At 47.8% G+C, this 57671-nt stretch carries 61 protein-coding genes (2 of these 61 cut by a window edge); 38 read left to right on the top strand and 23 right to left on the bottom strand.

Annotated features, from left to right (window positions below):
- From pyrC to LG272_RS00495, 12 genes are all read left to right on the top strand, one after another.
- A protein-coding gene (gene pyrC, locus LG272_RS00550; RefSeq protein ID WP_126759591.1) for a dihydroorotase crosses the window boundary here: on the top strand, window positions 1-1008 show its 3' portion. The gene continues 30 nt to the left of window position 1, outside the view; only the last 1008 of its 1038 coding nucleotides appear in the window; the start codon falls outside the window, past its left edge; it ends in the stop codon at window positions 1006-1008.
- A 132-nt stretch (window positions 1009-1140) separates the two neighbouring features.
- A complete protein-coding gene (locus LG272_RS00545) occupies window positions 1141-2094 on the top strand; it encodes a hypothetical protein (protein ID WP_404408925.1) in 954 nt (317 codons plus the stop codon).
- Window positions 2091-2723, top strand: coding sequence for a PilN domain-containing protein (locus LG272_RS00540; RefSeq protein ID WP_126759589.1), 633 nt, complete (start codon window positions 2091-2093; stop codon window positions 2721-2723). Before LG272_RS00545 ends, LG272_RS00540 begins: the two co-directional genes overlap by 4 nt.
- A complete protein-coding gene (locus tag LG272_RS00535) occupies window positions 2720-3364 on the top strand; it encodes a hypothetical protein (RefSeq protein ID WP_404408923.1) in 645 nt (214 codons plus the stop codon). The genes LG272_RS00540 and LG272_RS00535 overlap by 4 nt, the downstream gene beginning before the upstream one ends.
- Entirely contained in the window at window positions 3351-3704 is a 354-nt protein-coding gene (locus tag LG272_RS00530; RefSeq protein ID WP_126759587.1) for a hypothetical protein, read from the top strand. Before LG272_RS00535 ends, LG272_RS00530 begins: the two co-directional genes overlap by 14 nt.
- Window positions 3701-5350: a pilus (MSHA type) biogenesis protein MshL gene (gene mshL, locus LG272_RS00525; RefSeq protein WP_404408921.1), complete on the top strand. Its 1650-nt coding sequence runs from the start codon at window positions 3701-3703 to the stop codon at window positions 5348-5350. The genes LG272_RS00530 and mshL overlap by 4 nt, the downstream gene beginning before the upstream one ends.
- A gap of 7 nt (window positions 5351-5357) precedes the next feature.
- Window positions 5358-6272, top strand: coding sequence for an ExeA family protein (locus LG272_RS00520; RefSeq protein ID WP_126759585.1), 915 nt, complete (start codon window positions 5358-5360; stop codon window positions 6270-6272).
- Window positions 6269-7408: a tetratricopeptide repeat protein gene (locus tag LG272_RS00515; RefSeq protein WP_404408919.1), complete on the top strand. Its 1140-nt coding sequence runs from the start codon at window positions 6269-6271 to the stop codon at window positions 7406-7408. Before LG272_RS00520 ends, LG272_RS00515 begins: the two co-directional genes overlap by 4 nt.
- Before the next feature lies 1 nt (window position 7409).
- Window positions 7410-9173, top strand: coding sequence for a GspE/PulE family protein (locus LG272_RS00510; RefSeq protein ID WP_126759583.1), 1764 nt, complete (start codon window positions 7410-7412; stop codon window positions 9171-9173).
- Entirely contained in the window at window positions 9160-10383 is a 1224-nt protein-coding gene (locus LG272_RS00505; RefSeq protein WP_404408916.1) for a type II secretion system F family protein, read from the top strand. The genes LG272_RS00510 and LG272_RS00505 overlap by 14 nt, the downstream gene beginning before the upstream one ends.
- An 87-nt stretch (window positions 10384-10470) precedes the next feature.
- Complete coding sequence (locus LG272_RS00500; protein ID WP_126759581.1) at window positions 10471-11082, top strand: type II secretion system protein; 612 nt, start codon at window positions 10471-10473, stop codon at window positions 11080-11082.
- Between the two features lie 47 nt (window positions 11083-11129).
- Entirely contained in the window at window positions 11130-11615 is a 486-nt protein-coding gene (locus tag LG272_RS00495) for a type II secretion system protein (protein ID WP_404408914.1), read from the top strand.
- A 273-nt stretch (window positions 11616-11888) separates the two neighbouring features.
- Here LG272_RS00495 and LG272_RS00490 read toward each other — a convergent pair whose 3' ends face one another.
- The 4 genes from LG272_RS00490 to LG272_RS00475 are packed head-to-tail and all read right to left on the bottom strand — an operon-like array spanning window position 11889 to window position 17451.
- Complete coding sequence (locus LG272_RS00490; RefSeq protein WP_404408912.1) at window positions 11889-15602, bottom strand: DUF6701 domain-containing protein; 3714 nt, start codon at window positions 15600-15602, stop codon at window positions 11889-11891.
- Window positions 15589-16059, bottom strand: coding sequence for a hypothetical protein (locus LG272_RS00485; RefSeq protein WP_404408910.1), 471 nt, complete (start codon window positions 16057-16059; stop codon window positions 15589-15591). The genes LG272_RS00490 and LG272_RS00485 overlap by 14 nt, the downstream gene beginning before the upstream one ends.
- The gene (locus tag LG272_RS00480) at window positions 16049-16891 is read right to left on the bottom strand and encodes a PilW family protein (protein ID WP_404408908.1); all 843 of its coding nucleotides are present in this window, start codon (window positions 16889-16891) and stop codon (window positions 16049-16051) included. The genes LG272_RS00485 and LG272_RS00480 overlap by 11 nt, the downstream gene beginning before the upstream one ends.
- The gene (locus LG272_RS00475) at window positions 16891-17451 is read right to left on the bottom strand and encodes a prepilin-type N-terminal cleavage/methylation domain-containing protein (RefSeq protein ID WP_126759576.1); all 561 of its coding nucleotides are present in this window, start codon (window positions 17449-17451) and stop codon (window positions 16891-16893) included. The genes LG272_RS00480 and LG272_RS00475 overlap by 1 nt, the downstream gene beginning before the upstream one ends.
- 128 nt (window positions 17452-17579) lie before the next feature.
- Between LG272_RS00475 and LG272_RS00470 the strand changes: the two genes are divergently transcribed.
- From LG272_RS00470 to tldD, 9 genes are all read left to right on the top strand, one after another.
- A complete protein-coding gene (locus LG272_RS00470) occupies window positions 17580-18098 on the top strand; it encodes a type II secretion system protein (protein WP_126759575.1) in 519 nt (172 codons plus the stop codon).
- A gap of 93 nt (window positions 18099-18191) precedes the next feature.
- Entirely contained in the window at window positions 18192-19235 is a 1044-nt protein-coding gene (locus LG272_RS00465; RefSeq protein ID WP_092856688.1) for a rod shape-determining protein, read from the top strand.
- Window positions 19236-19243: 8 nt separating this feature from the next.
- Window positions 19244-20116 carry a rod shape-determining protein MreC gene (mreC, locus tag LG272_RS00460; RefSeq protein WP_404408905.1) on the top strand — a complete coding sequence of 291 codons (873 nt, stop codon included), beginning with the start codon at window positions 19244-19246 and terminating at the stop codon, window positions 20114-20116.
- The gene (gene mreD / locus LG272_RS00455) at window positions 20106-20588 is read left to right on the top strand and encodes a rod shape-determining protein MreD (RefSeq protein WP_404408903.1); all 483 of its coding nucleotides are present in this window, start codon (window positions 20106-20108) and stop codon (window positions 20586-20588) included. The genes mreC and mreD overlap by 11 nt, the downstream gene beginning before the upstream one ends.
- Complete coding sequence (locus tag LG272_RS00450) at window positions 20578-21153, top strand: Maf family protein (protein ID WP_404408901.1); 576 nt, start codon at window positions 20578-20580, stop codon at window positions 21151-21153. Before mreD ends, LG272_RS00450 begins: the two co-directional genes overlap by 11 nt.
- The gene (rng, locus tag LG272_RS00445; protein ID WP_126759572.1) at window positions 21150-22619 is read left to right on the top strand and encodes a ribonuclease G; all 1470 of its coding nucleotides are present in this window, start codon (window positions 21150-21152) and stop codon (window positions 22617-22619) included. The genes LG272_RS00450 and rng overlap by 4 nt, the downstream gene beginning before the upstream one ends.
- Before the next feature lie 2 nt (window positions 22620-22621).
- Window positions 22622-26560, top strand: coding sequence for a YhdP family protein (locus LG272_RS00440; protein ID WP_404408898.1), 3939 nt, complete (start codon window positions 22622-22624; stop codon window positions 26558-26560).
- A complete protein-coding gene (locus LG272_RS00435) occupies window positions 26469-27341 on the top strand; it encodes a carbon-nitrogen hydrolase family protein (RefSeq protein WP_404408896.1) in 873 nt (290 codons plus the stop codon). The genes LG272_RS00440 and LG272_RS00435 overlap by 92 nt, the downstream gene beginning before the upstream one ends.
- The gene (gene tldD / locus LG272_RS00430; RefSeq protein ID WP_404408894.1) at window positions 27322-28767 is read left to right on the top strand and encodes a metalloprotease TldD; all 1446 of its coding nucleotides are present in this window, start codon (window positions 27322-27324) and stop codon (window positions 28765-28767) included. Before LG272_RS00435 ends, tldD begins: the two co-directional genes overlap by 20 nt.
- On the opposite strand, the gene yjgA is transcribed toward tldD, so the two are convergent.
- Complete coding sequence (gene yjgA / locus LG272_RS00425; RefSeq protein WP_126759568.1) at window positions 28764-29267, bottom strand: ribosome biogenesis factor YjgA; 504 nt, start codon at window positions 29265-29267, stop codon at window positions 28764-28766. The genes tldD and yjgA overlap by 4 nt on opposite strands.
- A gap of 171 nt (window positions 29268-29438) precedes the next feature.
- On the opposite strand from yjgA, the gene pmbA reads away from it, so the two are divergent.
- Window positions 29439-30785, top strand: a complete 1347-nt coding sequence (gene pmbA, locus LG272_RS00420; RefSeq protein WP_404408892.1) for a metalloprotease PmbA — start codon at window positions 29439-29441, stop codon at window positions 30783-30785.
- Here pmbA and mgtE read toward each other — a convergent pair.
- The 11 genes from mgtE to LG272_RS00365 are packed head-to-tail and all read right to left on the bottom strand — an operon-like array spanning window position 30782 to window position 38801.
- Window positions 30782-32143: a magnesium transporter gene (mgtE, locus tag LG272_RS00415; RefSeq protein ID WP_404408890.1), complete on the bottom strand. Its 1362-nt coding sequence runs from the start codon at window positions 32141-32143 to the stop codon at window positions 30782-30784. The two genes, pmbA and mgtE, sit on opposite strands and share 4 nt — an antisense overlap.
- 36 nt (window positions 32144-32179) lie before the next feature.
- Window positions 32180-32458 carry an HPr family phosphocarrier protein gene (locus LG272_RS00410; protein WP_126759565.1) on the bottom strand — a complete coding sequence of 93 codons (279 nt, stop codon included), beginning with the start codon at window positions 32456-32458 and terminating at the stop codon, window positions 32180-32182.
- Window positions 32459-32482: 24 nt separating this feature from the next.
- The gene (rapZ, locus tag LG272_RS00405; RefSeq protein ID WP_126759564.1) at window positions 32483-33340 is read right to left on the bottom strand and encodes an RNase adapter RapZ; all 858 of its coding nucleotides are present in this window, start codon (window positions 33338-33340) and stop codon (window positions 32483-32485) included.
- Window positions 33341-33352: 12 nt separating this feature from the next.
- On the bottom strand, window positions 33353-33799 hold the full coding sequence (ptsN, locus tag LG272_RS00400; RefSeq protein WP_404408887.1) for a PTS IIA-like nitrogen regulatory protein PtsN: 447 nt from the start codon (window positions 33797-33799) through the stop codon (window positions 33353-33355).
- Between the two features lie 3 nt (window positions 33800-33802).
- The gene (gene hpf / locus LG272_RS00395) at window positions 33803-34090 is read right to left on the bottom strand and encodes a ribosome hibernation promoting factor (RefSeq protein ID WP_092856647.1); all 288 of its coding nucleotides are present in this window, start codon (window positions 34088-34090) and stop codon (window positions 33803-33805) included.
- Between the two features lie 26 nt (window positions 34091-34116).
- Entirely contained in the window at window positions 34117-35490 is a 1374-nt protein-coding gene (locus LG272_RS00390) for an RNA polymerase factor sigma-54 (protein ID WP_404408885.1), read from the bottom strand.
- Window positions 35491-35498: 8 nt separating this feature from the next.
- Complete coding sequence (lptB, locus tag LG272_RS00385) at window positions 35499-36224, bottom strand: LPS export ABC transporter ATP-binding protein (RefSeq protein WP_126759561.1); 726 nt, start codon at window positions 36222-36224, stop codon at window positions 35499-35501.
- Window positions 36205-36738 (bottom strand): lipopolysaccharide transport periplasmic protein LptA, encoded by a 534-nt coding sequence (gene lptA / locus LG272_RS00380; RefSeq protein WP_126759560.1) that lies wholly within the window; start codon window positions 36736-36738, stop codon window positions 36205-36207. The genes lptB and lptA overlap by 20 nt, the downstream gene beginning before the upstream one ends.
- The gene (gene lptC / locus LG272_RS00375; protein WP_126759559.1) at window positions 36695-37270 is read right to left on the bottom strand and encodes an LPS export ABC transporter periplasmic protein LptC; all 576 of its coding nucleotides are present in this window, start codon (window positions 37268-37270) and stop codon (window positions 36695-36697) included. Before lptC ends, lptA begins: the two co-directional genes overlap by 44 nt.
- Window positions 37267-37815: a 3-deoxy-manno-octulosonate-8-phosphatase KdsC gene (kdsC, locus tag LG272_RS00370; protein WP_404409965.1), complete on the bottom strand. Its 549-nt coding sequence runs from the start codon at window positions 37813-37815 to the stop codon at window positions 37267-37269. The genes lptC and kdsC overlap by 4 nt, the downstream gene beginning before the upstream one ends.
- Window positions 37816-37820: 5 nt before the next feature.
- Window positions 37821-38801, bottom strand: coding sequence for a KpsF/GutQ family sugar-phosphate isomerase (locus LG272_RS00365; protein WP_404408882.1), 981 nt, complete (start codon window positions 38799-38801; stop codon window positions 37821-37823).
- A 189-nt stretch (window positions 38802-38990) separates the two neighbouring features.
- Here LG272_RS00365 and LG272_RS00360 point away from each other — a divergent pair, with 189 nt between their 5' ends.
- The 7 genes from LG272_RS00360 to murA are packed head-to-tail and all read left to right on the top strand — an operon-like array spanning window position 38991 to window position 43631.
- On the top strand, window positions 38991-39854 hold the full coding sequence (locus LG272_RS00360; RefSeq protein ID WP_126759556.1) for an ATP-binding cassette domain-containing protein: 864 nt from the start codon (window positions 38991-38993) through the stop codon (window positions 39852-39854).
- Window positions 39844-40620 (top strand): lipid asymmetry maintenance ABC transporter permease subunit MlaE, encoded by a 777-nt coding sequence (mlaE, locus tag LG272_RS00355; protein ID WP_126759918.1) that lies wholly within the window; start codon window positions 39844-39846, stop codon window positions 40618-40620. The genes LG272_RS00360 and mlaE overlap by 11 nt, the downstream gene beginning before the upstream one ends.
- 6 nt (window positions 40621-40626) lie before the next feature.
- Window positions 40627-41094, top strand: coding sequence for an outer membrane lipid asymmetry maintenance protein MlaD (gene mlaD / locus LG272_RS00350; RefSeq protein WP_126759555.1), 468 nt, complete (start codon window positions 40627-40629; stop codon window positions 41092-41094).
- A gap of 9 nt (window positions 41095-41103) precedes the next feature.
- Complete coding sequence (locus tag LG272_RS00345; protein WP_404408879.1) at window positions 41104-41769, top strand: phospholipid-binding protein MlaC; 666 nt, start codon at window positions 41104-41106, stop codon at window positions 41767-41769.
- Window positions 41769-42083, top strand: coding sequence for a lipid asymmetry maintenance protein MlaB (locus LG272_RS00340; protein WP_404408877.1), 315 nt, complete (start codon window positions 41769-41771; stop codon window positions 42081-42083). Before LG272_RS00345 ends, LG272_RS00340 begins: the two co-directional genes overlap by 1 nt.
- 9 nt (window positions 42084-42092) lie before the next feature.
- On the top strand, window positions 42093-42359 hold the full coding sequence (locus tag LG272_RS00335) for a BolA family protein (protein ID WP_338068857.1): 267 nt from the start codon (window positions 42093-42095) through the stop codon (window positions 42357-42359).
- Window positions 42360-42374: 15 nt separating this feature from the next.
- Entirely contained in the window at window positions 42375-43631 is a 1257-nt protein-coding gene (gene murA, locus LG272_RS00330; RefSeq protein WP_404408875.1) for a UDP-N-acetylglucosamine 1-carboxyvinyltransferase, read from the top strand.
- Between the two features lie 18 nt (window positions 43632-43649).
- On the opposite strand, the gene LG272_RS00325 is transcribed toward murA, so the two are convergent.
- From LG272_RS00325 to LG272_RS00315, 3 genes are all read right to left on the bottom strand, one after another.
- On the bottom strand, window positions 43650-44702 hold the full coding sequence (locus LG272_RS00325; protein ID WP_126759551.1) for a trypsin-like peptidase domain-containing protein: 1053 nt from the start codon (window positions 44700-44702) through the stop codon (window positions 43650-43652).
- 124 nt (window positions 44703-44826) lie between these two features.
- Window positions 44827-46173, bottom strand: coding sequence for a DegQ family serine endoprotease (locus tag LG272_RS00320; protein ID WP_126759550.1), 1347 nt, complete (start codon window positions 46171-46173; stop codon window positions 44827-44829).
- A gap of 282 nt (window positions 46174-46455) precedes the next feature.
- Window positions 46456-46872 (bottom strand): YhcB family protein, encoded by a 417-nt coding sequence (locus tag LG272_RS00315; RefSeq protein ID WP_126759549.1) that lies wholly within the window; start codon window positions 46870-46872, stop codon window positions 46456-46458.
- A gap of 91 nt (window positions 46873-46963) precedes the next feature.
- On the opposite strand from LG272_RS00315, the gene zapE reads away from it, so the two are divergent.
- From zapE to LG272_RS00270, 9 genes are all read left to right on the top strand, one after another.
- A complete protein-coding gene (gene zapE, locus LG272_RS00310) occupies window positions 46964-48070 on the top strand; it encodes a cell division protein ZapE (RefSeq protein WP_126759916.1) in 1107 nt (368 codons plus the stop codon).
- Complete coding sequence (locus LG272_RS00305) at window positions 48067-49620, top strand: Na/Pi cotransporter family protein (protein WP_404408871.1); 1554 nt, start codon at window positions 48067-48069, stop codon at window positions 49618-49620. The genes zapE and LG272_RS00305 overlap by 4 nt, the downstream gene beginning before the upstream one ends.
- Before the next feature lie 313 nt (window positions 49621-49933).
- On the top strand, window positions 49934-50362 hold the full coding sequence (gene rplM, locus LG272_RS00300) for a 50S ribosomal protein L13 (protein WP_092856588.1): 429 nt from the start codon (window positions 49934-49936) through the stop codon (window positions 50360-50362).
- Between the two features lie 17 nt (window positions 50363-50379).
- The gene (gene rpsI / locus LG272_RS00295; RefSeq protein ID WP_092856585.1) at window positions 50380-50772 is read left to right on the top strand and encodes a 30S ribosomal protein S9; all 393 of its coding nucleotides are present in this window, start codon (window positions 50380-50382) and stop codon (window positions 50770-50772) included.
- Between the two features lie 206 nt (window positions 50773-50978).
- Window positions 50979-51569, top strand: a complete 591-nt coding sequence (gene petA, locus LG272_RS00290; RefSeq protein ID WP_126759547.1) for a ubiquinol-cytochrome c reductase iron-sulfur subunit — start codon at window positions 50979-50981, stop codon at window positions 51567-51569.
- A complete protein-coding gene (locus LG272_RS00285) occupies window positions 51569-52831 on the top strand; it encodes a cytochrome bc complex cytochrome b subunit (protein WP_126759546.1) in 1263 nt (420 codons plus the stop codon). The genes petA and LG272_RS00285 overlap by 1 nt, the downstream gene beginning before the upstream one ends.
- Window positions 52831-53577 (top strand): cytochrome c1, encoded by a 747-nt coding sequence (locus tag LG272_RS00280; RefSeq protein WP_126759915.1) that lies wholly within the window; start codon window positions 52831-52833, stop codon window positions 53575-53577. The genes LG272_RS00285 and LG272_RS00280 overlap by 1 nt, the downstream gene beginning before the upstream one ends.
- A gap of 17 nt (window positions 53578-53594) precedes the next feature.
- Window positions 53595-54224 (top strand): stringent starvation protein SspA, encoded by a 630-nt coding sequence (gene sspA, locus LG272_RS00275; protein ID WP_126759545.1) that lies wholly within the window; start codon window positions 53595-53597, stop codon window positions 54222-54224.
- 11 nt (window positions 54225-54235) lie between these two features.
- Window positions 54236-54694, top strand: coding sequence for a ClpXP protease specificity-enhancing factor (locus LG272_RS00270; RefSeq protein WP_404408867.1), 459 nt, complete (start codon window positions 54236-54238; stop codon window positions 54692-54694).
- A gap of 12 nt (window positions 54695-54706) precedes the next feature.
- Here LG272_RS00270 and dolP read toward each other — a convergent pair whose 3' ends face one another.
- The 4 genes in view from dolP to LG272_RS00250 are tightly spaced (at most 17 nt apart) and all read right to left on the bottom strand, a layout consistent with a single transcriptional unit that may run on beyond the window.
- Window positions 54707-55282, bottom strand: coding sequence for a division/outer membrane stress-associated lipid-binding lipoprotein (dolP, locus tag LG272_RS00265; protein WP_126759543.1), 576 nt, complete (start codon window positions 55280-55282; stop codon window positions 54707-54709).
- Entirely contained in the window at window positions 55282-55851 is a 570-nt protein-coding gene (locus tag LG272_RS00260) for an SIS domain-containing protein (protein WP_126759542.1), read from the bottom strand. Before LG272_RS00260 ends, dolP begins: the two co-directional genes overlap by 1 nt.
- A gap of 9 nt (window positions 55852-55860) precedes the next feature.
- Window positions 55861-56211, bottom strand: a complete 351-nt coding sequence (locus LG272_RS00255; RefSeq protein WP_404408864.1) for a YraN family protein — start codon at window positions 56209-56211, stop codon at window positions 55861-55863.
- Between the two features lie 17 nt (window positions 56212-56228).
- On the bottom strand, window positions 56229-57671 hold the 3' portion of the coding sequence (locus LG272_RS00250; RefSeq protein WP_404408862.1) for a penicillin-binding protein activator. 420 nt of this gene lie beyond the right edge of the window; the window shows 1443 of its 1863 coding nt (coding positions 421-1863); its start codon lies off the right edge, out of view; the stop codon is at window positions 56229-56231.

Here is a 57671-nt window from a genome sequence, read left to right as displayed (position 1 = left end):
CCCGACGATTGGCATTTACATCTTCGCGACGGCGAACTGTTAGCGACAACGGTGCCTGCGACCGCAGAAGTGTTTTCTCGCGCGGTGATCATGCCGAATTTGGTACCGCCAGTCACAACCGTCGAATTGGCGCAGCAGTATCGTCAGCGTATTCTTGAAAATCGTCCGCATGGAAATCAATTTGAGCCGCTGATGGCGCTATATCTTACTCAAAACACTGCGTTAGAGACGGTGCGAGCGGCCGCTGCCGATCCTAATATTATCGGATTTAAACTGTATCCTTCCGGTGCAACCACCAACTCAGATGCTGGTGTTACGAATGTCGATGGTTTAGACGATGTGTTCGCAGAAATGGCGAAACTCCAAGTGCCATTGCTTGTACATGGCGAGGTTACGACAGCAGATATAGATATTTTTGACCGTGAAAAGGTGTTTATCGATCGACACTTACGTCCGTTGCTGCAGCGTCACCCGAAACTGAAGTTAGTACTGGAGCACATCACGACGGCCGACGCCGTAAAATTTGTTGAAGAACAAGGTGAGAATGTGGCAGCAACGATTACGCCGCAACACTTATTGATGAACCGCAACGATTTATTAGTAGGCGGAGTGCGACCGCATAATTATTGCTTACCGATTTTAAAGCGCCGTGATCACCAACTTGAACTGCGGCGAGCCGCAGTATCTGGAAACCCGAAATTTTTCTTAGGTACCGATTCGGCACCTCATGCGCAATCGAAAAAAGAGACGGCATGCGGATGTGCGGGTTGTTACTCAGCGCCGGCGGCGTTACCTTTGTATGCAGAGTTTTTTGAACAAATGAATGCGCTTGAAAAATTGGCAGACTTTGCGAGTGGTTTCGGTGCAGATTTTTACGGGTATGCACGTGCAACATCTTGCGTGACTTTGGTACGGAAACCGTGGCGCGTACCCGAAACGGTCATGACAGCCGTTGGGCCCATGGTGCCATATTGGGCTGGCGAAATATTAAATTGGCAGCTAAAGTAATTGTTAACAAAATAAAAACAAGCTATTGAACAATTTAACACGCTAGCAATCCCCCTCAAGACATGGTCTTATATGGCTTGAGGGTTTATAAATAGAACTATAATAAAAATTATAATTTGAAAGGAAAGCAACTTGATTCGTTTGTGGCGCGCTAAACACAACAATCGACTGGTGCTGACGTACGCGTTGGCCTCAGGGTTCGTGTCTCTGGCGGTTGCTGAATTTGCTGATGACGACGCAGGTCACGCGCCGGCCCTTATTGTTTCCGACCATCTTGAAGTTATCGATGGCAACTGGGCGACTGCAATTAAGTCTCTGACGGTAAAATATGCGCGTTACACGAAAGGCAATCCTACTGTTCTCGTTGTGCTTGGCCCCTCGTTATATCAAAGCGTGCAACTAGAGCGCCCGAATCTCCCTGCTGAAGAAATTACCCAAGCTTTGCGTTACAACCTGCGCGATCTCGTCACGTTGCCTCCGGCAGATATTATCGCTGATTACTATGACGCGCCGGTACAGCTAGCAGGACAAGACAAAATCAACGCGATTGTTGCTGACAGAAAGGTACTCGAACCGGTATTACACGAACTTCACCAAATTAGTGACAATATCGCTGGCATTGTTTCTGAAGAACAAGCGATAGCGCAATTGTTCGCAGAGCAAGTTGAGCCTGCGGTATTGGCTTATCAACACGATTTAGAACCCGCATTGCTACAGGTGTATCAGCAAGGGCGGCTCCAAGTAAATCGTGTAGTACGCAGCTTAGAGCAATTATCTCAGTTAACTTCAGACGAAATAAAACTCGGCGGTGCTGCGCCGCTTAGCGTCGAGGTACAACGCTCAGCTGACTACTTTGAACGTCAATTACGGCAGCGACCCATTCGTGAAGTAATTATTGCGATTGGCACAAAGAATCGCCAAGGCATTACCCAGCAGCTTGATGAAGATCTTGGGCTTACGTCGCGTTGGGCTGATTATCCGCAATGGGCACAAGAGTTAGCGGCGGGCGATTTCTCGGATTATCCGGTGCTTGGAGGGGTATTGCTCGCGCAACGCTTGCGCATTGAAAGTCGGGAGGTTGCATGAAGCAAATAGCGAACCTTTACGTACTTGAATTGCGGCCCAAGCATGAAACGTTAACCTTTAAGCGGGTGATGACTGCGGTGGCTGCTGTCTTAGTTCTCGGCGTATTTGGTTCGGTTGCGATGACGTTGTGGGCAAACCAAACCGAGATTAATACACAGCGCATGGCTCACAATCTTAGCCAGTCGCAGCAGCAACTAATAGCGAAACAAGCTGAACTTCGTGCAGCGATGAATGATGCAAAAGTAGCGCAACAAATTGAGCAAATTGAACTCGATTTAGCCCAACGGCAACGATTGCTGCAACAGATGCAAAATGTGACTCAAACTCAGGCAGCAAGTTTTGCCGACGTACTCGACGATCTGGCTCGCGCTGACACAGATGCCATTTGGCTTCATCGAATCTTGATTTCGAACGGGCAGTTGACGCTGCAGGGTAAAACCGCCAGCGCCAGTGCGTTGCCGCTTTGGTTGGCGAGTTTTTCCGATTACGACACGTTGAGCGGTCGACAGTTCGGCGTTTTTGAATTACGAGATGTTAATACATCAGGTGTTCTCGATTTTACCGTGGGTAGCCTACAGCACAGCAGTTTGCTGGCACAGCCACGAACGAATGCGGGGGCAGCGCGATGAAACAGCAATGGCTGCAGTGGCAACAAAAATTCGAAGCAGTTGATGCAAAGCGCCGCCGCATTTGGTTCATTGCTGCATTGTTCTTAATTGTTTATTTGAGTTATTGGTTTGGTTTCCGTCCAGCTCTTGACGTCATTCAGGCAGAAAAGACCAAGCAAGAAATGCAACAAAGCCAAGTAGACCAATTATCGCGTGAGATAAAACAAATAGATCAGCGTTTGGCAGGTGACCCACAAGCTGCTCAAAGACGACGCTTAGAGCAATTGCAGGCAAGTCTGCTTGAAGTCGATCAGCAACTCAATCAAGAAGCCAATTATGTGAGTGCTGCCGACAATCGAGCTTTACTGCGAGCTTTATTGAATCAAGCAAGTAACGTCAAAGTACAGTCGGCTCAAGCCTTACCGGCTGAACTTATTTACCAAGATGAAATGAACCAAGATACAGGTATCTTTCGTCATCGTTTACAGCTTGTCATTCGAGGTAATTATTTTTCGTTAAGTAATTACCTGCAACAGCTTGAGAAGTTGGAGTGGTCATTCTACTGGCAGCGCTTGGATTACAATGTACTCCAAGCCCCTGAAGCGGAATTGACGTTAGAAATTTATACCATCAGCTTGGAGCGTGATTATGTTGCGAGCTAATGGATTACTGATATTACTACTCATAAGTGTACCGGCATCGGCGCTGCAAGAACTGCGTGATCCAACGGCGCCACCTCGAGTTCTTGAACGTGCTGGTAGCCCAACGCCTGCATCAGAAGTATTGAAATTGCAGTCTATTCGGTGGGTTGGTGAACAACGAAAAGCACTGATTGATGGCCAGTGGAAAGTTGTAGGTGAGACAATTGGACCGTACAAGGTGACAGCTATCCAAATGAGTGAAGTAAGTTTGCGAGATACGCGGAATAGTAAAGATTTAACCTTACGGCTGTTTAGCTTTTCAGCAACACCGTATTACCCGTCAGCAGGGAGCAGTTTATGATTCGAGTAGGCTTGATTAGCATCGCCTTACTGTTGGTGGCCGCCTGCGCTCATCAGCCAGAGCGCAAGCCAACAGAGGCGCAGCAGGCGTTGCAAGAGCGTTCGACAGGGCGCGCAACGAGTGAACGCCCACCACTGCCTGATTCAGTGCGCGAAAGCCTGCGTGGTCAAAATAATCAATTGCGTGAGGCGGGCGAACAACTTCTTGCTGAACCGCGTTTTTCTATTGCCGCAAATGAAGTTCCTGCTGCTCAGTTTTTTGCAGGATTAACCGCCGACTCGCCCTATAACATCGTGGTTCACCCCGAAGTCTCGGGTTCCATAACGGTGAACTTAAAAGACGTAACATTAACCGAAACGCTCGATGTTATTAGCGATATTTATGGTTATCAGGTGCGCAAAGAACGCAATATGATTCGTGTATTTCCAGCAGGGTTACGTAGCGAAACCATTGCACTTGATTATCTAGCGCTGCGTCGCATGGGGCTTTCACAAACTAGTGTCAGCTCAGGCGGAGTAAAAGACAACGATCGCAACAATAGCGGTAACAACCAATACGGCAGCAACGCTAATAACAATTTGTTAGGTAACCAGGGTGGTGTGAATAACAACAATCCGCTCTCGCAAAACTTGAACGGCATGCAAACCAACGGTTCTTCAATCAGTAGCTCTTCTGAAACCGATTGGTGGCGCGACCTGAAAGCTATTATTGAGGGCATTGTGGGGCCAGGCGAAGGACGTCGTGTCGTTGTTGCGCCGCAAGCTGGATTAGTTACGGTCACCGCATTACCTAGTGAAATTCGCGCTGCGCGAGAATTTCTGGAATCAGCACAACGTCGTCTACAACGTCAGGTCATTCTTGAAGCGCGCATTGTCGAAGTTGCGCTGAATGACGATTATCAACAAGGCATTAATTGGAACGATATTTTTGAAGCTGGTAACTCGGTAGGCACTATTAGCATGAGCGGTTCTGGCATTTCTGGTAGCAGCCTCGGTGGTGTATTCGGTATGACCTTGAACGTTGGTGAGTTCACCGGTGCATTAAACCTGTTGCAAACTCAAGGAAATGTCCAGGTGCTGTCAAACCCGCGGGTGAGTGCAGCAAACAACCAAAAAGCCGTGATTAAAATCGGTGAAGACGAATACTTTGTTACTAACGTTTCAACAACGACGGTCACTGGTACAGCCACCACGTCGACACCGAACATTGAGTTAACGCCGTTTTTCTCTGGTATCTCTCTCGATATTACGCCGCAAATTAGTGAAGACGGTGAAGTGATTTTGCATGTGCATCCTTCCGTTGTTGAAACCACGGAACAAGAAAAAGTGGTTAAGTTGAACAATGACACCTTTGTTCTTCCATTAGCACAAAGCAACATTCGTGAGAGTGACACGATCGTAAAAGCACGCAATGGTGAAATTGTCGTCTTGGGTGGGTTAATGCAGACCTCATACACCGATACTGAAGCGAAAGCACCTTTGTTGGGCGATATTCCGGTTGTTGGCAACCTATTTAAAAATAAGCGCCGCGTCGAGCAGAAGAAAGAGCTGGTGATATTGATTCGCCCAACCGTGGTTGGCGTGGATACTTGGCAGGACGAACTTGACCGTTCTAGCGAAATTTTGAAGCAATGGTACGGAAACTGAGACCGCTATGTATCAAAAGCATTACGGCTTAACCGAACTACCATTCACGCTGACGCCGAATACCAGTTTCTATTGTGATCTTGAAGGTCACCGCGCAGCTTTGGAAGTATTGTTAACCGCATTGCGTACCGGTGAAGGTTTCATCAAAGTTGTTGGTGAGGTTGGTACCGGTAAAACCTTATTGTGTCGTAAGTTACTGAACGAATTACCCGAACCATATGTGACGGCATACATCCCAAATCCGTTTTTAAATCCGGATGAACTGCGTGCACAAATTGCTCGCGAACTACAAGTGGATATTTCATCAGCAAGCAGTCAGCAGTTAGTTACGCAAGCGATTCAACAACGGCTCATGGAGATTAATGCTGCGGGTAAAACGGTCGTCATTGTATTGGATGAAGCGCAAGCATTGCCGAGCGATTCACTTGAAGCGCTGCGTCTGATCTCGAATCTGGAAACTGAGACGCGAAAACTCTTACACATCGTTTTGTTTGGGCAACCTGAGCTGAACGAACGTTTAGCGGCACGAGAGCATCGCCAGTTACGCCAGCGCATCTCGTTTAGCTATCACTTGCAAGCAATGACGGTACACGAGTTGGCACGTTATATTTCCCATCGTTTACATGTGGCCGGTTATAAAGGTGCGCCAATCTTTAATGGCCGCGTCGTGAGTATGCTACATCAGGCGAGTCGCGGTATTCCAAGACTTGCGAATGTTCTATGCCATAAGGTGCTATTGCTGTGTTATGGCGAGGGTGTGTATCCGGTTACTCCGAAGCATGTGCGTACTGCCGTCGACGATACAGAAGATGCAATGTTGCCGAAACGTACTTGGTATTGGTGGGTATTAGGTGCTGCTGCGCTCGCGGCGCTAGCATTTTGGGGTTATCAACAGCAATGGTTTGCTGGAGGTAACCTATGAGTGTTATCAATCGGATGTTACGTGATCTTGACCAGCGTCAGCAGCAAAATAACCGACGCACTTATACACCGGCGGCGGTTGCGCCTCAACCGATTCATTGGGCATGGATTGTTGGCATTTTAGTCGTGAGCTTAGCGGCGATAATCGGGGCATTAAATCTGTGGTGGATGTACAGCTCAAATCAAGCGTCAGCGGAAGTTGAGTCAGCATCAACGGTTGAAACGACCCCAGTTGAACTGAGCCAAGCCATTGCTAAATCGGAGGCGTTGGCTGCCGAGACCGTGGGAAAAGAGACGCCGACAAAATCTGAAACCTCATCACAAGAAGCGGCAGCAAAAGTCGAAAAGCCAAACGTCATTGTTGATGTGGCAACGTTACCTAAAACTCAAGACACCGAAGTGACGGAAAAATCACCGAAGCAGCCTACGACAGAGTCGGAGCCTGCGGAAACTAACGTGATAACCGAACCAGCTCCAACACCTGAGCCGACCCCAAAAGCAACGAAGAAGCCGCCAGCATCAAGTTCATCTCAGTCGTTTAGTGTTGAGCGGGTGCAATTATCATCGCAAGAATTAGCCGATACAAACCTAGCAAAAGCTCGTGAAGCGTTCCAGAAAGGTGAACAGGCTAGAGGACAAGAGTTACTCGAGAAAGCATTGGTGGTTAAACCAGATCATGTAAAAGTTCGCTCTGAACTGGCCGCATATTGGTACGGGCGGGGTTTAACGAGCCGAGCAATCACCTTGTTACAACAAGGGTTAGATTTAAAGCCTCAGCAAACCGAATGGCAGTTGTTGTTAGCACGAATATATGAGCGAGTGGGTCGAGTTGAACAGGCGTATCAGGTACTTGCCGTTATTCCTATGCAAGCGCCAGAAACTCCGGAGTTATTGCAATTAAGAGCGTCATCGGCAACGCAGCTTGGTTATTTTAATGAGGCTGCCGCTGACTATACCGCGCTTGCGACGCAATCGAATGAAGGTCGTTGGTGGCTTGCCGCAGCTGTCGCCTACGAAGATGGCGATAATATTGAAGCTGCGGTTCGCAGTTATCATCAAGCGATAAAGCAACCGGACTTAGGTCAGGACGCTCGCTCGTATATCGAACAACGTCTTGCTGTATTGGAGGGATTCTAAGATGCGCCCACGTTTAAAAATGCGCCTCGGTGATCTACTCGTTCAAGATGGCATGATTACAGAGTCTCAGTTGCAGCAAGCGTTAGCCGATCAGAAGCAAAATGGCCGGAAGCTTGGTGTGACATTGATTGATCTTGGGTTCATTGAAGAACATGATTTGCTTGAATTCTTAGCGCGTCAGTTGAACATCCCGTTGATTGAACTCGGTGACCGTAAGATTTCACAGCAAGTGGTGAACCTAATTCCCGAAGTTCAGGCGCGTCGTCATCGCGCCTTAGTCATTGAAGCTGATGAAACGAATGCTCTCGTTGGTATGAGCGATCCTGCTGATCTTGCTGCCGTAGACGCTATTTCTCATTATCTGCAGCCACGCGAAATGAAGCTTGCGGTAGTGCCCGATGCGGATTTACTTGAGGCATTTGATAACCTTTATCGCCGTACCAAAGACATTGCTCAGTTTGCAAAAGAGCTGCAAACCGAAACCCAGGATGGAGCCGAATTTGATCTTGGCGCATTGTCGCTTGATGACGATGACGACGAAGCAACGGTCGCCAAGCTCTTACAATCGATTTTTGCTGATGCCGTGCAAGTGCGTGCTTCAGACATTCACATCGAACCAGATGATCGTGCATTGCGCATTCGGATGCGAGTTGACGGTGTGTTACAAGAAAACGTGCTCACTGAAACCAATATTGCCAACGCCCTGTTGTTGCGATTGAAGCTGATGGCTGGCTTGGATATTTCCGAGAAGCGATTACCACAAGATGGTCGCTTTAATATTAAAATACGCGACCACTCTATTGATGTGCGGGTATCGACGATGCCGGTACAGTATGGCGAATCGTGCGTCATGCGTTTGTTGGATCAGTCTGCAGGCTTGCTGCAGCTCGAGCAGACGGGTATGCCAGAACATATCCTCAAGCGTGTGCGTCGATTGATTCATCGTCCGTATGGCATGTTAATTGTGACCGGTCCGACAGGCTCGGGTAAAACCACAACGTTGTACGGCGCGCTAAGTGAACTCAACCAAGCCGAAAAGAAAATTATCACGGTTGAAGACCCAGTCGAATACCGCTTACCTCGTATTTCTCAGGTTCAAGTAAACAGCAAAATTGGACTGAGTTTCTCGAACGTATTACGTACCACTTTGCGCCAAGACCCCGACATTATCATGGTGGGTGAGATGCGTGATCACGAAACCGTTGAAATTGGCCTGCGTGGTGCGATTACGGGTCACTTAGTACTGACCACCTTGCACACCAACGATTCGATTACGAGTGCGCTGCGATTAATTGATATGGGTGCAGCACCATATTTAGTTGGTGCGGCTTTGCGAGGTGTTCTCGCACAACGCTTGATTCGTCGCGTGTGCGACAATTGCAAGATAGCCGATACGCCAGAGGTTGCTGAGTTGACACTCTTACGCCGCATGGATCCCAGTATTCCGACAAATGGCAGTGGCTTTGTGCGTGGTAAGGGCTGTCGTAGCTGTAATCATACGGGCTATAAGGGTCGAATTGGTGTATTCGAATTTCTAGAAATGAACGAAACGATGATTGATGCGTTACGCGATAGCAATATGCGCGAGTTTGCCCAAGCAGCGCGTCAGTCAGAAGGGTTTAAACCATTAGCGAGCGTTGCATTGGAGTATGCGCGAGCAGGTATTACTTCTCTTGATGAAGTGTTGTTTTTGGCTGAAACAGTCGAAGAAAAAGAACTACGAATAACGGCGGCAACCACAGAGGGTGGCGATGGCGAACTATAAGTATCGTGGCCGCGATAATGGTGGCCAGCCAGTGCAGGGGGTTATTGAAGCGGCGAGTGAAAGCTCAGCAGCCGATAGCTTATTGCGTCGGGGAATCACCCCGTTGGCGATACAAATTGAAGTGACCGAAGCCAAAGCGGGAGCCAAGTCCTCTGGATTGTTTCAACAACGCATTAGCCATGTTGATCTGATCATATTTACTCGACAAATGTATTCGTTAACCAAAGCAGGTATACCGCTGCTTCGTGCCATGGAGGGATTAGCGGAGAATACGAGTAACAAACGATTTGGTGCTGTATTAAAAGATTTAGTGGAGCAGCTAGAGCGCGGTCGCCAGCTATCTTCTGCAATGGCCTCTCATCCACGTGTGTTTCCACGCCTATTGGTTGCAATTGTGCACGTTGGCGAAAACACGGGTGAATTAGAAGGCGCATTTTTGCAGCTTTCAGACTACCTAGAAAAAGAACAAGAAACGCGTAAAGCGATTAAGTCAGCGCTGCGCTACCCCATGTTTATTATGTTGGCGTTAGTGGCTGCGGTCGTAATCATAAACATTTGGGTGATACCGCCGTTTGCGCAAATGTTTGCGAATTTTAATGTGGATTTACCATTACCGACGCGCATTATTCTCGCCACCTCAAATTTCTTCGTAAATTGGTGGCCACTGATGCTCGGAGTGGTTGTAGTGGCGATTGCAGGCGCAATCAACTACGTTAAAACCGTACCTGGAAGAATGGTGTGGGATCGATTCAAAACGCGTATGCCAGTGGTTGGTGATATTGTCATGCGTTCGTTGCTAGCTCGGTTTGCGCGCACGTTTGCGGTGATGTTGCAAGCGGGAGTGCCATTAACGCAAGGCTTAGGTTTAGTCGCTGAAGCAGTGGATAATAGCTGGATGAGTGGGCGCATTAACGACATGCGACGTAATATTGAGCGCGGTGAGAGCTTAACGCGAACTGCCCGCAATAGTGAGCTATTTACGCCCTTAGTATTGCAAATGATAGCCGTTGGCGAAGAAACAGGTCGAGTCGATGAAATGTTATTTGAAGTGGCTGGATATTACGAACGCGAAGTCGATTATGATCTCAAGAGTTTGACCGCGCGCATCGAGCCGATTTTATTAGTATTTGTGGCGGTAATCATCACCATTATGGCATTGGGTGTATTCTTACCAATGTGGGAAATGATGGATGCGTATCGGGGTCGATAATTAACCGTAATTTAACAATTGTGGATAACCATTAATATTTGCATGGTTTTGTTATAAAAATCATAATAAACCTACGGGGAATAAGGGATGCAAGCAGTGCAGACGAAACTTACTTCAACAGCGAACCAGTCGGGTTTTACCCTGATTGAGCTGATTATTGTTGTTGTTATTCTGGGCTTGTTGGCAGCCTCGGCACTGCCACGCTTTACCAGTGTGACAGCTGATGCCGAAGATGCGGCCGTAGAAGGTGTTGCCGGAGGCTTTGCCAGCGCGGTCGGCCTTGTGCGTGCTGAATGGGAACTACGCGGTCGTCCACAAGGTAACGCGGATGGCGCAGGCGCCGTTGTTGTCATGGATGGCATTAGCGTTAACGTGGATGGAAGCACCGGCTACCCAGTCAGTGGCGACAACAATCTTAATGCCCACGATTTAAACATTACCAGTGAAGATTGCCGCACCATGATGCAAGCCATTTTACAAGGTGCGCCAACCGCTACCACCAGTTTTACCCTGCTGGGTGAAAACCGTTATTACGTGACCCGCGAAAATAACGGAACCAATGATATTTGCGTGTATTATTTAGCAAATACCATTAAAAACTTGGCTTCAGCGCCAAGTGGCACCGACTATCTCTCTGTCGGTAACGTGTTTGTCTATAACCCACGTACCGGTGGGGTCAGTATTTTTAGTAATAATTAGTTTATACTTCGGGGAATACTCCTTAATTTTTTAAAAGGGAAAGCGCTATGAAAACACAAAAAGGTTTTACATTGATCGAACTGATCATCGTCATCGTGGTACTCGGCATCCTCGCCGTCACTGCCGCTCCGCAATTCTTTAACTTCTCAAGCGACGCCCGCGAGTCAACCATTAAAGGCCTTGCAGGAGCTGTGAGCGGTGCAAAAGACATCGTTTATGGTAAAGCAGCAATTGAGGGAATTGAAGCTGATGCAACTGGAACTACAGATGGAGGTGTCGATGTCGTTTATGGTTACCCAGCTGCTACCGCGGCTGGTATCATGGCTGCGTTGAATGTTGGTTCTGATTTTGCTTCGTTAGAGATCGATGGTACTGAAACTGAACTTACAACTTCAGCAAATGGTGACTTGGTAATTTACCCAACTGATAAACCTATAAATGATACTGCAGATACAGAGTGTTATGTGGTTTATACCCCTGCTGCTGATGCATCAACACCACCTGTAGTAACTGCGGTAACCGGTGGTTGTTAATTAGTATTGGAAGCATAGGAAAGCGCCTTCGGGCGCTTTTTTATTGTCTGTGATTTAACCGAACAGTGAGCGAAGCGAACGGACGAACAGCGGAGCGCACGAATCTCGAATAACGAACAACGAATAACGAACACCGTATTTGAGCTCCAGATTAACGGCGCTTCGCGCCACTCGGCGTAGAACGCCGAGCTACCGCCACCCGGCGTAGAACGCCGAGCTACCGCCACTCGGCGTAGAACGCCGAGCTACCGCCACTCGGCGTGAAACGCCGGGCTACTGTCTTTCCATCCAGAAGATGACGCGGTCATTACCGCGGTACTGACCGAAGCCCGCCGTGGCTCGTGGATTCTCGTTTACTTCAGCTGCATCGTGACCCCACTCATAACGCAACCATGAGTCAGCTTGATATTCGAAGATAAAGTCACCGAAGTTATTTGGTGCATTGGGCGCAAGCCAGAACAAGTCGCCGTAGTTCAATTCACCGTTACTGAACGTAATTGGACCCGTCAGCTGATCGGCAACGGTATCGATCGCGTCTGGATTATCGATGATATTAAGATTTGCGGCGGTTACCGTGGTACATGAATCAATATCATTGAGGACAAAGCGGTTGCCATCAAAGTATTCGTTGTACATCACAATCGGTAAATCTTCATTTTCGGGGCCGAAGATATTCTCAAGTCTCATTCGACCGTAACGAAGCTCGAGTAAGCCGCCAATTGGCACGGCGGTTGATGGCAACGTCAGTGCCGGATCGTTCTGGACGGTCATCGACTGATCGGCGGCCGCGAAATTGCGGGCATCTGTGCTGGGATCGAGCAACTGCAAACCAAGCTGGAGATCAGGGTAGGGGCCGTCGGGCTCATTATCTACGCGGCGGTTAAATGATACGGCCGAGCTTGCAAAAGTAAGTTCGCCCGCTAACCAAGTGGTTTGAGGCAAGAAATCGAGGCGGTTATAAAACTCATCACCAATATCATCAACAGGAGTTAAACTGGCGGCGCGCATTTGAACCGTCGCAGTATCGCTGTAGAGTACACCACCAGAATTGGCGTAGTTTTTCGTCACTTCATCCAATTGATTTAACGCTTGAACGGTGTAGGTGACTTCAATGGCATCTTGTCCCATATAACTGAAGCCGCTACAAGCATTGACTACGTTCGCCGCTGAAACGGTGAAGCGACTCGGATAAAAACGACCGATGGGGCTTGGTGGACGCGAGAATGCGTCACCGGCGCCAAGATAGTTGTCGCCGCTTAAGCGAGCCGTTAAGTTGACGGTGCCAACTTCCTTCCAAATTGCCCCAGATGTGCGCTTCGCTCCAGGATAGGTTGGATCAATGACAAAAGGGTTGTTCAAGGTCAATTGAGAGCCATTGCTATCGATATCTGCGGGGGTTGGATAAGCCATAGAATGAAATTGGACTTGTACTCCCGCAGAAGTCGATTCTAGGCCGAAGTTAGGCGTTGGATTGCCAGCAGCGTTTAGCGACTGGACAACCATACTAAACGGCGCTGCCGCGGCGGTAAATCCTGGCCCCGTTGCTGTCGTGCTGGTCCATAAATCACCAGCATCGTCGAGGGCGCGTGTCACTAACGTGTGCGGTTTTACTACAAAGTCATTGATACTGGTGCCCACAAGTTCAATATCGGGATCGCTAATAGCCGGATTGGACGCCGATGGTGCTTCCGTTAGTGGCAGTGAGGCAAATAATCGAATCTGGCCTACGTCGGAATAATTGACCACCAAATCATTTTCAACGCGGCCCGTCGCATCAAAAGTTAGCGCAAGTGCTTGGGTGTTGGTGTTGCTTCCAGCAGCATTGAGGCCAATAGCTTGACCGTCAATTGTCAGTGATTGTCCCGGCTGACACGTGCCCGGATTCAAACACTGCATGCCGAAGTTCACGGTATGAGTGCCGGATAATCGCGCTTCGCAAGCACCTGTCGTGGTATTGGTTTCAACCGCGCGTAAAGCTGCAGGTAAATCATTTCCTGCGAAGGTTGCAGGCAATGGGCTAGCGCCATCGATATCGGTAATGATTAAACCGGCGGTGTTGAACGTTACTTCACAACTGGTGGCTACTGTGCCACTGCTGTCGTAACACTGCGTCGCTTCAACCGCTGTGGGTGAGGCATTACTTAGCGTTAATGCTGCCGCTCCACCATTAATATTACGCAGGCCACTGCCACCAGTGCCGTTACTAAATAATAGGTTAGCATCGGCACCTGTGGTTGAGTCGAGAGAACCGCCTTGCCAGACACTGTCTGCATCGCTCGAACTCACGGTAATTGTAACAGGGTCATCATAAGTGGCTGAGCACGTTTCATCAGCGCAAGCGATCACCTCGATAGCTGCCGAGTAACAACTAACCAATACTTGTGGGTGGAGGAGACGGTAATGATGTACTTCGGCATCGACCGGCGCACAGCCTAACGATGCCGTGACTTCAGCTTGTACTTCCGGACTGTAATTGAAGACCGTATCGGTACCAACGTCAATGGTTCCAGCAGTTAGAATACTGCCTTGTAGCGTATTATTGTTGCCTAAGGTTATATCGTTGTCGGGGAATGGGCCATATATGGTGCCGTTAAAGTTGAGTGTATCCTTATTGCCACCCATATTACCGTTACCCAATGATATCGTCGCACCTTCGTAAAGGTAAATTTGAAGATTCGACGCTGAGCCGCCGCTATTAATTTCGAGCTGGTTGGCATTGGTTTGGCCAATTCCGGTTTCGATAAACAATCGAGCTGGTCCAGCGCTGGTGGTATTTACATAGATACCTGAATGAAAAACAATTTCGCGAATAAAGTAATCGCCAGGGCCAAGTGTAATACCGGTTCCGCTCCCTGTTGCGCCAACTTCTAATCGATCAATGTAGTAAGTGCCGCCAAGAAAATTACCATTATTGCCGCCTGCGACATTGATTGTGCCGTAAGTGCCGGCGGGAATGTCACTCGGATCGTTTTTCTTACTAATATTTAAATCTGCTCCACCACTAAACGTCGGGAAAATCAATGGATCAAGTGGCGGATACTCCAAGTCAACAGTATCAACTTGCCCAATAGGTGTCGGTGTGTTTCCGGTGCCATCGATGGGATTACCGTTAATCTCAGAACCATTGCCAAAGGTGAATCCCCCGCTTCCTACAACGCCATACGAGGTTAATAGTGTCACTTCACTACAGTAGTCGTATTCGGGATCCTGCGCGCCGGGGCACGGGCCAACATAAGAATTAATGCTACAAGTATATGGCGCCGTACCGGTACCACTAACGCTGGGTGCATTGATATACCCTAGTACGGTTCCGTCGTTCACCACCGGACTGCTGGCGTTAATACTGCCGGCTGTTGCGCCACTACTGTTGGTGACTGCTCCTACAGCATCAATATTGGAAGTAACAGTACCGTTATTCTGCACGCTACCTGACGCATCGACGCGTCCGCTAAGGACAGCGCCTGAATTATTAACGAAGCTACCCGCTGTCGTCACCTTGCCGTTAATCAGACCGCTATTTGAGACGCTGCCGCCAGCTATAATATCGCCATTAATGGTTGGCCCAGACGCAACGGAAACATTTGCGAGGGCGTTTAAATTGCCATTCACAATCGTTTCCAATCCACTAACGGTAATATTCGCGGCGGAAATATTCGCATTGATGACGGCATTATCACCGCTCATGAGAAAGTTACTACTGCCCAACTGTATGTTTAGAACATAACTATTATTCGGATTAATCGTGATGCCATCAGCGGTGGTAAACGCGCCATTTATCACCAAGTTAAGATTCTGTGTGAGGCTTAATGTTGCATCGACAGTGGTGAGCGTGATGTCACTATTACAGGTAACAGTCTGTCCCCCATCGAAGCTGCATCCGGCGAAGTCACCGACGTTATTCACTGCGTCATCAGGGAGGGTCCAATTGGCGAAGGCGAGCGCGGGCAACAATGCGATTGCTAGGATGACTGATTTAATAAACCCCATCACTTGCCTCCAACATAATTTCCTTTGAATACGTTAAATCGCCAGCACCACAGCTACCTTGTGCAAGAATACGAAAATGTATACCAGAATAGGGCGCCGATAACTCAGCTTGGTCGCAGTAAACGGTTGTTGAGCAATTAGCGAGTCCGTCAACCGAGAAACTGGATTGAACCACTACGGAGGTGGGTTCGCTGCTCGTTCGTTCCGGACAAATCGTCTCGTCGGCGTTGCTTGAATTAAGTGGAAACAAATCGACCAATAACGTTTCTGCGCCGCTACGAGCTGCGGCTTGGGCGCGAGCTCCAAGTACTTCGCCAACCGTAGCCGATGTGGCGTCGCCTAAAATACGTACCATGGCCATGCCGATCAGGCTCATTACAACAATAATAAACACCGCAACAGCCAGTGCGGCGCCGCGTTGTCGATAAACTGAGGTTTGCAGTCGATTACGGAACATTCGGTATATACACCTCGTGTAAAATCTCGAGCGGTTCTTGTGCCGCATCACGACGGAAGCGCCAATCAAACTGAATCAAACTGTTTCTGTAGAGCGTTGCCTCAAACACTTTAAATGGGAACTCACTGTTGTTGAGGTCATTATAGATATTTTCGGCCATAAGTTCGGCACTTGTCGCCGTTGATAATTGTAGGTCAGCGAAAGAGGGCTGGTTATTCAATCGACCATAGCCTTCAAATCGATACAACCCGCGACTGGTTTCGTCGTAGCACCAGCTGATTGGCATGCCGCCGATGTAGTAGCGTCGTACAGGACTGTCGGTAACGAAAAATGTGTTCGGCGAATAACTGATATCAACGAGATTATCAACCGGCGGCGTAACGCCGGTTACCTCTTTTCGACGCTGCGTAGCATTGCCATAAATATGCTGTGTGGTAGTGGCATACACCAACAAATAGCCGCCGACTAATCCATCAAGTGTGGTTGGCGCAATGGCTGTGAAGGGGACATTTGACACTGAAGGAGGGCCTGGGCGCGGAATGCGTACATACTGACTACTCGCCAGTATCGGCATAAATTCAATGCAACGTTGACTGTCGGCAACGCTTACACGAACACTGCGGGGAACAGCATTGCGCAGCTCACTCGTTAAGCGATTTAAGACAAACCGTGATTGTGAGACGAGTTGATCACGTTCAGTGGTGTCGCGAAAAATCTGTGCACCGAATCCGAGGTAATTAAACACAAATAGCCCGGTAAGAGCGAGTAACACAATCACGATAACAAGTTCGACCAGTGTAAAGCCACGAGATCTATGCTGATAATTTATCATTAGTAATTACCTCGCAGTGAGGTAAAAACAAAGTCTTGGCCAAACGATGTAGAGACGGTGACGCGAATACGTTTAAACGCAGTAATGGTTGATTGGCATACGCCTAAATTATCGCTATAGCACACGTCAATGGCATAGGTGAAACCGACGTAGCGGCCAGCAATATCGTCACCCAAGGCATCTTGTAAAGTTGGTGCGGTTAATTCGAGTTGATGGTAATCATCAACATCATCGAAGGTGTCACGTGTTTCGCTATCAGGGCCTAGAGCGGCTGGGGCGGTACAAGTTGTTGTACCCTCGCCACAACGAACTAAACCACCCTGGCGATCACTATTTTCATCAAATGATTTTCCGCTAATTTCATCGATAAAAGCTTGCCCCAAAGCGGCAGCTCGTTGTTGTAGGATTGGTTCGGCGCTACGTTGCGCTTGAGGAAACAGCAATACGGTTAGGAGCACTATCGAAATGCCCAAAACCACAATGCCAATAATAATCTCAATCAACGTGAAACCACGTTGTTTTGAGTGACTTGGCCGTTGCGTGATCGACATTCGAGGCATAGCTAAGCTCCGAGGCTTCTACTTTTCTTATAATTTGTTGATATATTGTTCTGTATACTACACTTTTTTCGTTTACACTGCATAAATTGTTCGCCCAAAGTGATTAACGACAAAGAGCTGACGAAATCATGCTATTACGTCCGACAAGGCACCGTGTAATTGTAAATAATCAGCAAGGTTTCACGCTTGTTGAGCTGATTATTGTTATTGTATTGGTCGGTATTTTGGCCGTAACTGCAGGCCCTCGAATTTTTGGTTCGGGTAGCGTCGATCAGGTTGTAACCGAACGTCAACTTTTAAGCTTGTTGCGTTTACAACAGCAGCAAGCCATGCAGGATGTTGTCAATCGGTGTTATGGCGTGACATTAAATAGCGCCGAAGTGATACCGTACGACTGTGGCCAACCCGTTGATAACGCGCGTATTGTTGCCCTGCCTGCTGAAAACACCTTGTCGATAGTTTCTGCCTTGCCAAACGCAGCGACGGGTTTTCGGTTCAATGCGCTAGGGTGTCCGGTTTCAACGGGGCATGCAACCACTGCCGAGAACTGCGGTCAAAGTGCAGTAGAATTACAAATAAATGGCGCGAATGCTCGCAGTGTTTGCGTTCAAAGCCAAGGGTACATACGAGTGGGAAGTTGCAGTTAATATACACGGTATAACGCTTGCCCGCACGGTGTCAGCTTGGTAAAGTTACACAGTTTTCAGTCCACCAAATTACGAGTAAGGGAACATCCCCTCATGTTTAAGAAGTTACGCGGCATCTTCTCCAACGATCTATCGATCGACTTGGGTACAGCAAACACACTAATTTATGTGAAAGACGAAGGTATTGTCTTGAATGAACCTTCGGTTGTAGCGATTCGTCAAGAACGCTCAGGTGGTCCTAAGAGTGTTGCTGCTGTTGGTCAAGCAGCAAAACAAATGCTTGGTCGAACGCCTGGCAATATAAAAGCCATCCGCCCTATGAAAGATGGTGTAATTGCAGATTTTTACGTGACTGAAAAAATGCTGCAGCACTTTATTAAGAAAGTGCACGACAGCCATTATTTCCGCCCAAGCCCGCGTGTTTTAGTGTGTGTGCCATGTGGTTCAACTCAAGTTGAACGTCGCGCCATTCGTGAATCTGCGCTCGGTGCTGGCGCCCGTGAGGTGTACCTGATTGATGAGCCAATGGCCGCTGCAATCGGTGCTGGGCTTCCGGTTTCGGAGCCAACCGGTTCAATGGTCGTCGACATTGGTGGTGGCACAACAGAAGTTGCGATTATCTCACTGAATGGTGTGGTGTATTCGTCATCGGTGCGAATTGGTGGTGACAAGTTTGACGAAGCTATCGTGAATTATATTCGTCGTAACTTCGGTTCATTGATTGGTGAAGCAACAGCTGAGCGCATTAAACATGAAATTGGCTCAGCGTTCCCAGGTGAAGAAGTTCGCGAAATTGAAGTGCGAGGCCGAAATCTAGCTGAAGGTGTACCACGCTCATTTACACTTAACAGCAATGAAATTTTAGAAGCACTGCAAGAGCCGCTGATGGGTATTGTCAGTGCCGTTATGGTTGCATTAGAACAATCACCTCCAGAGTTGGCATCTGATATTTCTGAGCGTGGCATGGTGTTAACCGGTGGTGGTGCGCTATTGCGTGATCTTGACCGACTGCTCATGGAAGAAACTGGAATTCCAGTGATTGTTGCTGATGACCCGCTGACTTGTGTTGCTCGTGGCGGTGGTAAAGCACTCGAAATGATCGACATGCACGGCGGTGACCTCTTCAGTTATGAGTAAGCGACATTATGAAGTCGCTTTTTGAACGAGGGCCAACCCTTCTTACACGACTCGTATTGGCGCTATTATGCGCCGGTACGTTGATGTTTCTCGACCACCGGCTGAACACCATGCAGCCGGTGCGTTCGTTTTTATCGACCCTTGTTGCTCCCGTTCAATATCTTGCCGTGTTACCTGAGCAAGTGCTCGATCGCTTGGTTTACTTATCCACAACTCGCACCACGCTGCGCGAAGAAAACAAAGCCTTAAAACAAGAGCTGCAAGAATTGCAAATGGCCGTGCAGCGACTCAACTTTTTAGAAAATGAGAATGACAGATTACGTCAATTGCTGGGTTCGGATATTCGCCAAGCAAGTCGACGCATGGCGGCGGAAGTTGTCGCCGTAGCAACCGACCCATTTTCACATCAAGTCGTGATCAATAAAGGTAGTGCTAACGGCGTTTATGAAGGTCAACCGGTACTGGATAATCGCGGTATTTTGGGGCAGGTGATGAGTGTCGGGCGCGGCACCGCCCGTGTTTTACTGATTTCCGATCAGAGCCATGCGTTGCCATTGCGAGCAGAGCGCAACGACATTCGCGTGTTAGCGCGAGGCACCGGCGATTTGCAACGTCTGGAATTAATGTTTATTCCACATTCAAGTGAACTTGAAGTGGGTGACAAATTAATGTCATCGGGGCTTGGTGGTGTTTATCCAGAAGGCTACCCCGTTGCCGAAATTACCCAGATTGACCGTAATGAGCGGCTACAGTATGCCCGCGTTACAGCGCGACCTTTTGCACAACTCGATCGTATTCGTACGGTGTTACTCCTTTGGCCGCCTAGTGCAACGGAGCAACCGGTTTACGACGATACGAAGGGGGCTGATAATGTGGATTAAATCCGGTTTATTACCGCTTCTTGTCAGTTATCTTGTTGCTTTGGTTTTGATGGTTATGCCAATGCCAGCGTTTCTCGAGGCATGGCGGCCAGATTGGCTCAGCTTGGTCATTATTTACTGGGTGATGGCGTTACCGCACCGTGTCGGTATGGGCACAGTGCTCGTGCTTGGGCTGATTGCTGATATTCTCATGGGCTCGGTTTTTGGCATTTATGCAACCGCCTTATTGATTATGGCTTATCCAGCAATTCGTCATTTTCAACGTATTCGCAATTATTCCTTTACCCAACAAGCATTCGTGGTGGCGGTTTTAATCCTCGTGAAGCGGGTTATCGTTTACGAGCTTGAGCACGTGCTCAACGATGCAGTTTTCAATTTTGCTTACTTATATCCGGTACTTTCGTCAGCTATCGCCTGGCCGTGGGTATACTTAATTTTGCGGAAATACCGGAGGCATTACCTTGTTCGCTAATGAACTTGTATTAGCTTCGGGCTCTCCGCGTCGCCAAGAGTTACTTAAACTACTCGACAGACCGTTTTCGGTGGTGGTGCCAAATGTGCCAGAGGAACGCGCCGCGAATGAATCGGCAACGAGTTATGTGCAACGTTTAGCGCTAACGAAGGCGCGTGCTGGGGCTGAACTAGCACAGCCGAACAGCCTTGTGTTGGGGGCTGACACGATTGTCGTTTGTGACGACGAGGTTCTCGAGAAACCGCGCAATTTCGAGCACTTTGTTGTCATGATGAAACGCTTATCGGGACGCAGCCATTTCGCAATCACCGCCGTTGCTGCGGTGCTAGGCGCCAAGGAAAAAGTGGTAATCAGCCAAGCTGAGGTCACTTTTAAAGAGCTTAGCGACGAGGACATCGACCACTATTGGCAATCAGGTGAGCCGCAAGATAAAGCCGGTGGTTATGGTATCCAAGGGCGTGCATCTAAATTCGTGACACATCTTAACGGCAGTTATTTTGCCGTAGTTGGTTTACCGATGTATGAAACGGAACATCTTATTCAAACCATTGAGGGGCGCGTATGAGTGCAGAAATTTTAATGAACGTCACGCCCACCGAAACTCGCGTTGCGCTGATTGAAAACGGTATTTTGCAAGAAATTCATATCGAGCGCCAAGCGAAGCGTGGCTTAGTCGGCAATATTTATGTCGGAAAAGTGTCACGTGTGTTGCCTGGCATGCAAGCGGCATTTATTGATATTGGTTTAGATAAAGCGGCATTTTTACATGCGTCAGATATCGTCACGCAACTTGAACAAGCTGAGGGAATTGCTCGGGGTACCATGCCTGCTGCAGATATTGCGCAATTGGTGCGTCCTGGCCAAAAAATATTAGTGCAAGTAGTCAAAGACCCACTCGGTACTAAAGGCGCTCGGTTAACTACTGATATTACGATTCCTTCTCGCTACATGGTACTGATGCCGCAATCACCACATGTGGGTATTTCACAACGCATTGAAGATGAAAAAGAACGGAACCGACTGAAGCAAGCGGCGATGCCCTATTGCGATGACGAGGGTGGGTTTATTGTTCGCACCGCAGCTGAAGGCGCGAGCGACGATGAATTGCAGCGTGATGCCAAGTTTTTACGACGCCTGTGGGATACCATTCAAAAGCGTCGTAAAGGCATGCGCAATATCGGTTTGGTATACGAAGATCTCAATCTCTCGTGTCGAATCCTGAGAGATTTCGTCGGTGAGCAAATTGAACGAATTCGGGTCGATTCGCGCGTCACCTTCGACTTGTTGAGTGAATTTGTGAAAGAATTTATTCCAGAGTTAAGCAATGCGTTGGAATATTATGCGGGGGAGCGGCCGATTTTCGACTTGTTTGATGTCGAGAATGAAGTTCAGCGGGCACTCGACCGAAAGGTGGAATTGAAGTCAGGCGGCTCGATAATTATCGACCAAACCGAAGCGATGACGACGATTGATATCAACACTGGCGGCTTTGTCGGTCATCGCAACCTCGAAGAAACTATTTTCAATACCAATATTGAAGCGACTCAAGCAATTGCTCGCCAACTACGTTTACGCAACTTGGGCGGTATTATCATTATCGATTTTATTGATATGCAAAATGCCGATCACCGTCGCCGTGTGCTGCATAGTTTGGAACAGGCGCTCGGGAAAGACCGTGCCAAAACCTCGATAAACGGTTTTACATCGCTTGGCTTGGTGGAAATGACGCGTAAGCGCACCCGCGAAAGCCTAGAGCATGTACTATGCTCAGAGTGTCCGGTATGTGGTGGACGTGGCTCAATGAAGACGGTTGAAACGGTGTGTTACGAAGTGATGCGCGAAATTGTTCGAGTCAACCGCGCCTATGCAGCCGACCACTTTATGGTTTATGCCTCAACAGCCGTAGCGGACATGCTCTTAAATGAAGAGTCGCATGCCTTGGCAGAGCTCGAGGTTTTTATTGGCAAGCAAGTCAAAGTGCTCGTGGAGCCGTTGTACAACCAAGAGCAGTTTGATGTGGTAATGATGTAATTATGGCGGGTAAGGCGTTCGGGTTTGTCTACCGTACTCTAATATACACTGTAGCAATAGCTTTGGTGCTCTTTGCGCTGCTCATTAGTGGGCTGCGCTATCTGTTACCGCAACTCCCCGATGTAACACAACAAGTTGAAACATTCCTTGCTAGTAATTATGCGACTGAAGTGTCGTTGTCGCAGATTAGTGCGGATTGGGGGCGAAGCGGGCCAGAGTTGATATTGCATGAACTGGTGGTGCGCCCCGATGCCAACAAGGCAACGCGTGTTGAAATTGACGAAGCGCGAGTGTTGATTGATTTTTGGGCGAGCGCGCGCTCGTTAAGTATTCAATTTGAACGCGTTCAACTCGATGCGATGCGCCTCCATTACGACTTGCGAGATAGTTATGGTGGTAGTACCGACAGCGAATTTAGATTGTCGCCCAATTTAACTAATTTGTTACTCCATCAACTCGATTATATTCAAGTCGCCGACAGTACGCTTGAGTTAGTCAATTTAGTTGGGGTGACCCGAGCAATCGAAATCACCGAATTACGCTGGGTTAATCAACAACAGCGGCACCAAGGTGTTGGTAAGTTGGCGTTTTCGACGGTATCCGATAATACACTCGATATTATCATCGATGTGCAAGGTTCGGATACGAGAGCGCTAAGTGGTCAAGTATACGTGGCTGCCAACCAGTTAGATATTACGCCTTGGGTACAACAGCAAATTATCGACACGGAAATTAAGAAGGCTGCTTTTAACTACAATTTATGGCTCAATTTTAAACAGAATCAGTTTACCGATGGTCTGTTGCAACTGGGTGAACAAGCGCTGATTTGGGAAGTGGATCAGCAGCAACATCAATTACGCATTCCAGGCGGAGAATTAAAGTTACGCCCGTACCGTAACGGCTGGCGCGTCAATTCCAACCCGCTTACTATTGAACATAATCAACGCAGTTGGACGTTGCCAACATTTAGTTGGGAGCAAACACCAACCACCACCGCCGTCAGCGTCGATGATTTACCATTATCGCCGATGCTTGAATTACTCAATTTGTTCGGTAGCCAAGGGGCGCAAGTAAGCGAACAATTTGCAGAACGCGATACACAAGGTCTCATCGATGTCGTTTACGAGAGTGATATCGATGACGGCGCTCGCTGGTTCGCCCGGGGCGAGGCCTTAAGTTGGGGACAGTTTGCCGGTGTGCCAGGCTTAAGTAACGTGAATTTGCGCCTGCGGGGCATTGATAATCAGTTGCACTGGCAGTTAGATGGTGAAAATGCGTCATTTATCAGCCGTGCTTTAGACTACGATGATCCTTGGCCATTATCGAAAGTGGCTTTATCTGGACAGTTTCTATGGTTCGAGGATGGTGATTGGCAGTTACGTGTTGCCCCACAAAGTGAATTGCACTTAGATGGTCTAGAAATAGGCCTTGCGGCAACGCTGACCCCGAGTGAAAAATCCGTACACGTTGACGCCGTAGCGAAGAGCTTGAATCAGCAACCTATTGATGCTGAGGTATTACGCCGTCATTTACCCGTGGTGATGGGTGACAATTTACATGATTACTTGAGTGTTGCCCTTCAAGACGGTCAAGCGCAAGATTTAGCGATGGTTTGGCGCGGTGCTGTTGAGCACTTTCCATATCACGATAATCAAGGGTTATTCGAAGCACGAGCTCGTATTACCGAGTTGAATTATAAATTTCAACCAAATTGGCGACCAATTTATGACGCCACCGCGGTGGTTAACTTTCGTAACGAACGGATGCATATTACTGCCACTGATGGCTTACTAGGCAATATTGCCATTGCTCAAGCGGATGTCGTGCTACCGGATTTATTAGCACGTGAACAAGCTCGCTTAGATATCTCGGCTACGATTTCCGGTAACGCCAATGAGCTAAAACCTATCTTTGATGAAAGTCCATTGGCCAACTCTTTGGGCGCCACGTTTAGCGAACTTCAGTTAAGTGGTCCAATAGCGAGCGAATTAGAGTTAACTATTCCGCTGGTGAATTCAGCTGACGTTGTCGCACAGGGATATGCGCAACTGGACGATGTGACGATGTATGTTCGAGGTTTAAACGAGAACTTTCGTAATGTACATGGGCGTGTGAACTTTCGAAATGATGTTATCGATGCGCAAGATCTCATCATGACCTGGCGGGGCTTCCCACTTCAAGCAACGTTAAACAGCGCGCAGCGCGAAGATGATTATTTTGTTGAAGTAGATGCCAGCGGCACGTGGGAACTCGACGAATTTGCCCCGCTTACGGCCGGGGAAATGCCGTGGCAGGCAGACTTCAACTTAAGTTTACCAAAGGACGGCGGCTATTCGTTCCGCTGGCAGCAAACTGCCGATTTACAACCTGTCGCAATAAACGTGCCGGCGCCGTTATCAAAAGCTGCAGATGAATCGGAACAGCTAGAACTGAGTGTATCGGGAAGCGAAGACAGTATTTTGGTAAATGCTGAGCTCGGTGAAAAAATGATGCTCGAATTGCAGTTCGATGGTGGCGCGGAAGTTTTGCAGTCAGGTTACGCAAGAATTGGAAGGGTATTAACGCAGGCACCCAATCCGAACGTTTTGCGGCTCAATCCAACCTTTACCGTTGAAGCAAATATGCCGCCAAGTGATGTAGCGGTTTGGCTTGAGAAATATCATCATTTGCAAAGCTTTCTCCCTGAAGGCTCAGGTGAAAGCGAGCTAGCGCAGCTATTGCGTCCTGATTACGTTCAACTGATCAGTCCGCAACTGAGTTATGGTGACTTGTTACTTAATGATGTGACTGTTGTTGGCTGGCCGGAGCAGGATCGTTGGCGCGCAAGAATCGATTCGCAACAAGTCATCACGGATGTCGAGTGGCGATCGGCAACAGCCAACAGCGAGAGATCTCGTTCTCAGCTCGTATTCGATGCCGAGTTTATTGAGTTGCATGGTAAACGACCGAAAGAAGTGATCGATGAGACATCACCTTTCGAAGAAATTAGTTTGCCTCGAAGCTTCGCGAAACTGCCTGATATCTACCTGACCTGCAAGCGTTGCCGTTATGATATCTATGATTTGGGTGAAGTGAGTCTTCACTTGCGTGGTGAAGATAAGTTACTCGAGTTGGTTGATTTCAATGCACAACATCGCAACCATACACTGAAGGCGAGTGGCACATGGGCGCTGGAAACAGAAACGCAGCATCCGCAAACGCGCATTTTTGGGGAGTTTACCTCACCAGATTTTGGCGAGTTTTTGGAGAATTATGAGTTCACATCAATGGTTCGCGATAGTAATGCAACTATCGCTTTTGATTTGAGTTATTTGGGGGCGCCACAACAGATACAAGCAACTTCACTCAATGGCACGGTAAATTGGAGACTGGGTCAAGGATATCTGAATGAGGTGAGTGATCGTGGCGCTCGATTGTTCTCACTTTTGAGTCTCGATAGTATTTTGCGAAAACTTCGTTTCGACTTTCGTGATGTTTTCGCCAATGGCTTGTTCTACACCAATTTCAGTGGTGACTTTAATATCGTTAACGGAATTGTCTCTACCGAAAACACGCAGCTTAATGGCGCAGCAGGCGACATGGAGGTTAAAGGGCAAACCAACCTGATGACGCGCACGCTGGATTATGATCTGCAATTTGTACCAAAGGTCACTTCGAGCTTACCGGTTATTTTAGCGTGGATGATTAATCCACCATCAGGACTCGCTGCTTTGGTCATTGATCGAATGTTGCATGACGCGAAAGTCATTAGCCGTCTCGAATATAAAATTTCAGGGACAATGGACGAGCCTCAAATCGAAGAGATCGCGCGAGATAGCCGCGATGCGCCAATTCCACCGGAGGTGCAAAATGAACCAGAATCTGAACAACAGCCAAGTTCAACTGACGGCGCTGCAAATGACGAGCAGCCCGCATCTGCAACAGAACCTACAGGAAATTGAGCAGCAGCTAAAAACGCTACCTGATTTTCGTCCGCAACTCGTGGTATTGCCTGAAGCAAGCTTATGTTTTGGGGCCGGCGACAAGCGGCAACGAGAGCTCGCCGAGCTTCCTGGCGATGGTCCCATGCAACAAGGTCTCGCCGAGTTAGCTAAACGTTACAATATCTGGCTAGTGGGTGGCACTATCCCGCTAATCGACTCTCCAGAAGATAAGAAATTCAGCGCCGCAAGTTTAGTATTTAATCCGCAAGGTGAATGCGTTGCTCGCTACAATAAAATGCATTTGTTTGATGTTGATGTTGCGGATAACACCAAAAGTTATCGTGAATCCAATTGGACTGATGCGGGTGATGCTGTGGTAACCGTTCCAACTGAGTTCGGCACATTGGGGTTAGCGGTATGTTATGATGTGCGCTTTGCAGAGCTGTTTCGTGCGTTAAGAACAGCTGGCGCCGACATTTTGGTATTGCCCTCAGCATTTACCCAAGTGACAGGGCAGGCGCATTGGCATGTTTTGACGCGCGCTCGCGCCATTGAACAGCAATGTTTTGTCGTTGCCTCGGCACAAGCCGGTGAGCACGATAATGGCCGTCAAACCTATGGTCACGCCCTTGTAATTGACGGCTGGGGCCGCATATTAGCTGAAACAGAAACCATGCAACCAAGTATTGCAACAGCCTTGGTTGATACCGCAAGCTTACACAAGATCCGCCAAGATATCCCAGTAGCGGAACACTTCAACCGTAGTAAAAAGGTTTTACATGCAAGCACAGAACGTTGAGCATAACCTGCTTCATCAATACGATTTAGACAGTGATAAACTGCAGCAATCGCTCGCGACGCTCTACACGGGCGCCATCGATTTTGCCGACATCTATTTACAGAGCAGCGTCAATGAATCTTGGGTTTTAGAAGATGGCATTGTGAAAGAAGGGAGCTTCCATATCGAGGCTGGTCTGGGAGTACGCGCAGTACACGGTGAAAAAACTGGCTTTGCATATGCAGATGATATATCGCCGCAAGCCCTTCAAAAAGCCGCTGCAGCCGCTCGAGGTATTAGCTTAGCTGGTGATAATAAACAGGTGAACGCGTTCTCACGGTCAACTGTTGGATTGCGATACCCTGCGGTAAATCCGCTAGCCAGTTTAAACGAACAAGCGAAAATCGAGTTACTCCGCGAAATCGACGCTTATGCTCGAAGTCTTGACTCACGCGTTGTTGAAGTCATTGCCAGCATCAGTGGGAGTTACGATGAAATTCTTGTCGCTGCTACTGATGGCACTTTTGCGACGGATATTCGTCCGTTAGTACGAGTAAACTGCACTGTGCTGGTTGAACATAATGGTCGTCGAGAGCGCGGTAGTGCCGGCGGCGGTGCTCGGGTTGATTACCATTATTTCACTGCCCCAGTTGACGCAACGCCGCGCTGGAAAGCTTATGCGGATGAAGCCGTTCGCCAAGCGCTGGTTAATTTGGAGGCGCGTCCAGCACCAGCCGGAACAATGCCTGTTGTATTAGGCGCCGGCTGGCCGGGCGTGTTGTTACATGAGGCAGTTGGCCATGGCCTTGAAGGTGATTTTAACCGTAAAGGTGCCTCAGCGTATGCCGGCAAGATCGGCGAAATGGTCGCCTCGGAATTGTGCACAATTGTTGATGATGGCACGTTACAAGACCGCCGTGGTTCATTGGCAATCGACGATGAAGGCACGGAAGCAGGTTACAACGTGCTGATTGAGAAAGGTCGTTTAGTCGGCTACATGCAAGACAAAATGAACGCGCGCTTAATGGGCGTGAATCCAACCGGTAATGGCCGTCGTGAGAGTTACGCCCATTTGCCGATGCCTCGGATGACCAATACGTATATGTTGGCTGGTGAACATGATCCAGAAGAAATTATTCGTAGTGTGAAGCGCGGCATTTATGCACCGCATTTTGCCGGTGGTCAAGTTGATATCACTTCTGGCAAATTCGTCTTCTCAGCATCTGAGGCTTATTTAATTGAGGATGGTAAAATTACCGCCCCAGTTAAAGGTGCAACCCTAATTGGTAATGGCCCTGAAGCCATGCGTCAGGTATCCATGGTTGGGCATGATTTGGCGCTAGATCAAGGTGTTGGTGTGTGTGGAAAAGACGGTCAAAGCGTGCCTGTTGGTGTTGGACAACCAACATTGAAATTAGACGCAATGACCGTTGGTGGCACCGATTAAACGGTTGCCACTTCACGCAAATATTTAAACAGTTCGCGTTTTGCCGCTGGCGGCTTATTTTGTTCAGCTTGTTTGTTCGCTTGGCGATAGAGCTGACGCAACTTCTGGCGATCGGCGTGCGGGTAGGCATCAATGAATTGCTGAATGGCCTCGTCGCCATTCGCCAAAATAGCATCACGATGTTTCTCAAGTTGATGAAACAACGCATTTTGCTCATGGTGTGAATGCTCAAGTTCGGCTAATGCCTGCTCGATAGGACCAGTATCTCGGTTGCGCATCATTTTACCGATAAGTTGCAACTGGCGACGATAGCCTTCGCGCGTGTTGCGAATACGCTGTGCAAGATGAATAGCATCACGTAGCTCTTCATCGAGAGGAATTTTTGCTAGTTTGCCTTCAGCTAGGCTAACAAGGGTTTCGCCAAGCTGTTGTTGCGCTTCAGCGGCGCGTTTTAATTCAGATTTACTGACGATATCGTCGTCGTGCTCAAATTCGCTCATGGGATGCCTCTGTGGTTTCGAGCGAATTGTACCCGAACACAGCGTATAAATACAAAAACGATATTAGCTATTCGATATTAGATATTCGATTGGATATTTCCGGTTCTTGTTCTTTAACTAATATCTAATATCGAATAGCTAATATCGCTCTAGGTTTTTAAAGGAGATGTAATGATTCCGGATATGAATGAACTTCAAACAGAACTGCACGAAGTGAAACAAGCTGTAGCTGACGCAATCAACTACGCCACACAGCTTGGCGTGAGTGCGGCTGAGTGTGCAATGAGCCGCAGCAGTGGCATTAATGTTGCAACGCGATTGGGTGAAGTTGAGACGGTTGAATTCAATCAGGATGGGGCGCTGGGCATTACCGTATTTCGAGGCCAGCAAAAAGGCTCTTCTTCGACTACAGATTTGACCGCCAAGGCGATTCGTGCAGCGGTAGAAAAGGCCAATGATATTGCTCGCTATACCTCAGAAGATCCTTTCGCTGGGTTAGCTCCTGCTGAACTTATGGCAACAGAGATTCCGGATTTAGATTTGTGTCATCCAGCTGACCAAAGTGCTGAGTTTGCCTTAGAGCAAGCACTCGCGTGCGAGCAACATGCGCTGCAACTCGACCCTCGAATTGTGAATTCAGATGGTGCCGGATATAGCAGTCATGTTGGCTATCGCGTGTATGGCAATAGTCATGGATTTGTGGCTGGATACTTGCAATCGCGGCATAGTTTGAGTTGCTCGCTCATTGCCAAAAGCGGTGAGGCTATGCAACGCGACTATAGCTATACCGTGGCGCGTCATCGTGACGATTTATGGACGCCTCATCAGGTAGCAGAAGATGCCGTGCAGAGTACGGTGTCGCGTCTAGATGCTCGCAAAATTGCAACCGCAAAAGTACCGGTAATTTTCCGCGCTGATGTTGCGAACAGCTTATTTGGGCATTTAGTGGCAGGAATTAGCGGCGGCAGTTTGTACCGTAAATCGAGCTTTTTGGTGGATCATTTGGGTAAACAAATTCTACCAAGTTGGTTAACTGTGCAGGAGCGGCCGCATTTACGTGGTGCCTTGGCGAGTAGCCCGTTTGATCATGAAGGTTTGGCGACGCATGACCGTGACATTATCAAAGATGGTGTATTGCAAACCTATTTATTGACGAGTTACTCGGCGCGTAAACTTGGTATGAAGCCTACCGGTCACGCTGGTGGTATTCACACTTGGGAAGTTAATCACCAGGTAGAAAACTTGGCAGCATTATGCAAAAAAATGGGCACGGGCTTATTGGTCACTGAACTGATGGGGCAGGGTGTGAATATCGTGAATGGCGATTATTCTCGCGGTGCAGCCGGTTTCTGGGTTGAGAATGGTGAAATCCAATATCCAGTCGAAGAGATCACAATAGCTGGCAACTTAAAGGATATGTTGGCGAATATTGTCGCCATTGCAGGTGACGTAGACGCACGTCATGGCGTTCGTACTGGTTCAGTTTTACTCGAAGAAATGCGAATTGCTGGCGTTTAACCCAGCAATAACGTTGCTGTGCCAAGGAAGGCAAAGATACCGACCACATCGGTGACAGTAGTCAGAATCACACCGCCAGCCAGTGCAGGGTCGATATCAAACTTTTTCAAAATAAGTGGAACAGTGACGCCAGCCAAACCGGCCGCTAATAAGTTGGCCATCATAGCGAACGCGATGATACCGCCGATCACCAAATCTTGTTTCCATAACGCAACGACACCGGCAATTAGAATTGCCCAGATGACACCATTGAGTGCACCAATAGCCAGCTCTTTACCAATCAACCAACGTTGGTTGCTTTGACCGATATGACCAAGAGCCATACCGCGAATGACCAAGGTCAGTGTTTGCGAGCCAGCGATACCGCCCATACTTGGTACAATGGTGTTCAAAATGGCCAAGATTGCCATTTGCGCCAAAATATCTTCAAACATGGAGCTTACCGCTGCAGCCAATAACGCAGTGATCAGGTTGACGCCTAACCAGATACTGCGGCGACGCGTACTTTTAAGAACAGGTGCAAAGGTATCTTCATCGTCGTCTAAACCGGCCATACTTAGCATGGAGTGCTGAGCATCTTCACGAATAATATCGACCACGTCATCGATGGTGATACGACCGAGTAGTCGATTTTCATCGTCAACGACGGGTGCTGAGATCCAGTCTTGGCGTTCGAAAAGCTTCGCGACTTCGGTTTCGTCCATTTCGACGGGAATACCTTGGATATCTTGATCCATCACATCGCTAACGAGCTTGGTTGGATCAACGGTAAGCAAGCGAGTAATGCCAATCTCACCGATAAATTTGTCGTCGCGGTCGACCACATAGAGTTTATCAGTGGCTTCCGGTAATTCACCTTTGAGGCGCAGGTAACGCAGTACCACGTCGATGGTAACGTCTGGACGCAGGGTGATAGTGTCGGTATTCATCATACCGCCAGCGGTTTCGTCGGCGTATGACAGGGCTTGTTCGGCTCGATGACGATCTTGCTCGTCCATCGATTTTAGAACTTCTTGATAAATTTGCTCCGGCAGGCCACGTAACACGTAAGCAAGGTCATCGGTATCCATGCCTTCGGTTGCAGCTGCCAATTTCTCTGGCGCCATTTGCCGAATGACGGACTTTTGAACTTCTTCTGAAAGTTCTTCAAGAATATCACCATGCTCGTCAGCATCGACGAGTTGCCAAATAATGGCACGGGCTTTTGGAGGAGAGGATTCGAGTAATAGAGCAACGTCCCATGCTGGGAGGTTGTGCAGTTGCCGACGCGCTTGCACGTACATGCCACGAGCTAACGATTCAGAAACTTCCTGAATACGTTGTTCGGCAAATTCTTTGTCGGCAACTTCAGCTAGCATACAATAAACCCTCAGTGATATGAGAAGTTTACCGCATCATTGCTCTTCATCAAAGCGAGATTCAATTAAGTTTGCAATAGCATCAACTGCTTGACTGGCGTCTTTACCTTCGGCAACGATGTCAATTTCGCGTCCTTGACCACTCGCTAGCAACAGTAGACACATGACACTAGAGGCATCGACGTGTTGTTCACCTTGTACAATAGATACCTGCGCATCAAATTCATGAGTGAGTTTGGCGAGTTTGGTTGCTGCTCGAGCATGGAGACCGAGCTTATTGCGAATGGTCACGGTACGACGAATAACATCAGTCATGGTGTACCCCTTAGGAAATTCGGTTCAAGGCTTTTTATGACGGCTGGATTCACGGTGCCGTACTTGAACCTTGAATGGTTGTTCAGTGAATCGCTTAGCAAGTTTTTCGGCGATGTACACTGAGCGGTGCTGGCCACCGGTGCAACCGATACCAATAGTTAAGTAGCTTCGGTTACTACGTTGGAAATGTGGTAACCAAGTTTCAAAAAATACTTCCAATTGATGGATGAACTTCGTCACGAGCGGTTGTTGCTCAAAAAAATGTTGTACCGCGGGATCGTTGCCGGTTAACGGTTTGAGCTCAGGTACCCAGTGAGGATTTGGTAATATTCGCGCATCGAAGGCATAATCTAAATCGGGCGGTAGACCATATTTGTAGCCAAATGACTGGAATACAACAATTAATCGAGAAGCCGCTTTGCCAAGCACACGTTCGGAAACCTGTTCGCTAAGTTGGTGAACACTGAGATCACTACTATCAATTCGCCATGTCGCACGCTCCGCTAAAGGCTCGAGCATGGCCGCTTCTGCTGCTAACGCATCGGCGAGAGGCATTTCCTTCTGCGACAACGGGTGTAATCGACGCGTTTCGCCAAAGCGGCGAAGCAAAATCGCTTCTGATGAATCGATGTAGAGAATCTCAGGCTTAACTTTGCTCGGCAAAAAATCGAGAGCTTCGGTCAGTTCGCTTTGGTCCGCAGGAAGGTTTCGAACATCAACACTGACAGCAACTTTATCGTATTGATCAATCACCGCATGCACCAATGTGGGCATTAATGTGATTGGTAAATTATCGACACAGTAATAGCCGAGATCTTCAAGAACTCTGAGCGCAATAGTTTTCCCTGAGCCTGATCGGCCTGTGACAATAATCAGTTGCATGTCGTTATCTACTTAACCCGTGAACAGGTCGTATAATTCTTGATCGCTATGGGCATCACGTAAAGCCCGCGTGCAAATTTTATCATTTAATCGCTGCGCCACTGACGCGAGTGTTTGTAAATGTTGTTCGTGCTGATCTTCAGGAACCAGCAAAGCAAAAATGATATCCACCGGTTGATTGTCTATCGCATCAAAATCGATAGGTGATGACAGAGTAATCAATATTGCAACCGGTTTGTTAGCGCTTGCTAACCTGCCATGAGGTATCGCAACGCCCATCCCAATACCGGTGCTACCAAGCCGCTCGCGATTAAGCAGGCTCTCAAAAACATCGAAGCTGGTGGTGCCAGACAGACGAGGGGCGGCCATTTGACCAATGAGCTCAAGTACTTTCTTTTTACTTGAGCCGTCGACTGCACAGCGTGTGCAGTCGGGGCTTAACAAGGTGGATAAATCCATGATTTAGTGACGTTTCATCTTTTCTTTATGTTTAATAACCTGCCGATCGAGTTTGTCGATCAACCCGTCTATGGCGGCATACATATCTTGGTGCTCTGAATCTGCGAAAATTTCGCCGCCATTCAAATGCAGCGTAGCTTCCGCTTTTTGCGTCAACTTTTCAACATTTAAAATGACATGGACGTTGTTTATGTGGTCAAAATGTCGCTCGAGTTTACTAAATTTGCTATCGACGTACTCGCGTAATGCGTCAGTGATTTCTACGTGATGACCAGTCAGATTAATTTGCATAACATCTTCCTTCTGTTGTCCAAGATTCAGATAAGACGTTTGCGTTGACTCGAGGGCGGAATATTGAGCGCCTCTCGATACTTCGCAATGGTCCGTCTAGCTACTTGGATACCTTGTTCCGCGAGGAGTTCAGTTAGTTTACTGTCACTCAGCGGCTTTTTCGGGTTTTCCGCAGCAACTAGCTTTTTCAACAACGCCCGAATGGCCGTTGATGAAGCTTCCCCTCCAGTATCAGTACCGAGCTGACTTGAGAAGAAGTACTTCAATTCAAACACACCACGCGGTGAATGCATATACTTTTGCGTGGTTACTCGAGAAATAGTTGATTCATGCATCTCAACAGCGCTTGCAATATCCGCTAACACCATTGGTTTCATTGCTTCTTCACCGTGTTCAAAGAATCCTTGTTGACGCAATACAATAGCATTCGCGACCTTCAGCAGCGTTTCGTTGCGGCTTTCAAGGCTGCGGATAAACCATTTCGCTTCTTGTGTTTGTTGGCGTATGTATTGCATGTCGTCGGTTTGGCGCGTTCCTTGGCATAACTTCATGTAACTTTCGTTCACTTTAAGTTTAGGCACACTTTCTGGATTTAGCTCAACCATCCAGCGATTATTTTTCTTGCGCACCAAAACATCGGGAATAACGTAGTCATCGTCGCTATTGTTAAACGCTTCGCCAGGCCGCGGCTGAAGGTGTTGAATGAGGTCAATCACAGCAGCGAGGTCGTCTTCATTTAAACGCAATCGACGTGCTAAAGTTCGGTAATCGCGTGATCCAAGCAAAGCCAAATGCTCACGCACAGTTGCTAACGCTTCGTTACGCCACGGCGTATCATGGGGCAATTGTTGGAGTTGTAAGGTGAGACATTCGCCGACATCACGAGCACCAACCCCAATGGGGTCAAAATGTTGGATGCGTTTTAATACGACAGCCGCTTCATCGAGTTCAACAGGTTCATCGGTTTGACGATTTACGGCGGTTACAACTTCTTCCAGAGAAACCGCCAAGTAACCACTATCGTCAATGGCATCAATGATGGCGAGGGCAATTGCTTCATCGATAGCTGAAAAATGAGAGAGTTGCATTTGCCAAATCAAATGGTCTTGCAAAGTTGTGCCTGAGGCCCCTTCAAACACTGAGTCTTCGCCATCAAAGCTCGAGCTGGACTGACCTAGTGCCGCAGAACAAGGACTATCCCAAAGATCATCATCGTCGGTAATGGCCGTTTCGCCTTCAGCCTCAGCTTGTTCTAATTCCAATAACGGGTTTTCTTCGAGCGCTTGTTGAACCTCTTGTTGTAGTTCAAGCGTCGAAAGTTGTAGAAGTTTAATTGCCTGCTGCAGCTGCGGCGTCATCGACAGCTGCTGAGAGAATTTAAACTGCAGGCCTTGTTTCATTGCACCACCTAAAGGGTGAATTGCTCACCCAAATACACGTCTTTAACCTGTTGATTATTTAAGATGGTATGGGCGTCACCAGTCGCAATCAACTCACCATGACTAACAATGTAGGCATTTTCACAAACAGATAAGGTTTCGCGAACGTTATGATCGGTGATCAAAACGCCAATGCCGCGATTCTTCAAATGTTCAATAATTTTTTTAATGTCTAATACTGAAATTGGGTCGACGCCCGCGAACGGTTCATCAAGCAGAATAAATGCAGGATCGGCCGCTAGCGCGCGAGCAATCTCTACGCGGCGACGTTCACCACCCGACAAGCTCATGCCAAGACTATTCGCAATGTGCCCAATATGAAATTCTTCCAGCAGGCCATCTAAGCGTTCTTCACGACCATTGGCATCAAGGTCCTTTCGCGTTTCCAATATTGCCATAATATTGTCGCGAACCGTGAGTTTCCTGAAAATTGACGACTCCTGCGGGAGGTAGCCGATTCCGCGTCGCGCTCGTTCGTGCATTGGTAGTAATGAAATGTCGTCATCATCAATCAGGATGCGGCCTTTATCATTATTGACCAAGCCAACAATCATATAAAACGTGGTGGTTTTGCCAGCACCGTTGGGGCCAAGCAAGCCGATAATCTGACCGGATTCGACGGTCAAACTCACATCTTTCACTACTTGTCGCTTATTGTATGATTTCGCTAGGTGTTCAGCGATTAATCGGCTCATTCTGGTTGTCGCCCTTTTTCTTTGGCATAAAAATAGTGGTGACACGATCGCTTTCGTTTTCACCGCGATTGGCTGTGAGTTGTTGCGTCGCAAAGTTGTAAATAATCTCGCTACCTTGAATCACACTATTATCTTGCGAGACTTTAACATTGCCAGACAACGTTAATAATTGCTTGTTTTGATCGTAACTAATTATGTCTGCTTCCGCTGAAATAGGTGAGCCATCATCAAGCATCTGCTCATAGATAGCTGGGCTCCCTTTGGCAGTAAAAACATCGGATTGGTCATCACGACGCGTAACTTCAAGATGGTCGGCGCGAATCGACAAGCTACCTTGACGAATCACCACGTTATTTTCGAACACGGCAACTTTGTTTGCGACATCAAATGAGTCACGATCGGCATTAATTTGAATTGGTTTATCAAAATCTTCTCGACCTTGAGCCGCACTATCACCGACGTACGCTAGATTAATTGCTACGAGTGCTACGACCGGTATAAATCGTTTCAACATGTTTCGTCATTTCCAATGTTTGAGCGCGCATATCGGCACGCAGACCTTCGCCTTTTGCCGTAAAATCACGACCAATAATTAAAACTGGTTGATCTGTGACAACGGTTTCTTCGCGCGTATCAATGGTTAGGTAACTGGTTTCAATCCGTTCAATAAACTCTTCTGTCGAGAGGCTCAACATTTCAATGTTGCGTTCTAAAACGAGAGTTTTATCCGCATAGAATGAACCTTGCTCAGCCTGAACTTGCCACATCGGGCCGCCATTATTCAACTGAACAATGTAAGTAGGCGCCATCAGTTCTGTTAGCCCAATGGGGCTATAGTGAGTCATTTGTTCGGCCGCGATTTTGTGCGCAAGTTCACCTTGCTCGCCGTAGACTCGAACAATGAGACCCTTAGCCGTGAAATCTGGTTTTATTTCTCGGTAGCCTTGTTGCTCTTCTGCACCGTCACCATCATCAAACGGGCGCCAAATAAGTACCGCAGCGGCGAGAAATATAATGCCGATAACGACCAGAATATTCCGATTCACAGGCTGACGCCCCCGTGCAACTGCAGTCGCCCTTGCGCTAACAAAATTAAATCACTCAGTTCTCGAACCGCGCCATATCCGCCCCTTTGCGCCGTCACATAATCAGCTGACTGCTGCACATAGGGATGACCGTCTTGTACTGACACACCAATGCCACTGCGTTTAAGCATATCGACATCGGGAACATCATCGCCAATGCTCGCAACGTGAGCTTCGTCGAGACCCAATGTCACAAGTAGTTGCTCAAAACAGCTTAGTTTATCTTCTTGGCCTTGGTAAATATGCTTTACGCCTAATGCGGTCATACGATTTTCAACAATGGCTGAACGTCGGCCCGTGATTACAGCAACCTGAATGCCAGCATTGAGCAGTGCTTTCACGCCGAAGCCATCGCGAGTGTTAAAAGCTTTCAGTTCTTCGCCTTGGTTTCCAAGATAAATGCAGCCGTCAGAAAATACACCGTCCACATCGCAAACCACGAGCTTGATTTGCTTCAAGCGCTCAAATAATGTTGCGTTAATATCGCCATACCACGTACTGATCATTGCCATTACATGACTCCTGCTTTTAATAGGTCGTGCATGTTCAACGCGCCCTGCGGTATGCCTTGGTCATCGACGACAAACAGGCCATTAATTTTACGATCTTCCATCAACTTCAACCCTTGCGCCGCAAGCACATCCGGTTGAATGGTAACAGGGTTGCGCGTCATGACTTGGGCAATCGGTGTGCTATGAAGATCGATGCGCTGGTCGAGAATACGACGCAAATCGCCATCGGTAAAGATGCCCGCTAACTTTCCTTCGGTATTCGCAATACCAGTCATTCCAAGACCTTTACGCGACATTTCTAGTAGAGCTTCAGAAATGGTTGCTTGCTCGGCAACCATTGGCATACGTTCGCCGCTATGCATCACATCGTGAATATGTAGGAGTAAACGGCGACCTAGGCTACCACCTGGATGAGACATCGCAAAATCGTCGGCAGTGAAACCTCGGGCATTCAATAATGCCACCGCAAGCGCATCTCCCATCACTAATGTTGCTGTGGTTGAAGAAGTAGGGGCGAGCCCTAACGGACATGCTTCTTGCTCTACAGCGATACATACGTGCACATCGGCGAGCTCGGCCAATGTTGATTTTGGGTTTCCGGTCATACTAACCAGCTTGACGCCACGACGCTTAATGAGGGGGGCAATTGCTAGTAGCTCTCCGGTTTCACCCGAATTAGAAATACCTAATACCACGTCATGCTCGGTAATCATACCGAGATCACCGTGGCTCGCTTCACCAGGGTGGACAAAAAATGCAGGGGTGCCGGTTGAAGCCAGTGTCGCTGCAATCTTACCGCCAATATGTCCAGATTTACCCATACCGATAACAATCACCCGACCACGGCAATTTAAAAGCAGCTCACAGGCGTGCTCAAAATTGTTATCAAGAAACCGTTTTAAGCCAGAAACGGCGGCGGTTTCGATATCGATAACGCGTTCACCAAGCTCGCGAAACGAGCGTATACTGGAATCTGTCATATCTGGTTTTGCTCCGACCCAAATCTGCTGGGATGTGTTATTGATAGCAATAATAACCGATCGAAAAGCGAAATGCAGACGTAAAAAGCAGAGAAACTAACGATTTGTCACAATTTTTACCGCCTTCACCTGTAGCAAAAGCGCTAAATCTGGTACACTAGCGGGCTCGAAAAGGGAGATATCAAGGCGATGCAGACGGCTCAAAATTCGACGAGCAACCAGCCACAAACTCACGCTGAGGATGAAGCACTCGTTGTTATTGACAACATTGACTTCGCGCATGGGTTCGGCGCTCACCAAGTTTATCGCGGTTTATCGATGCGGATTCCAAAAGGCAAAATCACGGCGGTGATGGGGCCAAGTGGTATCGGGAAAACAACCCTATTACGCTTAATTGGCGCACAATTGCGACCGCAGCAAGGAACAATTACATTCGCGAATGAGAATATTCATGCGCTAGGGCGTTCTGACTTATACGAACTGCGTAAACGAATGAGTATGTTGTTTCAAAGTGGTGCGTTGTTTACCGATATGACGGTTTACGACAATATTGCGTTTCCGATTCGCGAGCATAGCGACTTACCAGAAGAAATTATTGAAACCATCGTTAAGCTGAAATTAGAAGCCGTGGGTTTGCGTGGAGCTCGACATTTGATGCCCGCTGAATTGTCAGGGGGGATGGCGCGTCGCGCAGCACTCGCTCGAGCAATCGCTCTTGATCCTGAATTGATTATGTATGACGAGCCATTTGCGGGACAAGATCCAATCTCGATGGGCGTTATTGTGAAGCTTATTAAAGAGCTTAATCAGTCGCTTGGTCTTACTAGCATTGTAGTAACTCATGATGTAGCTGAAGTAATGACCATCGCCGATTACGTCTACATCATTGCGGATAAAAAGGTGGTTGGACACGGCACGCCGAGTCAACTTGAAGCGTCAGACGATCCGCTCGTTCATCAATTTTTGCATGGCGAAGCCGATGGCCCAGTGCCATTCCATTATGCAGCAGCGTCGCTGGAAGATGAACTATTGGGGGGAAACCATGCTCGATAGAGTCGCTGCGTTAGGGCGCACAACACTGGATACAATTGCTGGCGCTGGTGCGGCATTTTTCATGCTGATGCGAGCTTTGATCGGTAAGCCGAATTTGCGTAAATCGTGGCCGTTATTGATGCAACAAATGTACTCGGTGGGGGTACTGTCGCTGTTGATAATCGTGGTCAGCGGATTGTTCATCGGCATGGTTCTTGGCTTACAGGGTTACACTATTTTGGTGGATTTTGGTGCTGAGCAATCGCTTGGCCCAATGGTCGCATTGTCACTGCTTCGCGAACTGGGCCCAGTCGTAACGGCATTGTTATTCGCGGGTCGAGCGGGTTCTGCATTAACCGCAGAAATTGGTTTGATGAAGGCCACTGAGCAACTATCGAGCCTTGAGATGATGGGAGTCGATCCACTAAGACGTGTGATTTCACCGCGTTTTTGGGCCGGTTTTTATAGCATGCCGATTCTCGCCATCGTGTTTTCTGCAGTAGGTATTTATGGCGGCTATCTTGTTGGTGTGCGTTGGTTAGGCGTCGATGATGGTGCTTTTTGGTCGGTCATGCAATCGAACGTAGAATGGGGCCAAGATATCGTCAATGGAATTATCAAAAGTTTAGTTTTTGCATTTGTAGTGACGTGGATAGCCTTACACAAAGGTTACAGCTGCACACCGACTTCGGTTGGTATTAGCCGCGCCACAACATCGACCGTTGTTACCGCATCTTTAGCGGTACTCGGCCTCGACTTCGTATTAACAGCATTGATGTTTGGATAAAAAGCTATGGAATCAAGAAATACACAACTTGCAGTCGGTTTCTTTGTCATTATTGGCGTACTGGCATTGTTATTTTTGGGCTTACAAGCAGCTAATACGAGTGCTGTGACGAATGGCGAAACATATAAACTTTATGCAAAGTTTGACAACATTGGTGGACTAAAAGAGCGTTCACCGGTCAAAGTTGGTGGTGTTGTAGTTGGCCGCGTGAGCAAAATTTCACTCAGTGGCGACTACTATGAGCCGTTAGTCGAAATGACGATCAGCAAGCAATATAGTGAATTTTCTGACACGACGTCGGTCTCAATTCTCACTTCAGGTTTATTAGGTGAGCAATATATCGGATTGAACCCTGGTTTTATTGACGACACGGTTGAGATGTTGAAAGACGGTGATCAAATTTATGACACCAAATCAGCTCTTGTGTTGGAAGACTTAATTGGGCAGTTCCTATTTAGTCAGGGTAACGATTAAGGAGTACGTATGAAAAAGTGGTTGGTAGCACTATTGGTTACGGTAGTCGGGTTCACCGGAACTAGCGTGGCGCACGCCGAGTTAATTCGTGACGAAAACCCATACGTTTTATTGGAAAAATTGGCGAACAAAACCATTGAACGTATCGAGCAAGACCGTGCCTTAATCGACGAAGACATTAACCATATTCGTGTTGTCATTCGTGAAGAAATGATGCCGTATGTAGATTACGTATATGCGGCAAAGCGTGTGCTCGGACGTAACTTAACTGAAACCACTGAAGAGCAACGCCAAGAATTTTACACCGTTTTCCGTGATTACTTAATCACAACATACGCTGGCGCGTTTACGCAGTATGATGAAACCAAGCATACCATTGAGTTCGGTGACTCAGGTCGGTTCGAGAAAGGGAGCCGTATGGTTGTTGTGAACACCCGCTTAATTGAGAACGGTCGTCCGCCGGTGCGCATGGATTTCAAAATGCGTTATGACAACAACGATGATGTTTGGAAAGCTTACGACTTAGTGGTCGAAGGTGTTAGCTTATTAAATAGTAAGCAAGCTGAAATTAGCGCGGTCATTCGTAGCAATGGCATCGACGGTACAATCGCACTATTGCGAGAAAAAGCCCAAGAATCGGTAAAACCGCATGATGACGGTGTGGGTGCTGACTAATGAAAAGTTGCGAATGGCAGCGTAACGAGCAAAATGAAATTGTCCTCGTCGGCGAGCTGGATCGTATGACAGTTCCTGCACTGTGGAAACAACGCAAAAGCTGGCTTAGTGGTGAGCGAGTACTTACTCTTAATTTGCGGGACGTGACTAAAGTGGATTCCGCAGGTGTGGCAATGTTACTAGAAGCGAAGCGAGCACTGTTGGCCGAACAACGTGAGCTTGTGATTACTCATGCCAGCAAGCAATTGCACGCAATGGTGCAAGTGAGTGGCGTTCAGGCGTTACTGCAACTTGATGAACACACTAATAAATAAAGCGATTAAATGAATATGATGACAGCAGAATCAATACAGCAGCATTTGCTGGATGAACTCGATGTAACAGAGGTTTTGGTGAAACTTGATGGTAGCCACGCCAATATTACGGTGGTTGGCGATATTTTCGCCGAACTATCTCGGGTTAAAAAACAGCAGGTTGTGTATGCACCGTTGAAAGAACTAATCGCTAGCGGTGAGTTACATGCTGTGTCAATTCGCACCTACACCCCTACCGAATGGCAACGCGAGAAAAAACTCGCGATGCTCAGCTAAGCGGTAGGAGGAACAATGCAAAAATTAGTAATACGCGGCGGCAACCCGCTCCACGGCGAAGTTGTAATTTCTGGTGCTAAAAACGCAGCTCTTCCTATTCTGATGGCGGCTCTGTTGCCATCTGAAGATGTTCAATTGGACAATGTACCGGCGTTACAAGATGTGCGCACCAGCTTGAAATTACTAAGTGAGCTCGGAGTGACCAGCGAGTCACTGGGGCCGAACAGTTATCTGATCAAGCCACAAGGTATCAACCATCATGTGGCCAGCTATGACCTCGTGAAAACAATGCGGGCTTCGATTTTAGTATTGGGCCCGTTACTGGCGAAATTTGGCCAAGCACAAGTCTCATTGCCAGGTGGTTGCGCAATTGGCGCTCGTCCAGTCAATCTACATATTGAAGGTCTGCGCCAAATGGGAGCCGATATTACCGTCGAAAACGGTTATATCAATGCCAAAGTAGATGGTCGTTTGCGCGGTGCAACGATTCTGATGGATATGGTCAGTGTAACGGGCACCGAAAATCTCATGGCTGCAGCAACCCTTGCTGACGGTGTGACGATAATCGAGAACGCCGCGCGTGAACCTGAAGTGGAAGACTTAGCCAACTTCTTGAACAGTATGGGTGCCGATGTTCGTGGTGCTGGTACCGATACAATTACGGTGTATGGAAAAGAAAAACTTCATGGCGGTACTTATCGTGTTCAACCCGATCGCATCGAGACCGGCACATTTTTAGTTGCAGCGCTGGCAACCGGGGGTGATGTAACGTGTCGCAACACCGATCCAAGCATGTTAGATGCCGTGATGAAAAAATTAACCGAAGCTGGCGCCACCATAACGAAGGGTGATGATTGGATTCGAATTCAGGCAGCGGAGCGGCCACGACCGGTTAATATTATAACGGCACCGCATCCGGCGTTTCCGACCGATATGCAAGCGCAGTTCTGCGCGCTCAATGCCATCGCCGATGGCGCCGGTTGGGTACGCGAAACGATTTTTGAAAATCGCTTCATGCACGTACCAGAGCTGCGCCGTATGGGTGCAAACATTGAGTTAGAAGGTAACACTGCGATTTCTAAAGGCGTGAAACAGCTAACGGGTGCACATGTGATGTGTACTGACTTACGCGCTTCAGCATCCTTGGTAATTGCCGGTTTAGTTGCTCAGGGCGAGACAGTGGTCGAACGGATTTATCACATCGATCGTGGTTATGAAGCGATTGAGAAAAAATTATCTGCACTTGGAGCAGATATCAAACGCGTGAGTTAATCTCACGCGTTTAATTCGTTACTGCTGCAGTTTTGTAATTGTAACTTCTGTTGTTTCTTCTTTATTGTCACGTAAAAACTGAACTTGTAATGTTGTACCTGGTTTGGTTTTCGCAACCAAGGCAAGACCCTCAGCCGCGGTAAGCATCGGCTGACCGTTAATTTCAGTAATATAATCTTCAGCACGTAAACCGGCTCGTTCTGCGGGGCTATTGGGATCAACTCCAGTAATAAAAATACCGGGTTGAGTGTATGGGTTTGACTGTGGCGTTTCGCCGACTTGCACTCCCAAGTAACCACGCACCACTTCACCTTCTCGAATGAGTGTATCCATGACCGAACGCGCGAGCGGGTAGGGAACGGCAAAATAAATACCGTCGATACCTTGACCGCGAGCATCACGAAACTGAGCATTATTGATGCCTACCAAATAACCTTGGCTATTAATCAACGCGCCACCGGAGGCGCCTTCATTGATGACCGCATCCATCTGAATCAGGTCGGCATGCGAGTGAATAACCCCCATACGCCCGCCAGTCGCACTGACAATACCTTGCGTGATGGTTTGGCCTAAGTTGTGCGGGTTACCAATCGCAAGCACCACATCGCCAACTTGCGTGGTCAGCGATTCATTTTGCGGAATAGTTGGAAGATTATCTGCTTCAATACGCACTACGGCTAGGTCGGTAATACGGTCAAACCCAATCACCTGACCGCTGTAGTTACGACCATCTTGTAGCGCAACTTGAATTTCGTTCACGTCAGCCACCACATGGTAGGCCGTTAACACATGTCCGCGATTATCCATGATCACGCCTGAACCCAATCGAACAAGGCTATTTGGTCGGCGTGAGTAATAAGAATCGCGTGTCGAGCCGATGCTATAAATATTCACGACCGCTGGAGCGGCACGTTGCACGGCTGTAGAAAAACTCAAAGGTTGCTGTGATTGCTGTGAATTATTACTAAATTGCTCACGCAATTGTGGCAAGGCATAAATCACAATGGCGGCGACAGCTAGGCCAAGAATGACCGAGCGAACAATGTACCAAGCAAATTGCCGTAGCTGCATAGTGACTTGTAACCTACTGATTTAAGAATAGAGCCAAGCATAACACTGTTTACAAAAGAAGGCAGTAATTGTACTGCCTTCGTTTTGGTTTTACCGAGTTAATTGGTGCCTCAACGCCAATCAATTAACCGCCGCGCAACACGAGATACAACTGGGAATTGCCGCGACGAATGTTTAACGCGACCACGCTACCTGCATTGCTTAGCGCTTCGCGTAACTCGCTCATACTATTTATCGGGCTACGGTTAACACCAATAATTACGTCGTCTTTGCGAATACCGTATCGCTCAGCTAATGAACCTTCTTCGATATTGGTAACCTTAAGACCACCGCGTTCGTCCGGTGCTAAGATGATGCCATCTAGCGCAGGATGTAATGCCGCAGCAGTTACTTCTTGCTCGTCAGCGGTAAGCACCACATCAAATTTTCGCTCTTTTCCATCACGTAATACGGTAATTTCAAGTTCTTTGCCCACGCCAATGGTGCTCACTCGAGCGCCTAGGTCAGCAAAGGTGCGAATTTTCTCACCGTTCACCGCAACAATCACGTCACCTGATTTTAAACCAGCTTTATCGGCTGCTCCCTCAGGAATCACTTCGGCAATAAACGCACCTTGGTTTGCTTTTAAATCAAGAGCTTTAGCGATTTCATGAGTCAAATCATTTCCGCGAACACCGAGTACACCGCGACGCACCTCACCAAACTCAACAAGCTGCGCAACAAGGTTTTTCATCATGTCAGCTGGAATAGCGAAACCGATACCAATATTGCCGCCATTTGGCCCCAAAATTGCGGTGTTGATACCAATCAACTCACCTTTCAAGGTCACCAGTGCACCGCCTGAGTTACCGCTGTTAATGGCTGCATCGGTTTGAATGAAGTTCTCAATTTCTTCAATACCTAAGCCACTACGACCCAACGCACTAACAATACCTGACGTGACAGTTTGGCCTAGACCAAATGGGTTACCAATGGCAACGACGAAATCACCAACGCGCAAATCAGCGGAGTTACCAATCTTGATCTCGGTTAGATTTTCACCATCCTTGATCTTAAGTAACGCAACATCAGAACGGTCATCCGTTCCGATAACTTTCGCATCGAACTGACGGCCATCTTTTAAAGTAACTAAAATTTCCGACGCGCCATCAATCACATGGTTGTTAGTGACAACATATCCTTCATCAGCATCAATAATAACGCCAGAACCTAGCCCCTGGAACGGTCGCTCCTGCACTTGCTCGCGAGGGCCTCCTGGACCAAAGAAAAAGCGAAACATATCTGGAATACGTTGGCGAACCTCACGTTTCCCTTTAACTGAGATATTCACCACCGCAGGGGTGACTTCCTCAAGCATAGGGGCAAGTGTTGGCGTCTCATCTTTATCGCCAAAGAAAGGAATGCCGGCTGAAACAGGCGCAATAATTAATGCACTTGCCAATGCCAGAACCGCAATGAACTTCACTTTCATCAGAGTTAACTCCTATACACACATTTTCTGCTGCATGAGGGTGCGAGCAGGGTTTGGAATAATTTCAGGTAGATGCAGTTAAAGACTGACCATTATTAAATAAGTTCACAGCGGATGTGTTTCAAGATGTAAAACGAAAAACAAAAACGATATTAGCTATTGGATATTGGATATTAGAAGAGCAAGAGCGATAATCAATGTCAGCTATTAGATATTAGGATGTAACGGGTATTTGTCTTTTCTAATATCCAATATCCAATAGCTAATATCGCTCTTGCAGATTTACTTGAAGAGGCCCGACTTGGTGTCGCTGTAGTCACGCGGCATATCACTTGGCGCCTTATCATCCGAGCGACGTTTCTCGCCATTTACTTTGTTCGCCATACGCAGTTCGCGGATGGTGTCTTCGGCAAAAAATGGCAAGCTAGGTTGTTCTTGCTCACGTTGTAATAGGTCGGCACTGTGGTGCAAATACGCTTTAAGCTTATCTTGAGTTTCTTCAAGCTGACCCACGAGTGCTTGGGCAGTAGCAAGGTGCTCAGCAACTTCTTGGCGATAATCTGCAAGCTGTTGTTTAGTTTGGGTGACTTGCTGGTTTAACTCGGCTTCATCTGTATGCTCGGCAAGCCAGTAACGCGCAACAAAAAATCCAACGATTGCGCCTGCTATCACGAGTAAAATTCCAACAATCCAGCTCATAAAAACTCCTTAAAAATGCATTTCGCATGATAAACTACTGCCTACTAGCATAATCCAGAATAGGGTCGAAGTGGTAGTGACAACGAACAAGCTGACGCCATTATCAAAATATGAGCAGGATTTAGCGACTGGAAACTTTCAGCCGGATGCTGCGCAACGACGTGCTGTAGAGGCGTTACAGCGCCTTTATGACGAACTGGTCTTATTTCATCAAGCGCACAGTGAGGCGGGATTGTTTGCCCGAATAAAGCAAGCGCTAGGCGGTGCAAGACCAACTCCGAAAGGCATTTACTTTTGGGGTGGCGTAGGACGCGGAAAGACCTATTTGGTTGACACTTTTTTTGAAACTTTACCGTTTGATCAAAAGTTGCGTGTTCATTTCCATCGCTTTATGCACCGCGTACATAGTGAATTGAAAGAATTGAAAGGGCGTAGCGACCCGTTGCCTATTATTGCCGATAAACTGGCTAGCGAAGCTCGGGTGGTCTGTTTTGACGAGTTCTTCGTGCAAGACATTACCGATGCAATGATTCTCGGCACATTGATGCAAGAGCTATTCAAACGCAACGTTGTGTTGGTCGCTACATCGAATATTGTGCCTGATGATCTTTATCGAAATGGCCTGCAGCGACAGCGTTTCATTCCCGCCATCGAATTAATTAAGCAACATTGTGAAGTTATCAATGTCGACAGCGGTATTGATTACCGTCTACGAACGTTAACTCGCGCAGAAATTTATCACGCCCCAGCGGATGCAGCCGCTGATGAAAACCTCCAGCGATACTTTACGGAGTTAGCGCCTGATCATTGCAATCGCGATGAGCGAGGATACATTGTGGTGAATAATCGCAATATTCCGGTACGCATGGAGTGTGACGACGTCGTTTTATTCTCATTTGATGCTATTTGTGGTGGCCCACGTTCGCAGAACGACTATATTGAATTAGCGCAATGTTATCACGCAGTTTTGATTAGCGATGTGCCGCAAATGGGCGCGCACAATGACGATGCGGCTCGGCGCTTTATCGCGTTGGTGGACGAATTCTATGAACGCCGCGTGAAGCTAATTATGTCAGGAGCAGCGCCACTGGATGAACTTTACACGCAAGGTAAATTAAATTTTGAGTTTAAACGCTGTGTTAGTCGATTATTAGAAATGCAAAGTCACGAATACTTAGGACTCGCCCATAAACCATGATGTTAACTGACTGGACTTTAGCGCTCGGGGGCCTCGGCCTCTTGTTGCTCGGCATGCAATTGCTGACCGACGGCTTAAAAGCTGCAGCTGGAAGTCATTTACAGAGTTATCTAGAACGCTCCACGCAAACGAGGCTGCGAGCTGCTTTGTCAGGTTTTACGGTGACCGCATTAGTGCAGTCATCCAGTGCTGTTGTCGTAACTTTACTCGGTTTTACCAATGCCGGCATGTTGAAGTTAAAGCAAGCGGCTTGGGTGGTGTTCGGAAGCAACGTCGGTACAACGATGACGGCATGGATAGTCGCACTGATTGGTTTGAAGCTGAATATCGGCATTGTTGCTTGGCCATTAATTGGCTTAGGTATGCTCCTTCAGCTGGTGCGTCGTTCCGACCCATTAGGTAGCATTGGTCTAGCCGTTGCTGGTTTCGGCGTGCTATTTGTCGGATTAGATACACTGCGAGAAGCCTTCGAGCAGCTTGTCACGATTTTGCCAGTTGGCCAATTATCAATTAGTGGTCCGTTCGGTATTCTCCTGGCGGTACTAGCAGGGGCGCTATTAACAGCTCTGGTGCAGTCTTCTTCCGCCGCTTTGGCGATTGTGCTTACCGCATCCGTCAGCGGTGTGTTTTCGCCGTTAGCTGGCGCCGCCGTGGTTATTGGCGCAAATATTGGCACCACCGTCACAGCGTTGCTAGCCAGCATTGGCGCCACAGCGCACGCAAAACGCCTTGCCGCCGTACATGTATTAATGAATACCGTCACCGGAATTGCGGCGTTAATTTTGTTAGTTCCTATGTGGTGGACGGCAGAATTATTATCAGGGGGCGAACAGGTTACGAATATTAGTACCGGTCTCGCGGTGTTCCATACATTATTTAATGTACTCGGTGTGGCCCTGATGTGGTTGCTCGATGAGCGAATTTTCCGCCGAGTAGAAAGTTGGTATCGGCTACCGCCACTGCGTTCAGGCGAACCGCGTTTCTTAGATAAAACCGTTTTAGAAGTTCCCGCGATGGGTCTCAACGCTGTGCAACAAGAGCTCAATCGCGTACTACGCCAGTATATTTTGCGGTTGCGTACCCTGTTAAAGGACGAGGCTGCGCTCACCGAAACCGAAGAAGATATCGCCACTGGTGAATTATTAGCGCATATAAAAACGTACCTAACCAAGTTAAGCGAGAAACAATTACATGGCGACGAAGCCTTATTGCTCGCGAAACTTCACACGAGTCATGCACGGTTACGCGACTTACGCGATATTGTTGAAAAACTACGCGCGGCTACTCCGGAACAAATTGACGCAAGCCTCAACCACCAACTTCGTGAACAGCTACTCGAATTGCTCAACGGCGCCGATATGAAAGATCGCCCTGAAGCAAACTGGGCGTCGCTTGCCAGCTCCATTCGTGCTACACGCAATTTATTGCGTCACACATGGCTGAATCAAATTGCAGCCAACGAGCTCGAACCAACGGAGGGGGCGGCGTTAATGCAGTTGGCGAGTATGTGGGAACGCAGCGCCGAAATCATCACCGCCCTGAAAACCTAAAAACAAATACGATATTAGCTACTGGATATTAGATATTAGACAAACAATAAATACTCGATACATCAGTCCCAATATCTAATATCTAATATCTAATATCTAATATCTAATATCTAATATCTAATATCTAATATCTAATATCTAATATCTAATATCTAATATCGCCGTTGATCTTTTAAGCGCTTTTCCCTATAATCCGCGCAGCCCACGTTACAGGTACAACTAACCGAATTTGTGGCTCAACCACAACGGTTGTTGTGGTTCGCGGGGAAGCCCGGAACTACTGTCGTGAACCTTAAAGAAAGAGTAATTCTCAATGAGTACATTTGTTGCAAAACCAGAAACAGTACAACGTGACTGGTATGTTATTGACGCTGAAGGTAAAACTTTAGGTCGTTTGGCAACTGAAGTTGCCCGTCGTTTGCGCGGAAAGCACAAGCCTGAGTACACGCCTCACGTTGACACTGGTGATTACATCATCATCGTTAACGCTGAAAAGGTTGCTGTAACTGGCCGCAAAGCGCAAAACAAAATCTACTATTCACACACGGGTTACCCAGGTGGTATCAAAGAAATCAACTTCGAGAAGTTGATTGCTAAGAAGCCTGAAATGGTAATTCAGAAAGCGGTGAAAGGTATGTTACCTCGTGGTCCACTAGGTCGTGCCATGTTCCGTAAACTGAAAGTGTACGCTGGTGCAGAGCACAATCATGTTGCTCAGCAACCAAAACAACTTGAAATTTAAGACGGAGCATGAAGACTATGGCACAGAATCAATACTACGGTACTGGTCGTCGCAAAAGCTCAACTGCACGCGTTTTCTTGCGTCCAGGCAGCGGCAACATCAGCATCAATAACCGCACGTTAGAAGAATACTTCGGTCGTGAAACTGCTCGTATGGTTGTTCGTCAACCACTCGAGTTGGTCGACATGGTTGAAAAATTCGACTTATACATCACTGTTAAAGGTGGTGGTGCAAGTGGTCAAGCAGGCGCAGTGCGTCACGGTATCACCCGTGCACTGATGCAATATGACGAAGCTTTACGTGGTGACTTACGTCGCGCGGGTTATGTAACTCGTGACGCGCGTCAAGTTGAGCGTAAGAAAGTCGGCTTGCATAAAGCACGTAAGCGTCCACAGTTCTCGAAGCGTTAATTCTTCGGAATCTCGACTACGTCAAAAACCCGGCCTTTGTGCCGGGTTTTTTGTCTTTATCCTTGTAAAAATCAGGGCATTTCTTTATCATCTGAAGGCATTTTTTTGCCGTTCACCTAAAATCACTTTAGGTGGACCTATCGCAGCAGCTAATTACTGACTTCGCGGCTATGTCTCGCGAAGCGTCCAAACTGGAGAGTAAGTGGATGAGCAATGCGCCTGTAGATAAAGGCCGCCGTCGTTTCCTGACCGTCGCGACATCTGTCGTCGGTGCAGCGGGCGCGGTTGGTGTTGCCGTTCCTTTCATTGCGTCTTGGAACCCGAGCGAAAAAGCTAAAAACGCGGGTGCCCCAGTGGAAGTGAACATTGGAAAAGCCGAGCCGGGTCAATTGATTCGTGTTGAATGGCGTGGTCAGCCGGTTTGGGTGGTACGCCGTACCCCTGAAATGTTGGCATCGCTTGAAGCCGTGAACGACCAACTCCGTGACCCAAATTCTGACGAACCACAACAACCTGAGTATGCGAAAAACTTGCACCGCTCGCGCAAAGAAGAGTTCTTTGTTGCCGTCGGTATTTGTACGCACTTAGGCTGTTCGCCACAGTTCCTCGATCAAGGCATGGGTGAATACGTTGAGGGGGCTCAGGCAGGCTTCTTCTGTCCGTGTCACGGTTCTACCTTCGATATCGCTGGTCGAGTATTCCAAGGCGTTCCTGCACCGTATAACTTGGTGGTTCCGCCTCATTACTACATCAACGATAACACCATTTTGGTGGGTGAAGATGGGGAGCAAGCCTAATGAATAAACTCATTGCATGGTTTGACGAACGTATTCCGATGACCAAAACGTGGAATATCCACTTAGCTCAATATCCAGCTCCAAAAAACTTTAACTTCTGGTACATCTTTGGTGTGCTAGCAACGTTGGTTTTGGTCAACCAAATTTTGACCGGTATCTGGTTAACCATGAACTACGTCCCTTCAGCTGAAGGCGCTTTCGCTTCAGTTGAATTTATCATGCGTGATATCGAGTACGGCTGGTTACTTCGCTATATGCACTCAACCGGCGCGTCGGCGTTCTTCGTGGTGGTTTACTTGCACATGTTCCGTGGCATGATGTACGGCTCTTACCAGAAGCCGCGCGAATTGCTGTGGGTGTTCGGTATGCTCATCTTCCTTGTCTTAATGGCCGAAGCCTTCATGGGCTATTTGTTGCCATGGGGTCAGATGTCGTACTGGGGTGCACAGGTAATCATCTCGTTATTCGGTGCGATTCCAATTATTGGTGACGATTTAACACTATGGATTCGTGGCGACTACGTAATCTCAGGTGCGACGCTGAACCGCTTCTTTGCACTGCACGTGATTGCATTGCCATTAGTGTTGGTTATCTTGGTGTTCTTACACATCATTGCGCTACACGAAGTTGGCTCGAACAACCCTGAAGGTATCTCAATTAAGAAACCGAAGGGCTCGGTGCCAGACTCAGAGAAGCCGAAGTTTACCTTCCATGAGCGTTTTACTAAGAAGTACGACATTGTTGATGCATTCCCATTCTTCCCGTATTACATCGTGAAAGATTTGGTGGGTGTCGCTATCTTCTTGTTCTTCTTCTGTTATGTCATTTTCTTTGCTCCGGCAATGGGCGGCCTGTTCCTTGAGCCACCTAACTTTGAAGCGGCGAACCCGCTGAAAACGCCAGAACATATCGCACCAGTTTGGTACTTCACGCCGTTCTACGCAATTTTGCGCGCGGTACCTGACAAGCTACTCGGTGTTATTTTGATGTTCGGTGCTATCGTTGCGCTATTCGTGCTGCCTTGGTTGGATCGTGGTAAAGTGCGCTCAGTTCGCTACCGTAGCACGTTGCACAAAGTAAACCTGACTGTGTTTGCAATTAGCTTTATTGCACTCGGTTATCTGGGTCTGAAGCCAGCGACAGAGGTTTACACCATGTTCGCTCGTATCTTCACCTTCTTGTACTTTGCGTTCTTCGTCTTGTTGTTCTTCTACAGCAAGAATGAAAACACGAAGCCAGTTCCAGAGAGGATTACTAAGTGATGAAACAGTTAATCAAAAGCACTCTGCTGGTAGCAGCATCACTGTGGTCAGTTGCAACATTAGCAGCTGGCCCAACAGTACCACTGGACAAAGCTGACATCGATTTGCATGACAAAGCGTCACTGCAACGTGGTGCACAGTTGTTCATGAACTACTGCTTGGGCTGTCACTCAATGCAGTATCAGCGCTATAACCGTACCTTCCGTGATTTAGAGATCCCTGAAGAGTTAGGTATTGAGAATCTTCAGTTTACTGGCGAGAAAGTCGGTGACTTGATGACCAATGCCATGGCCACTGAAGACGCGGGTAACTGGTTTGGTACAGCGGCACCTGATTTAACCTTGGTAGCTCGTGTGCGCGGCGCAGATTGGATTTACACCTATTTGCGTTCATTCTATGTGGACGAGTCGCGTCCATTTGGCGTGAATAACACGGTATTCCCGAACGTGGGTATGCCGCATGTGCTCGAAGAGTTGCAAGGTATTCCACGTAAAACCACCGAAGAGAAAATGATTGACGGTGAAATGCAAGATGTTTACGTGGGCATTAAAACCGACGGCAGCGGTATGTTGACTGATGCTGAATACGATCAAGCAGCGCTCGACTTGACTAACTTCTTGGTTTACACCGGTGAACCTATGATGTTGGAACAGCAGCGTATGGGTTGGTACGTGTTCGGTTTCCTACTGGTCTTTTTAATTTTCGCAGTACTGCTGAAACGCGAATTCTTTAAGGACGTGAAATAAGCTTTATGGAGAACAACATGTCGGTTGCGGCAAACAAGCGGTCAGTGATGACCTTATATTCGGGCGTAAATGACTTACGCAGCCATCAAACACGTATCGTACTCGCTGAGAAAGGCGTGGGCGTTGAGATTACTTTTGTTGAACCGGATAATCTTCCGGAAGACTTAATGCAGCTCAACCCCTATGCAGATGCGTTGCCAACGTTGGTGGATCGTGAGTTAGTGTTATACAACGCTCATATCATCATGGAATATCTTGATGAACGTTTCCCGCATCCGCCATTGATGCCGGTTTATCCGGTTGCGCGTGGCACGAGTCGATTAATGATGTATCGCATTGATCGCGATTGGTATGCGTTGGCGGATAAAATTTTGGCAGGTGGAAAGGGTGCAGATGCAGCGCGTCAAGAATTACGCGAAGGTATTCTTGCGCTGGCACCTCTGTTCGCTGATTCACCGTTTTTCATGAGTGAAGAGTTCAGCTTGGTAGACTGCTACCTGGCGCCGTTGTTGTGGCGTTTGCCATTGTACGGTATCCAGTTAGAAGGTACTGGTGCGAAAGAAGTGAAAGCCTATATGGTTCGTGTGTTTGAGCGCGAATCATTTCAAGAGTCACTGACTGATATTGAGCGAGACTTAGGTCGGTGAGTGACGAAGCGATGACACCACGTCGCCCGTACTTAGTGCGGGCGATGTATGAGTGGATTCTGGATAATCAGCTCACACCACACCTTGCGGTTGACGCTGATTACCCTGGCTGTCAGGTGCCATGGCAATTTGTTCAAGATGGACAAATCATTTTGAACATTTCTCCTACCGCAGTAACTAACTTTACTGCTGACAACAATACGGTTCAATTCAATGCTCGCTTTTCCGGCAGCCCGCACCGAGTCATCGTGCCGATGGGTGCCATTCTTGCCATGTATGCGCGGGAAAATGGCGCAGGGACGATGTTTGAACCTGAACCAGATTACGATAATCCGAGCGCGATAACGCCTGTTAGTGAACCTACGGCGGAGAGTGTAAAAAGCGAAAAAGCAGAAAAAGAAACCGACACCAAGAAAAAAGAAAGCCAGAAGAAAAAATCTTCCGGCTCTCATTTGCGGGTTGTGAAATAATTCAAATCTCTTTTATTCGAAAGCGTCAATAACGCGTGTGACACCGTTGATGTTGCGCGCTATGTCGATTGCCTGACGCGCGATGTCGCGTTCGACAAACCCCATTAAAGCGACCTCACCATTTTCCGTAACCACTTTAATATCGCTGGCTTTGATATTTTCGTCGGCAATAAATTTCGCTTTAATCTTACTGGTGATGTAAGTGTCTTTACTAATTTGACCGAGTGATATCACGGGCGCCACTTTAAGTTCATTGTGAACTCTATCGACGCCTTGAGTATTACGTACGATATGACTTGCTAAATCGCGCAAGGAGCTATTCGTTACTTGGCCCAATAGCAACACCGAACGATTAAATGAAACCACTTGGACACGAGAATTATCAAGGCGATCTTCGCGTTTTAGTGCCGTAATAACCCGAACTTCAATGGTTTGATCGTCAATTTGAGTACCAACGCTACGCGTATCCGTTGCTGCAGATATACCCACTGCAGTCGCGCCAACGAGAGCTGCAGCACAACCACTTAAACTAACCGCCACCGCGGTACAGAATACCGCAACAGACAAAAACTTCCGAGGTTCAGCCATTAATCTGTCTCCTGTGGGAAAATTCGATGCTCTACAACACTGCACAGCATGTTAGATATTTGCAGTAAATGCTCACTGGCACGAGCAGCATTACTTGTTGGAATACGTATCTCGACATCATCAGGGCCTAACAATCCGGCAATATCGACGTCACTGTTTTGGGTTAGCGCGATGATCAGCATGTCGCGGCTGAGCGCAGCCTCCATCGCTCGACTTACGCGAGGTGCACGCTCGGATGCATTAAATACAATGAGGACATCGCTTGGCTGGCCGACAGCTTGTAGTTGCTGTGCAAACATCCGGTCATACTCAAGCGCACCATAATCGGCGTGCAGCGAGGTTACCGGAAATGGTGGGCGCTCGAAGCTTAACCCGGTAAGCATTATATGGGCGAAATGCCTTGAGGTTGCGTGTGCAAGCCCTTCACCACAACAGTATACTTTACGCCCATTCAATAACGAATCGACCAACAAATTGCAGGCCATCTCAATTGGCTCTTGCAGCATATCGGCGGCAGCTATTTGTGTCTGAATACATTCGGTAAATAAAGTCTTTATAGGGTCCTGCATAACACCTCGTTAAAACGCATCTTGCAACCACTGCGCTTGTTTGTAGTCCATCACAATAGCCACGACATCGAATCGCATGCGCGTCACGTGTTCATTTAAATTTTGCTGTATCAGAAAGAGTTGCGCACAGCGTCGAATTCTTTGACATTGGGCAGCGGTAATCTGTTCCACCACGCTAGCAAAATGCTCATTACTACGGCTTTTTACTTCAATGAAAACCCAGGTATCCGCCTCACGCATAATTAAATCAATTTCACCCATGTCGCAACTATAGTTGCTTTCGACATGCTCTAAACCATGGCGCTCAAGCAGTGCGCGGGCGATCTCTTCGCCGTCATTTCCCATATCTTTTCGAGACATTCCTTGTCCTTTTAGCGTTATTGGCCGGCGACAACCTCGTGTCCGTCGAAGCGCGCCCAATTTAATTCACGAATTACCTGATTATTGCGAACCGTGAGTACCCCAGTTAGCCCTTGTGCTGAAATGCCAGGCATTGTCTGTAGCAGAGGAAGGCGTTGGCTGAGCAACAACGCATCATGGCCGAATGCGACCAGCCGCGCTGTGTTATAACCCCAATTCTTTCTTAATTCGAGTAAATCTTTTAGCTGCTGAGCTTCGTTGTGACCGGGCAATAGCCACGGTGCATCGGTGAAGCGTACATCATCCAAATCATTTTCGCTTAAATCATTACGTAGCGTATGGCTGCCAGAGTTTGCATACACAGGTAACGCCTTCATAAATGGCGAAATATTAACATCAATGAACGGCTTTAAAAGGCGTGTTTGTTCAATACCGCCAACTAAATAGACCGAATCGACATCCGCCCGACTGCGCGCTTGAGAATCGACAATAATCTTGCCAGCAGCGATTTTTACCTGATTTATTCTGGCTTCACTGGTGGTTACACCCAATTGATCTTGAACCGCTGTTTTCATTTCCTCAGTATTACGGTAGTTGCCCATCGAAATAGGGATTGGATCATTGAACTCTGCTTCCCATGCTGTTTTGAATACTTCGGCATGTAGTTGACCTCGCGCGGTTTCCGGCGCAAGCACAATTGGATGGCGATGTCCGCGTTTTGCCATATGTTTAGCTGCTTGGCGTATCTCAGTTTCCGCATCCAAAGCAAAAAAGTGCTGTTGTGGTAACGTTGGAATCAGCACCTCACCCGGTTCATTTAAAGTTAACCACGGCAGACTTTCTGGTAATTGCGAAGCATCAATTGCAGCAACGTTCGGCTTGAGTAACGGGCCGATTAGAACATTGGCTTGGTGTTGCTGAAGTAGCTCGGGTAGCGCGGCAAAATCGAGTGTGTTGGTATCGATAAACTTTGCGTGTACTTGCGGTAATCTACTTAAGGCTTTGACGAGCCCGTCACGAACCGCCAGGCCTTGCTCAGCGTACTGTCCAGTTAAAGGGAGTAAAACTAGGGCACGATGGCGCGGCTGTTCGGTTAGCGCGATTAAGTTATCAACCACAAATTGCGCGGGGTGTTCTGAGAAGTTAGCTTGCCACTGAGCAAGTGCATCATCCAATTCAGACGGCGTTGCACTAATTTGGTGCAATGTACGCATTAAATTAGCCCAGCCCGCCACCAGTTGGCTACGATCAAAGCTTGGCGGCAATGTGACTTGGTCAGGGTTTTGTACGTTACGTAAAATTTCCCAAACTTGTTCCGGTTGAGTCGAATCTGGTGCGATATTCAGTAGTTGTAATTGGTAGCTTGCTGCAAGTTCCCATTCTTGTTGTGCGCTTGCTGATTTTAATGCAAGTTCTAAGGTTTGCTCGGGATAATCCACCGACAGGCGAGGCTGAAGCAA

Source organism: Pseudidiomarina marina, assembly GCF_044807045.1.
Classification (GTDB): domain Bacteria; phylum Pseudomonadota; class Gammaproteobacteria; order Enterobacterales; family Alteromonadaceae; genus Pseudidiomarina; species Pseudidiomarina marina.
Note: the sequence above shows the minus strand (reverse complement) of the source record. Positions and strands in the feature narration are given on the sequence as shown.

Bases quoted from the DNA above. Each gene is read 5' to 3' on its own strand.
- mreC (WP_404408905.1), top strand. From the start codon at position 19,244: ATGAAGTCGCTTTTTGAACGAGGGCCAACCCTTCTTACACGACTCGTA.
- LG272_RS00490 (WP_404408912.1), bottom strand. From the start codon at position 15,602: ATGGGGTTTATTAAATCAGTCATCCTAGCAATCGCATTGTTGCCCGCG.
- LG272_RS00505 (WP_404408916.1), top strand. From the start codon at position 9,160: ATGGCGAACTATAAGTATCGTGGCCGCGATAATGGTGGCCAGCCAGTG.
- LG272_RS00465 (WP_092856688.1), top strand. From the start codon at position 18,192: ATGTTTAAGAAGTTACGCGGCATCTTCTCCAACGATCTATCGATCGAC.
- LG272_RS00335 (WP_338068857.1), top strand. From the start codon at position 42,093: ATGAATATGATGACAGCAGAATCAATACAGCAGCATTTGCTGGATGAA.
- kdsC (WP_404409965.1), bottom strand. From the start codon at position 37,815: ATGATCAGTACGTGGTATGGCGATATTAACGCAACATTATTTGAGCGC.
- sspA (WP_126759545.1), top strand. From the start codon at position 53,595: ATGTCGGTTGCGGCAAACAAGCGGTCAGTGATGACCTTATATTCGGGC.
- yjgA (WP_126759568.1), bottom strand. From the start codon at position 29,267: ATGAGCGAATTTGAGCACGACGACGATATCGTCAGTAAATCTGAATTA.
- LG272_RS00365 (WP_404408882.1), bottom strand. From the start codon at position 38,801: ATGACAGATTCCAGTATACGCTCGTTTCGCGAGCTTGGTGAACGCGTT.
- LG272_RS00315 (WP_126759549.1), bottom strand. From the start codon at position 46,872: ATGAGCTGGATTGTTGGAATTTTACTCGTGATAGCAGGCGCAATCGTT.
- LG272_RS00410 (WP_126759565.1), bottom strand. From the start codon at position 32,458: ATGACTGATGTTATTCGTCGTACCGTGACCATTCGCAATAAGCTCGGT.
- petA (WP_126759547.1), top strand. From the start codon at position 50,979: ATGAGCAATGCGCCTGTAGATAAAGGCCGCCGTCGTTTCCTGACCGTC.
- lptA (WP_126759560.1), bottom strand. From the start codon at position 36,738: ATGTTGAAACGATTTATACCGGTCGTAGCACTCGTAGCAATTAATCTA.
- LG272_RS00530 (WP_126759587.1), top strand. From the start codon at position 3,351: ATGTTGCGAGCTAATGGATTACTGATATTACTACTCATAAGTGTACCG.
- LG272_RS00255 (WP_404408864.1), bottom strand. From the start codon at position 56,211: ATGTCTCGAAAAGATATGGGAAATGACGGCGAAGAGATCGCCCGCGCA.
- LG272_RS00470 (WP_126759575.1), top strand. From the start codon at position 17,580: ATGCTATTACGTCCGACAAGGCACCGTGTAATTGTAAATAATCAGCAA.
- LG272_RS00320 (WP_126759550.1), bottom strand. From the start codon at position 46,173: ATGAAAGTGAAGTTCATTGCGGTTCTGGCATTGGCAAGTGCATTAATT.
- LG272_RS00260 (WP_126759542.1), bottom strand. From the start codon at position 55,851: ATGCAGGACCCTATAAAGACTTTATTTACCGAATGTATTCAGACACAA.
- LG272_RS00325 (WP_126759551.1), bottom strand. From the start codon at position 44,702: ATGCAGCTACGGCAATTTGCTTGGTACATTGTTCGCTCGGTCATTCTT.
- rplM (WP_092856588.1), top strand. From the start codon at position 49,934: ATGAGTACATTTGTTGCAAAACCAGAAACAGTACAACGTGACTGGTAT.
- ptsN (WP_404408887.1), bottom strand. From the start codon at position 33,799: ATGGATTTATCCACCTTGTTAAGCCCCGACTGCACACGCTGTGCAGTC.
- LG272_RS00435 (WP_404408896.1), top strand. From the start codon at position 26,469: ATGAACCAGAATCTGAACAACAGCCAAGTTCAACTGACGGCGCTGCAA.
- LG272_RS00390 (WP_404408885.1), bottom strand. From the start codon at position 35,490: ATGAAACAAGGCCTGCAGTTTAAATTCTCTCAGCAGCTGTCGATGACG.
- LG272_RS00345 (WP_404408879.1), top strand. From the start codon at position 41,104: ATGAAAAAGTGGTTGGTAGCACTATTGGTTACGGTAGTCGGGTTCACC.
- LG272_RS00520 (WP_126759585.1), top strand. From the start codon at position 5,358: ATGTATCAAAAGCATTACGGCTTAACCGAACTACCATTCACGCTGACG.
- LG272_RS00495 (WP_404408914.1), top strand. From the start codon at position 11,130: ATGAAAACACAAAAAGGTTTTACATTGATCGAACTGATCATCGTCATC.
- LG272_RS00270 (WP_404408867.1), top strand. From the start codon at position 54,236: ATGACACCACGTCGCCCGTACTTAGTGCGGGCGATGTATGAGTGGATT.
- hpf (WP_092856647.1), bottom strand. From the start codon at position 34,090: ATGCAAATTAATCTGACTGGTCATCACGTAGAAATCACTGACGCATTA.
- dolP (WP_126759543.1), bottom strand. From the start codon at position 55,282: ATGGCTGAACCTCGGAAGTTTTTGTCTGTTGCGGTATTCTGTACCGCG.
- LG272_RS00340 (WP_404408877.1), top strand. From the start codon at position 41,769: ATGAAAAGTTGCGAATGGCAGCGTAACGAGCAAAATGAAATTGTCCTC.
- mgtE (WP_404408890.1), bottom strand. From the start codon at position 32,143: ATGCTAGCTGAAGTTGCCGACAAAGAATTTGCCGAACAACGTATTCAG.
- LG272_RS00285 (WP_126759546.1), top strand. From the start codon at position 51,569: ATGAATAAACTCATTGCATGGTTTGACGAACGTATTCCGATGACCAAA.
- LG272_RS00280 (WP_126759915.1), top strand. From the start codon at position 52,831: ATGAAACAGTTAATCAAAAGCACTCTGCTGGTAGCAGCATCACTGTGG.
- LG272_RS00440 (WP_404408898.1), top strand. From the start codon at position 22,622: ATGGCGGGTAAGGCGTTCGGGTTTGTCTACCGTACTCTAATATACACT.
- rapZ (WP_126759564.1), bottom strand. From the start codon at position 33,340: ATGCAACTGATTATTGTCACAGGCCGATCAGGCTCAGGGAAAACTATT.
- LG272_RS00515 (WP_404408919.1), top strand. From the start codon at position 6,269: ATGAGTGTTATCAATCGGATGTTACGTGATCTTGACCAGCGTCAGCAG.
- mlaE (WP_126759918.1), top strand. From the start codon at position 39,844: ATGCTCGATAGAGTCGCTGCGTTAGGGCGCACAACACTGGATACAATT.
- LG272_RS00500 (WP_126759581.1), top strand. From the start codon at position 10,471: ATGCAAGCAGTGCAGACGAAACTTACTTCAACAGCGAACCAGTCGGGT.
- rng (WP_126759572.1), top strand. From the start codon at position 21,150: ATGAGTGCAGAAATTTTAATGAACGTCACGCCCACCGAAACTCGCGTT.
- lptB (WP_126759561.1), bottom strand. From the start codon at position 36,224: ATGAGCCGATTAATCGCTGAACACCTAGCGAAATCATACAATAAGCGA.
- mlaD (WP_126759555.1), top strand. From the start codon at position 40,627: ATGGAATCAAGAAATACACAACTTGCAGTCGGTTTCTTTGTCATTATT.
- LG272_RS00475 (WP_126759576.1), bottom strand. From the start codon at position 17,451: ATGCCTCGAATGTCGATCACGCAACGGCCAAGTCACTCAAAACAACGT.
- LG272_RS00480 (WP_404408908.1), bottom strand. From the start codon at position 16,891: ATGATAAATTATCAGCATAGATCTCGTGGCTTTACACTGGTCGAACTT.
- LG272_RS00485 (WP_404408910.1), bottom strand. From the start codon at position 16,059: ATGTTCCGTAATCGACTGCAAACCTCAGTTTATCGACAACGCGGCGCC.
- LG272_RS00305 (WP_404408871.1), top strand. From the start codon at position 48,067: ATGATGTTAACTGACTGGACTTTAGCGCTCGGGGGCCTCGGCCTCTTG.
- mshL (WP_404408921.1), top strand. From the start codon at position 3,701: ATGATTCGAGTAGGCTTGATTAGCATCGCCTTACTGTTGGTGGCCGCC.
- LG272_RS00360 (WP_126759556.1), top strand. From the start codon at position 38,991: ATGCAGACGGCTCAAAATTCGACGAGCAACCAGCCACAAACTCACGCT.
- mreD (WP_404408903.1), top strand. From the start codon at position 20,106: ATGTGGATTAAATCCGGTTTATTACCGCTTCTTGTCAGTTATCTTGTT.
- LG272_RS00535 (WP_404408923.1), top strand. From the start codon at position 2,720: ATGAAACAGCAATGGCTGCAGTGGCAACAAAAATTCGAAGCAGTTGAT.
- LG272_RS00540 (WP_126759589.1), top strand. From the start codon at position 2,091: ATGAAGCAAATAGCGAACCTTTACGTACTTGAATTGCGGCCCAAGCAT.
- murA (WP_404408875.1), top strand. From the start codon at position 42,375: ATGCAAAAATTAGTAATACGCGGCGGCAACCCGCTCCACGGCGAAGTT.
- rpsI (WP_092856585.1), top strand. From the start codon at position 50,380: ATGGCACAGAATCAATACTACGGTACTGGTCGTCGCAAAAGCTCAACT.
- tldD (WP_404408894.1), top strand. From the start codon at position 27,322: ATGCAAGCACAGAACGTTGAGCATAACCTGCTTCATCAATACGATTTA.
- pmbA (WP_404408892.1), top strand. From the start codon at position 29,439: ATGATTCCGGATATGAATGAACTTCAAACAGAACTGCACGAAGTGAAA.
- LG272_RS00510 (WP_126759583.1), top strand. From the start codon at position 7,410: ATGCGCCCACGTTTAAAAATGCGCCTCGGTGATCTACTCGTTCAAGAT.